This window comes from Leptothrix cholodnii SP-6, assembly GCF_000019785.1.
GTDB lineage: Bacteria > Pseudomonadota > Gammaproteobacteria > Burkholderiales > Burkholderiaceae_C > Sphaerotilus > Sphaerotilus cholodnii.
Genome location: NC_010524.1, coordinates 1 through 56,297 on the forward strand (window position 1 = coordinate 1; position 56,297 = coordinate 56,297).

Below are 56,297 nucleotides of genomic sequence, written 5' to 3' on the forward strand. Positions count from 1 at the left end.
AACCCACCTCTCGCGGACCGGCCTGTGGCTACAATCGCCCCCCTTCGGAAAAGTTATCCACATACAAGAACATGCACACGGATCTGTGGGAGCGAGGCTGCGAGCGTCTGGCCGCCGAGCTGCCCGAGCAGCAATTCAACACCTGGATCAGGCCCCTGCCACCCGCCGACGTCACGCTGGCGGGCGACGGGGTGCTGGTCGGCTTGCGTGTGCCCAATCGTTTCAAGCTCGACTGGATCCGCGCGCAATACGGTTCGCGCATCGAGGCCACGCTCAGCGAACTGGCTGGCAAGCCGGTGCGCCTGGAGCTTTCGCTGCTGCCGCGTGATGCGGTGGCGCGTGCCCAGGGCATGGCGGCGGCGCCTGCGGCTCAGGCCGGGGCCGCCCCCCAGCCGACGCAATCGCCGATGGCCATCGGCGCCGCGCTGCACGCGGCCGCCACGGCGCGGCACGATCCGCAGTCGGTCGTGCCGACACCCGGCGGCAGCGCCAATGGCCGCGCCGCGCCGCGCGTGGGCGAACCCGGCGGCCCGGTCGGCACCAGCACGCTGCCGGTCGCCCCGACCCTGTCGCCGGCGGTCAGTCGCGGTCGACTCAATCCGGCCCTGACCTTCGACACCCTGGTGCCCGGCCGCGCCAACCAGATGGCGCGCACCGCCGCGCTGCACGTGGTCGGCGCCCCCGGCCACATGTACAACCCGCTGTTCATCTACGGCGGCGTCGGCCTGGGCAAGACCCACCTGATCCACGCGGTGGGCAATGCGCTGATCCGCGACAACCCCGACGCCCGCGTGCTCTACCTGCATGCCGAGCAGTTCATCTCCGACGTGGTGCGCAACTACCAGCGCAAGACCTTCGACGAGCTCAAGGCCAAGTACCACTCGCTCGACCTGCTCTTGATCGACGACGTGCAGTTCTTCGCCGGCAAGGACCGCACGCAAGAAGAATTCTTCAACGCCTTCGAGGCCCTGCTGGCCAAGCGCGCGCACATCATCATGACCAGTGACACCTACCCCAAGGGGCTGGTGGACATCGACGAGCGCCTGACCAGCCGCTTCGACGCCGGCCTGACGGTGGCGATCGAGCCGCCCGAACTCGAGATGCGGGTGGCCATCCTGATGAAGAAGTCCGACGCCGAAGGCAGCCGCATGCCCGAGGACGTGGCCTTCTTCGTGGCCAAGAACGTGCGCGCCAACGTGCGCGAGCTCGAAGGCGCGCTGCGCAAGGTGCTGGCCTACAGCCGCTTCAGCCACAAGGAAATCAGCATCAACCTGGCGCGCGAGGCGCTCAAGGACCTGCTGTCGATCCAGAACCGCCAGGTCTCGGTCGAGAACATCCAGAAGACGGTGGCCGACTTCTACAAGATCAAGATCGCCGACATGTACAGCAAGAAGCGCCCGGCCTCGATCGCGCGGCCGCGCCAGATCGCGATGTACCTGGCCAAGGAGATGACGCAGAAGAGCCTGCCCGAGATCGGCGAGCTGTTCGGCGGGCGTGATCACACGACGGTGCTGCACGCGGTGCGCAAGATCGGCGGCGAGCGCCAGAAGAACACCGAACTGAATCAGCAGCTGCACGTGCTCGAGCAGACGCTCAAAGGCTGAAACGCCTTCAATTCAGGCGAAAATAGCGGATTCACGCGCGCGCCCGAGGGGCGCCGTGAGCCGATGCGGCCTCCGGGCCCGCACCCACACAACGACACTGGTGAGACACCGACATGATCGTCCTGAAAGCAGCGCAGGAACAGGTTCTGGGCGCCCTGCAAGCGGTTTCCGGCATCGTCGAGCGACGCCACACCCTTCCGATCCTGGCCAACGTGCTGATCCGCAAGAGCGGCGGCCGCACCGAACTGACGACCAGCGACCTGGAAATCCAGGTCCGCACCGCCGCCGAACTGGGTGGTGACGAAAGCGCCTTCAGCACCACGGTCGGCGCGCGCAAGCTGATCGACATCCTGCGCATGCTGCCGTCCGACCAGATCGTGACGCTGACCGCGGCGCAGAACAAGCTCACGCTGCAAGGCGGCAAGAGCCGTTTCACGCTGCAGACGCTGCCGGCCGACGACTTCCCGCTGGTGCAGGAAGCCGCCGACTTCGGCCCCGCCTTCAGCGTGCCGCAGAAGACGCTCAAGAGCCTGATCGACCAGGTGCACTTCGCGATGGCGGTGCACGACATCCGCTACTACCTCAACGGCATCCTGTTCGTCGCCGAAGGCAAGACGCTGACGCTGGTGGCCACCGACGGCCACCGCCTGGCGCTCGCCCAGGCCACGCTCGAAGCCGAGATCCCGAAGCAGGAGGTGATCCTGCCGCGCAAGACCGTGCTCGAACTGCAGCGCCTCTTGAAGGACGACAAGGCCAGCAAGGAAGCCGCCAAGCAGGAAGGCGCCGAAGAGCCGCGCATCGAGATGCGCTTTGCCGACAACCAGGCCAAGTTCAGCTTCGGCGGCATGGAGTTCGTCACCAAGCTGGTCGAGGGCAAGTTCCCCGACTACAACCGCGTCATCCCGCGCAACCACAAGAACCACGTCACGCTCGGCCGTGCGCCGCTGCTGGCCAGCCTGCAGCGCGCCGCGATCCTGACGAGCGAGAAGTTCAAGGGCGTGCGCGTCAACTTCGAGCCCGGCACCTTGCGCATCGCCTCCAGCAATGCCGAGCAGGAAGAAGCCAAGGAAGAGCTCGAGATCGACTACGGCGGCGACGCCATCGAGATCGGCTTCAACGTCACCTACCTGATGGACGTGCTGGCCAACGTCAACGAGGACATGGTGACGCTGTCGCTGCAGGACGCCAGCAGCTCGGCGCTGATCACCGTGCCCGAGCGCAGCGGCTTCAAGTACGTCGTGATGCCGATGCGGATTTGAGCGCCGCGCCCAGCTTCATCTCACACACAAGCGGGCACGGGCCCGCTTCCGCGTTTTTACAAGGGCCCGCACGCCGTGCCGGCACCGACTGAGCAAGCCCCATGACCGACCCGAAAAGCCTCCCCCAGGAACCCAACGGCAGCGCCGATGCCGACGGCGTGACGCGCCGCGATCTGCCTGACGTCGAAGGCGTGCCGGTCTCGACCGGGGCGGAAGCGTCGGCGGCCTACGGCTCCGACTCGATCCAGATCCTCGAAGGCCTGGAAGCGGTGCGCAAGCGCCCGGGCATGTACATCGGCGACACCAGCGACGGCACCGGCCTGCACCACCTGGTGTTCGAGGTGGTCGACAACTCGATCGACGAGGCCCTGGCCGGCCACTGCGACGACATCATCGTCACCATCCACACCGACAACTCGATTTCCGTCATCGACAACGGTCGCGGCATCCCGACCGGCGTCAAGATGGACGACAAGCACGAGCCCAAGCGCAGTGCCGCCGAGATCGCGCTGACCGAGCTGCACGCGGGTGGCAAGTTCAACCAGAACAGCTACAAGGTCTCGGGCGGCCTGCACGGCGTGGGCGTCTCCTGCGTCAACGGCCTGTCGACCTGGCTGCGCCTGACGGTGCGCCGCGACGGCCGCGCGCATTTCATGGAGTTCCGCCAGGGCATCCCGCAAGACCGGGTGCTGGAACGGCGCGACGGCTTCGAGGTGAGCCCGATGAAGGTCATCGGCGAGACCGACAAGCGCGGCACCGAGGTGCACTTCCTGCCCGACCACACGATCTTCTCGAACATCGACTTCCACTACGAGATCCTCAGCAAGCGGCTGCGCGAACTCTCGTTCCTGAACAACGGCGTCAAGATCCGCCTGGTCGACGAGCGCAACAACAAGGAAGACAACTTCGCCTACGCCGGCGGTGTCAAGGGCTTCGTCGAGTTCGTCAACAAGGGCAAGAAGGTCCTGCACGGCAACATCTTCCACGCCCGCGGCGACAAGATGAGCGACAACCAGACCAACGTCGGCGTCGAAGTGGCGATGCAGTGGAACGAGAGCTACAACGAGAACGTGCTCTGCTTCACCAACAACATCCCGCAGCGTGACGGCGGCACCCACCTGACCGGCCTGCGTGCGGCGATGACGCGTGTCATCAACAAGTACATCGACGACAACGACATCGCCAAGAAGGCCAAGGTCGAGATCACCGGCGACGACATGCGCGAGGGTCTGGCCTGCGTCGTCAGCGTCAAGGTGCCCGAGCCCAAGTTCTCGAGCCAGACCAAGGACAAGCTGGTGTCGAGCGAAGTGCGCGCGCCGGTCGAGGACATCGTCAGCCGCCTGCTGACCGACTGGCTGCTCGAGAACCCGACCGACGCCAAGACCATCTGCAGCAAGATCGTCGACGCCGCGCGCGCCCGCGACGCCGCCCGCAAGGCGCGCGAGATGACGCGCCGCAAGGGCGTGCTCGACGGCATGGGCCTGCCCGGCAAGCTGGCCGACTGCCAGGAGAAGGACCCGTCGCTGTGCGAGATCTACCTGGTGGAGGGCGACTCCGCCGGCGGCTCGGCCAAGCAGGGCCGCGACCGGAAGTTCCAGGCCATCCTGCCGCTGCGCGGCAAGATCCTGAACGTCGAGAAGGCGCGCTACGAGAAGCTGCTGACCAGCAACGAGATCCTGACGCTGATCACCGCGCTGGGCACCGGCATCGGCAAGGGCATGGGCGGGGACGACTTCAACCCCGACAAGCTGCGCTACCACCGCATCATCATCATGACCGACGCCGACGTCGACGGCGCCCACATCCGCACCCTGCTGCTGACCTTCTTCTTCCGCCAGATGCCCGACCTGGTCGAGCGCGGCAACATCTACATCGCCCAGCCGCCGCTCTACAAGGTCAAGCACGGCAAGCACGAGCAGTACCTGAAGGACGGCAGCGAGCTCGACGCCTACCTGCTCAAGGTCGCGATCGACGGCGCCACGGTCGAACCCGGTGCCGGCAAGCCCGCGATCACCGGGGCCGCGCTCGAAGAGCTCGCCCGCCAATACGTGCAGGCCAGCAACGTGATCGCGCGGCTGTCGAACTGGATGGACATCGAAGCGCTGCGTGCCATCAGCGACGGCCTGACGCTCGACCTCGACGACGCACAGAAAGCCGAAGCCAGCGCCGTGGCCCTGGCCGGCGCGCTGCTTGCGGTTGGTAGTTCGGCCGAGGTGGCCGCCGAATACGACGCCCGCACCGACAAGCACCACCTGCGCATCAGCCGCCGCCACCACGGCAACATCAAGAGCAGCGTCATCACGCAGGACTTCGTGCACGGCGCCGACTACGAGGCGCTCAGCCGCGCCGGCATCACCTTCAAGGGCCTGCTGGCCGACGACGCCACCGTCAAGCGCGGCGAGGGTGACAAGCAGAAGACCGCCAAGGCCGGCGACTTCCGCGTCGCGATGGCCTGGCTGATGCAGCAGGCCGAATCGAGCGTCGGCCGCCAGCGCTACAAGGGCCTGGGCGAGATGAATCCCGGCCAGCTCTGGGAAACGACGATGGACCCGACCGTGCGCCGCCTGCTGCGCGTGCAGATCGAAGACGCGATCGAGGCCGACAAGGTGTTCACGATGCTGATGGGCGACGAGGTGGAGCCGCGGCGGGATTTCATCGAGAGCAATGCGTTGAGGGCGGCGAACATCGACGTGTGACCCGTGTGCTGGATCCCCAGCCTGGTGAGCGTCGAGCGGCGTGCAGCATCGATGCGTTTTTCTCGAACTCATGGATCGAAAAGCACGCATTGTCTCGAAGTGTCCGGGGCCCAAGAATAGGGTTTGCGCGCTGCCGGGAAGTCGGCTTCGCCAGCCACGCAGGTGGTGATCCGTTTGATCAACTCAGGAGAATGAATTGGGTCTTTTCGACATGTTCAAGAGCGATTCGGGCGACAAGATGACGCCTCACCTCGCGCTCGCCACCAGCCTGCTGTACATGATGTCCGCCGACGGCGAGATGGATCATGAAGAGATCGGCCACCTGCTGTCCGTCCTGGGCGGGCAGTCCAGTGCCGATGGCACGGTGGGGGTCGGCGCCCAGAACCAGGCCCTTCTGGACAATGCGCTCAAGTACCGCAGGAAGAACCCGGTCGAGTTCTTCCTGAAGGAAGCCACTCCCCTGCTGAGCGACGCGCAGAAGATGTGCATCCTCGTGAACATGATCGACTCGTCGCTCTCGGATGGCCAGCCCGAGCCCGAGGAGCAGGCGGTGTTCGCCAAGTTCATGCAGGCCTTCGGCGTGTCGGAGACCCGCTTCCAGCCCTTCTTCGAGGTGATCGTGCTGAAGAACGACCGTTCCGTCTTCACCAAGCAGGACCACCCGAAGAACAGTTCGGGCTATCAGGTCAAGCTCAGCGTGCCCGCCTGACGCGGGCAGGCCCGCCGTTCACCCGCGCAGCAGCTTGCCGCGCGCGGCGCTGGTGACGGCCACCACGCAGGGATGCGTGATGCGCCGCTCGGCCGAGATGGCGTAGAACTCCTCCACCAGTTCCTCGGTGCGGCCGATGGTGTCGACGCCGTACTGCGCCTGCGTCTCGGCCTCCAGCACGGTGGGCGACATGAACACGCCGCGGCCCTCGCTGCCGAAGGCCTTCATCAGCGCGGCGTCGTCGAACTCGGCGATCGCGCGCGGCCGCAGGTGCTGCTCGGCCAGCCAGGTGTCGAGCCGGCGCCGCATGGCCGAGGCCGGCCCCTGCAGCAGCATCGGCGCACCGTCCAGGCACTGCGGAAACGGGCCCTGGAGCTGGCGCGCCAGTTCCGGCGTGGCGAAGAAGCTCGTCGCCGTGGAGCCGAGCGTGTGGTTGAAGGCCCGGATGCTGAGCTGGCGGCCCATCGGCTCGTCGGCGATCACGAGGTCGAGCCGGTGCACCGCCAGCTGCGCCAGCAGATCCTGGAACTTGCCTTCATGGCAGATCAGCCGCACGTGCGCCGCGGCGTCCAGCGCCGGCTCGATGAGGCGGTAGGCGATCGCCTTGGGCACCGAGTCGGCGATGCCGACCCGAAAGCTCAGCACTTGCTGGCCGCTGCGCGTGCTGCCGATCACCGTCTCCAGTTCGTCGGCGATGGCGAACAGCTGATCGGCGTAACCGAGCGCGACCCGCCCCTCGTCGGTCAGCTCCAGCCCCCGGCCCTGCTTGCGAAAGAGCGCGCAGCCCAGCCGTTCTTCCAGCTGCTTGATCTGCGCCGACAGGGTCTGCGGGGTGATGTGCAGCTGTTCACCGGCGCGCACGATGCCGCCGGCCTTGGCGGCGACCCAGAAGTAGTGCAGGTGCTTGAAATTGAGCATGGCGCGGCAATGCGGCGACGCGGGCGTTTGGCCAGTCGCCCGCTCAGGCCGGCAGCAGCCGCACCGTGTAGGTCGCGGCCTGCGCGATGCAGCCGATCAGCCGGTCGATGTTGGGATGTCTGCCCGGATGCGCGTGCGCGTCTGCGGTGTGCTCGGCGTACAGCTGCAGCCCTTCGACTGCGGCGGCCGGCGTGATGGCACCGTGGCGCTGCGCCAGCGCGGCATAGACCGCCACCGAGCCGGCCTGGCCGGGCCGGTTCTCGAGCGTGGCCACCACCTGGCCCGCGGCATCGAGCAGTTGCAGGCCGGCGAGATGCGCCACCGGGGGCAGCTGTTTCAGGGTGTCGGCGAAGGTCATGGCGCGGCGAGACGGAAGTGACAGGGACCGGCATTGTCGCCAGCGCCGCTCAGGGCTGCGGCGGGCCGGGCGGGTCCAGGAAGGCCAGCGTGTGGCGCGGCGGCTGGCCGGCCTGCTGCAGAAGCCGGTTGATCTCGCGCTTGAGCTCGATCATGTCGATCTCGCGCCCCACCGTCGCCTGGTTGAAGCGCTCGAGTTCGGCATTGCGGCGGGCCAGTTCCTCGGCCTGGTGGCGCAGCGTCTCTTCGGTGTCCTTGATGGCGGTGATGTCCTCGGCGATGCCGCCGATCATGCGCGTGTGGCCCTGTTCGTCGACGATCACGTTCTTGCGGTCGGAGATCCAGCGCACGCTGCCGTCGGGTCGCACGATGCGGTACTCGGCGCTCGATCGGCCTTCGGTCTTCAGCCGCGCGCCCGACGCGGTCGCCAGCGCGCGGTCGTCCGGGTGGACGCACGCGAGCCACAGGCCCGGCCGGCGCAGGAATTCGTCGCTGCTGACGCCGTAGATGCGCTCGATCGCCGGGCTCACGTACAGCACGTTGCCGCCGTCGGCGCTGGCCAGCCACAGCACCTCGCCGAGGCTCTGGTGCAGCTGGCGGAACTGCTGCTCCTGGTTTTCCATCGCCTGCTTGAGCAGCATGTCGCGCGTGATGTCGATGGCCATCGCCATCACGGCGGTGCCGCCGTCGAAGGGCACCGGATGCACGCTGACCTGCGCGTAGATCACCTCGCCCGACTTCTTGCGGTGCCGCACCACGCCGACATCGGGCGAGCCCTGCAGCGACGAGCCGGCCGGCTCGTGCCGGTGCGCGAGGTCCTCGGGCGCGCGGATGTCGGCCAGCGTCATGCGCCCGAACTCGTCGGCGCTGTAGCCGTAGTGCAGGATCGCCGCGTCGTTGACCTTCAGGAACGCCAGGCCGCGCGAGTCGAGCAGCCACATCGGCTGCGGGTGGCGCATGAAGAGGTCCTGCACGCGCAGTTCGCTCGAGCGCGCCTGCCGGTCGGCCCGCATCAGCCGCAGATGACCCGACCGTACCAGCACCGCCAGGCCGACGGCCGTGATCAGCACGTAGAACAGGCCCTTGTAGCGCTGCGCCACCTCGAGCCAGCCGGGCTCGGTCGACACCGCCGACACGGCCGCGTCCGACAACAGGATCCAGGCGATCCCGAACGCCGCATAGGCCGCGCCGATGCCCAAGGCGAGGCGCAACGCACCGCGTCTCTCGGGCGACTCCGAACCTTCGTGCAACATGAACTCCTCGAGCGCCGGTGACGACCGGAGCGGTCTGGCGATTTTCGATGATCGCCCCGGATCCGACCTTGCCACGAATCCGCGCGCTGCCACACTGCCGACGCATGAACATCCTGCCCACCGGTCGCCGCCTGGTCTTCGTGCTGTGCATCGCCGTGGCCGGGCTCGGCGGCGCCGGCACGGCCGATGCGGTGATGGCGTCGGCGTGGTTCGACGGCGGACGCCCGGGCGCACAGGCGCAGCAGGCGGTGGCCCTGCTGGCCGATGCCGCCTCCGACGGCCTGGAGCCGCAGGACTACGACGCCGCGGCCCTGCAGCGCGCGGTCGCGCTGGCGGCGCAGGGCCCGGGGCTCGATGCGGCGGCGCAGTCGGGCCTGGGCGATGCCCTGAGTGCGGCGATGCAGCGCTTCCTGGCCGATCTGCACGACGGGCGCATCGCCCCGCGGCAGGTCCACGCCCGCTTCGACGTGCCGCGTGGCGCGGCCTTCGATCCGGCCGCCGTGCTGGGCGCCGCGCTGGCCGGACAACGCCTGCCGCAGGCGGTGCGCGAGGCGGCGCCGCGCCTGCCGCTGTACGAGCAGCTGCGCCAGGCGCTGGCGCAGTACCGCGCGCTCGGCGAGCACCCCGCCTGGGCGCAGAAGCTGCCGCCGCTGCGCGGGCGCAAGCTCGAGCCGCTGCAGGCCTGGGACGGCCTGCCGCTGCTGGCCGGGCGGCTGCAGGTGCTGGGTGACCTTCCGGCCGATGTGCCGGTGCCGGTGCGTCACGAAGGCGCGCTGGTCGCGGCGGTGCAGGCCTTCCAGCGCCGCCACGGCCTGGGCGACGACGGCGTCGTCGGCCGCGCCACGCTGGCCGCGCTGGCCGTCACCCCGGCGCAGCGCGCCCGCCAGATCGCGCTGACGCTCGAGCGCCTGCGCTGGACGCCGCTGCAGCTGGGCCCGCGCATGATCGTCGTCAACGTGCCCGAGTTCGTGCTGCGCGCCTACGAGACCCGCGACGACCGCATCGACGTCCGGCTCGAGATGAAGGTGATCGTCGGCAAGGCACTCGACACCCCGACGCCGCTGTTCACCGAGGAGATGCGCTTCATCGAGTTCAGCCCCTACTGGAACGTGCCGCGCTCGATCGCCGGTGCCGAGCTGGTGCCGCGGCTGCAGAGCGAGCCGGCCTACTTCACGCGCCAGGGTTTCGAGTTCGTCGGCCGCGACGGCCGGGTCTCGGCCGGCTTCGGCGACGAACAGCTCGACGCGGTGCTGCGCGGCGAGCTGCGCATCCGCCAGCGGCCCGGGCCGAACAACGCGCTGGGCGACATCAAGTTCGTGTTTCCGAACAACGACGCGATCTACCTGCACCACACGCCGTCGCCCGGCCTGTTCGAGCGCGACCGGCGCGATTTCAGCCACGGCTGCATCCGCGTCCAGGAGCCGGTGGCGCTGGCGAAGTTCGTGCTGCAGGATCAGCCCGGATGGGACGAGGCCCGCATCGTCGAGGCGATGGCGCGCGGCCAATCGCGCACCCTGCGGCTGGACCGGCCGGTGCCGGTGCTGATCGCCTACGGCACGGTGCTGGTCAGGCAGGGGCGGCCGCATTTCCTGGCCGACGTCTACGGCAACGACCAGCTGCTCGACGAGGCCCTGCGCAAGCGTCGCCGGCGCTAACCCGAGCGTGGCGGGCGGGTACTGGCCGGGTGACAGAATCCGCGGCACCATGCAGTACCACCGCCCCCATCCCCCCGTTCACGCCCACGCGCACGCCCACGCCCGCCCCGCCACACGTCGCCGGTTCCTGCGCCATGCGGGTGCGCTGGCGCTGGCTGGTGCCGTGCCGGTCGCGCTGGCGGCACCGGCCCGCACGAGCGCCGCGACCGGCCTGGGTGGCGCGCGCGAGCTGGCCCTGCACCACACCCACACCGGCGAGCGCATTGCGCTGGCCTATGCGGTCGACGACCGCTACGTGCCCGAGGCGCTGGGGGCGCTGAACCACTTCCTGCGTGACCACTACAGCGGCCAGGTCGGCACGATCGCGCCGCCGCTGTTCGACCAGCTGCACCGCCTGCACCAGGTGCTCGGCGCGGCGCAGCCGTTCCAGGTGATCTCGGGCTACCGCTGCCCCGAGACCAACAACACGCTGCGCCTGACCCGCGGCGGCGGCGGCGTCGCCAAGCGCAGCCTGCACATGGACGGCCGCGCGATCGACGTGCGCCTGCCCGGCGTGCCACTGGCCGATCTGCGCGACGCGGCGCTGTCGCTGGGCGCGGGCGGCGTCGGCTATTACCCGGGCCAGCAGTTCGTGCACCTCGACAACGGCCCGGTGCGCCGCTGGTGATGTGGCGCGGGTGACGCGACCCGGGTGATGCGACCCGGGTGATGCGACGCCGACGGCCCCGTCAGCGGTCGTTCCGGACCAGCTCGATGCGCCGCCGCAGGCGCTGTGCCTCGGCGCTGTCGCCGGCGTTTTCGGCCCGCTGCGCCTGCACGTTCAGCCAGGCCAGCAAGGGCCGCCGCCAGCCTTGTGCCGACGCGGTATCGGCCGCCACCGCGATCACCGCCGGGCTCGCCTGGCCGGCCTGGAACAGCACCGCCACCGCGATCAGCCGCGCCAGCGGATCGTCGATCTTCTGCAGGCTGGCGGCGGACGGGCCGGGTGCGCTGCGCCCACCACGCCGCGCCGACGCCACCGCCGCGGCGGCATCGCGCTGGGCCGACGGCAGGTGCGCGATGTCGTCGGCCGACAGCGGCATCGCGGCCAGGTGGTCGGCGTAGGCGCGCCCGGCCGGGTCGGCATCGGCACGCAGGCGCTCGAAGCCCTCGCAGGGCCCGAACATCAGCCCGGCGACCTGGGCGGCGCAGCGGATCAGCTCGGCGCGAGCCATCAGCGCCGGGTTGCCGGTGCGGGCGATCTCGCTGCGCGCCCGCGCGAAGTCCTGCGCCTCGGCCCGGCTGTCGCCCGACAGGTGGGCCTCGACCGCGCGGTCGAGCGCCTGGCGGGCGTTGCCCTGCCAGGCCGGCGGCGGCGGCCCGCCGGCGCAGGCGGCCAGCAGCAGCACGGCCGATGACAGCGCCGCCCGCGCCATGCCGCGGTGGCGCCGGTGCGATTGAGAGGCCGGTTGCGGTCGAGGACGGGATCGCGGGGTGTCGGTCATCGCAGCTTCAGCTCCGTGTCGCGCGCGAACGGCCATTTGCGGTTCAGCTCGTCGACCAGTTGTTCGACCTTGCGCAGCGTGGCGTCGACCTCGCTGCGCAGCGCGCCGAGGTCGGTGGTGGCCTCGCGCGCGTTGCCGGCGATGGCCTGGGCCTCGACCAGCAGGGCGTCGACCTTCTGCAGCGTCGCCCGCGTGTCGCCGAGCAGGGCATTCAACTGGCCGATGGCGGCGCGGCTTTCGTGCACCACGCCGTCGGGGCCGAGCACCTGCGCGTCGGCCTTGACGGCGATGCCGTCGAGCCGCGCCAGCAGCGTGTTGACACGCCCCAGCGCGGCGCTGACCTGGCGCGCGTCGGCCTCGTTGCCGAGCAGCGCGCCGACCGCACCGCGCGGGCCGGCGAGGCGCTCGGCGAAGGTCTGCACCTGCGTCAGGCTGCCGGCCAGCGCACCGTCGGCGGCGGTCAGCTGGGTGAGGTTCTGGATCAGCGCACGGGCGTCGGACACCAGCCGCGGCAGCTCGGCGGTGGCGTCGCCCACCAGCACCCGGCGCTCGGCGCCGTCGGCCAGCGGCGGGTCGGTCAGCACGCCGCTGTAGGCCTTCAGGCTGGCGCCGCCGACGAGGCTGCGCACGAGGGTGAACACGCTGGTCTCGCGCAGCCAGTGGGCGTCCTTGCGCGGCACGTCGATCACGACCCGGGCGCTGCCGTCGGCGGCCAGCTCGATGCGGCGCACCCGGCCGATCGGAAAGCCCGAGAACGTCAGGTCCATGCCGACCCGCACGCCTTCGGAGTCGTCGGCCACCAGCACCACGCGCTGGGTCGGCTCGAAGGTGCCGCGCGCGTACATCAGGTAGAGCGCGGTGCCCGCCACCAGCGCGACGAACAGCGCCAGCAGCAGCGTCGCCTTGAACGCGAGCGCGGGCTCGGGGGCCGGCGGCGGTGCGGGCAGGTCGGGTGATCGGTCGTCCGGCATGGCGTTCAGTAGTAGTTGCCGACCAGCGAGGCCGCTTCGATCAGCAGGATGACCAGGAACATGCGCACCAGGCCCTGCAGCTCGGCGCTGGCGCGGCCCAGCCGGCGCGGTGCGGCGTCGAGCGCCGAGGCGATCGGCATCAGCGCCACGGTCAGGCCGAAGAACACGATCTTGAGCCCGAAGATCAGCGCCACCGCCGGGCTGAAGACGCGCCCCACCGTGTGGGTGTAGGCGCCGAAGCCGGCGCTGGTGAAACCGTACACCAGCAGGTAGGCCACCACCAGCGTGACGACGCAGCTGACGGCCGCCATCAGCAGCGCGCAGAACACGCTGGCGGCCATGCGCGGCAGCACCTCGCTGCGCAGGCGCTGCAGGCCTTGCGGGCTCCAGGCGTCCCAGCCGTCGCGTGCGCGCAAGGCGGCGATCTCGGCGGCGTTGGGGATCGTGCAGCGCAGCGCGGCGAACAGCGCCGCGGCCAGCGGGATCAGCTCGAGCACCAGCACCCGCACCACCATCTCGAGCGCGTACTGGCTCAGGCCGTAGCTGAGCGCGGTCACCAGCACGATGCGGATCACGACCAGGCTGATCAGCGTGGTCAGCACCGTGAACCCGAGCAGCGCCGGCCCGGTGCCGAGCGCGATGTGGCGCGCCATCTCGCGGCGGTTGTGCGCGCCGTAGCTCGACGGCGTGAGCGCCAGCACCACCAGCAGCGCGCCCAGGTGCACGGTGCGCCACCAGCCGATCAGCCACTGCATGTCAGCACCACCGGCAGCGAACGACGTGGGCGCGGGGGCTGTTTCATCCTAGCGGCCCGCCGCGGCGGGCTCGATCACCGCGGCCCACTCGCGCCACAGCGCCAGCAGCACGGCCAGCACCACCGGGCCGACGAACAGCCCGATCAGGCCGAACGCCGCCAGCCCGCCCATCACGCCGAACAGCACCAGCAGGAAGGGGATGTCGGCGACGCCGCTGATGACCATCGGCCGCACCAGGTTGTCGATCCAGCTCACCGCCAGCCCGCCCCACAGCAGCAGGCCGATGCCCGCGCCGAGCTGGCCCTGCAGCAGCAGCCACAGCCCGATCGAGCCCCACACCAGCGGCGCGCCGAACGGGATCAGCGCGATCACCGCGGTGGCCGCGCCCCAGAACACCGGCGCCTTCACGCCCGCCACCCAATAGCCCAGCCCGGCCATCAGGCCTTGCGCCGTGGCCGCCAGCAGCAGGCCGTAGACGACCGCGCGGGTGGTGTCGCCGACGGCATTGAAATAGCCGTCGACCCGCTCGCCGAGCAGGCCCTGCAGGATGCGGCGCAGCTGCTCGAGCAGGCGGTCGCCATCGCGGAACAGGAAGAACGACGTCACCAGCGCGACGCCGAACAGCAGCGCGTTGACGCCGACGTCGCCGAGGATGCGCAGCGTGCGGCCGGCCCACTGTTCGGCCAGCTCGGTCAGCTGCAGCTTGAGCGCGGCACGGTCGCCGCCGAACTCGGCCAGGCGCTCCTGCAGCCACGGGCCGAGCAGCGGGATGCGGGCGATCGGCTCGGGCAGGTGCGGGCCGGTCTGCAGCAGGGCGGTGACCTCGCGGAAGGCCAGGATCAGCTCGCCGCGCAGCAGCAGGCCCAGCCACAGCAGCGTCACGCCCAGCGTCAGCGTCAGCACGCCGCTCATCGCCAGCGCAGCCCAGGCGCGGTGGCCACGCAGCAGCGCCAGCGTGCGCACATGCAGCGGCCACGAGACGTAGACCAGGATCGCCGCCCAGGCGATCGAGACCAGGAACGGCCGCATCACCACGAAGCCGACCAGCAGCAACGCCCCGAGCAGGCCGGCCACCACGGTGCGGTGCAGCCAGCGCGGCGTGGTTCTTTCGGGCATCGAGGATCTTTCGGAGGGTTTCATGACGGCTCATCGGTGCCGAGCTGGCGCGCCGCGGCCAGCGAGGCGCTGGCCTGGCCGACCGGGTACTTGGCGGCGTTGAGCCGCAGCTTGCGCTCGACCGCCTGCGCCACGTCGACGCCGCAGCGGTCGGCGATCTGCAGCAGGTAGACCAGCACGTCGGCGATTTCCTCGCTCAGGTGCTGCTGCACGGCGGGCTGCCCGGCCACGCGGGTCGAGGCCTCGGGGCTCATCCACTGGAAGATCTCGACCAGCTCGCCGGCCTCGACCACCATCGCCATCGCCAGGTTCTTGGGCGTCTGGTAGGGCTCCCAGCCGCGCTCGTCGGAGAACACCCGCAGGCGCGCCTGCAGGCCGGCCACGTCGAGCGGGGCGCTCATGCCTTGAGCCCCAGTTCGCGCAGCCGCTCGAGCAGGTAGCTGCCGGCGGTGTGGCGCGCCGACAGCCGCACCTGCGGGCGCGGATGCAGGAACAGCGGCAGCGAGATGCGCGACACCCGCGCGCCTTCGCCCTGCGGGTTGACCACGCGGTGGGTGGTCGACGGGTAGTGGCCGCCGGAGGCCTCCTGCAGCATGTCGCCGATGTTGATGACCAGCAGGTTCTGCGTGCTGTCGCGCGCGCAGGGCACGTCGAGCCAGCGGCCGTCGCGGCCGCGCACCTGCAGGCCGGGCTCGCTGGCTGCGGGCAGCAGGGTCAGCAGGTTGATGTCTTCATGTGGCGCCGAGCGCAGCGCGCCGGCCGGCTCGTCGCCACGCAGCGGCGGGTAGCGCAGGATGCGCAGCAGCGTCTGCTCGCTGCCCGCGATCATCTGCGGCAGCGGCTCGCTGTAGCGCGCGCGCACCTCGGGCGGGCTGTGCGCCTCGACCCAGCCGAGCAGCTGCGCCGCCAGCGCCTCGGCCTGCACCGCGTAACGGCGCGCCGCGTCGCTGACCTCGCGCGGGTAGCGGCCCCACGGGTAGTGGTGGAAGAACTCCTTCAGGTCCTTGTGCGTGTGGCCCTTGGCGGTCTCGGACACCTGCGCCGAGACGTAGCCGTCCTGGCGTTGCGGGTCGAGCGCGTAGGCGTGTTTGGCCTCGCTGTCGAAGAACGCCAGCCACTCGGCGTAGATCCCCTGAATCAGCGCCGCCTCGATCGGGGGGTTGACCAGGACCGCGAAGCCGGTGTCGCGTAGGCTGGCACAGAACCGCTGCGGCGCATCGGCGGCGGCAGGGTCGATGAGCGGGAAGACGCTGAGAGTCATGCGGTGGATAGCTCCGGCGCAGGTTGGTACGGGTCGGCCGCATTCACGCGGCAGCGCGAACTGATCTTCTGTGCCGCCTTGACGGTTTCGAATCGCAACTTGTTACGACGAGCCGATACACCTCGCCTCCCGATTGCATCATCCGGCGCCACGGTCAGACCGGTCATGCGCAGGCATCGGCGGTCGACACATTCTGCAATATCAACCCACCAACCCCCGGAGCATCGGCGACGACTGGCATGAGCGCACACGTCTGCATCGAACGACAACCCTGCATCGACCGGCCGGCTGCCCCCGCGGCACGGCGCCGCGGTTGCGTGCGCGCGACAGTGGGCCGGATCCTGGCTGTGGCGTGGGGGGTGTGCATGCTGTGGCTGCCGATGCTCGGTGGCGCGCACGCAGCCAGCCGCCTACCTGCTAGTACCGCGCTGTATTACGGCGCCGAGCCGCCGTTCGACGAGCTGGCCGCGTTCGACTGGGTGGTGCTCGAACCCGGCCACGGCCACGACCTGGCGCAGGCGGGCGCGCGCATGCCGCGCACGCAGCTGCTGGCCTACCTGTCGGTCGGCGAGGTGCTGCCGCAGGCGCCGCACTACGCCGCCCTGCCGCCGGCCTGGCGGATCGGCCACAACGCCTCCTGGCGCAGCGAGGTGCTCGACCAGCGCCCGGCCGACTGGCCGGCCTGGTTCGTCGAGCAGGTGGCGCGGCCGCAGTGGCAGCGCGGCTACCGCGGCTTCTTCCTGGACACGCTCGACTCGTATCAGCTGGTCGCGGCCACCGCCGAGGAACGCGCGCTGCAGCAGGCCGGCCTGGTGCGCGTGATCCGGGCGCTGCGGGCGGCCTTCCCGTCGGCCCGGCTGATCGTCAACCGCGGCTTCGAGCTGCTGCCGCAGGTGGCCACCCAGGTCGACATGGTGGCGGCCGAGTCGCTCTACCGGCGCTGGAACCCGGTCGATGCGCGCTACGAGGACGTGAGCGCCGACGACCGCGCCTGGCTGCTCGCGCAGTTCGAGCAGGTGCGCGAGCAGCACGGCCTGCCGCTGCTGGCGATCGACTATGTGGCACCCGGCGACCGCGCACGGGCGCGCGAACTGGCTGCTCGCATCGCCGCGCACGGCCTCCAGCCCTTTGTCGTCAACGGGGCGCTCGACCAGCTCGGGCTCGGTGCCATCGAGGTGCTGCCGCGCCGGGTGCTGATGCTGCACGACGCGCCGATGCAGCGCGCCTCCGACATCACCTACTCGGTGATCCACCAGTACGTCGACATGCCGGTGTTCCACCTCGGCCTGATCCCGCAGCACCTGCAGGTCGACCGCGATGCGCTGCCCGACTACCCGCTGGCCGGGCGCATCGCCGGCATCGTCACGCATTTCGACAGCGATCGCGCCCGCCCGGCGCTGGCGGCGTTCCTGAAGCGCGCGATCGCCGAGGGCATCAAGGTCGTCAGCCTGGGCCAGCCCGGCGTGGGCAGCGGCCCGGCACTGGCCGAGACCTTCGGCCTGCAGACCCGCCCGGGTGCGCCGCTGCCGCTGGCGCCGGTGCGCGTGAGCCAGCAGGGCCGCGAGATCGGCTTCGAGCTGGCGCCGCTGCCGACCGTGGCGGGCTTCCGCCCGCTCGCCGCCCCCCCGGGCGCGCAGCCGCTGCTGACGCTGCGCGACGCCCGCGGCGCCACGATGGACGCCATCGCCTTCACGCCCTGGGGCGGCTATGCGCTGTGGGGCCAGGCCCTGGCGCGCCTGCCGAGCCGGCCCGACGAGGTGCGCTGGGTGGTCGATCCGATCGCCTTCCTGCGCCAGGCGCTGGCCCTGCCGCCGATGCCGGTGCCCGATCTCGCCACCGAGACCGGCCGCCGCCTGCTGCTGGCCCATGTCGACGGCGACGGCTTCGCCAACTTCAGCGACCAGCCGGGCTCGCCGATGGCCAGCGCGGTGCTGCTGCGCGAGGTCTTCGAGCGCTACCGGGTGCCGACCACGATGTCGGTGATCGAGGGCGAGACCGCGCCGCACGGCCTGTACCCGCAGCACGCGGCCGAGCTCGAGGCGATCGCGCGGCGCATCTTCGCGCTGCCGCACGTCGAGATCGGCAGCCACAGCTACTCGCACCCCTTCAACTGGGAACGGGCCGCCGCCGCCCGGGACGACGGCCGCTACCGGCTGCAGCTGCCCGACTACGTGTTCGACACCGAGCGCGAGGTGGCGGGCTCGATCCGCTACATCGAGGAGCGCCTCGCGCCGGCCGGCAAGAAGGTGCGCCTGTACCAGTGGAGCGGCAACACCAACCCGGGCGAGGCCGCGCTGGCGGCGGTCGAGCGCGCCGGCATCGGCTCGATCAACGGCGGCGAGACGCTGATCACGCGGGCCCAGCCCTCGCTGACCAAGGTGGCACCGCCGGGGGTGCGCAAGGGCGCGCATTTCCAGGTCTATGCGCCCAACCAGAACGAGAACGTCTACACCAACCACTACACCGCGCCGCTGTACGGCTACGAGCGCGTGATCGAGACCTTCGAGCTGACCGGGCAGCCCTACCGACTCAAGCCGATCAACCTGTATTTCCACACCTACGCGGCGTCGCGGCAGGCCTCGCTCGAAGCGCTGCACAAGGCCTGGCGCTGGGCGCTGGCGCAGCCGGTGCACCCGGTCTTCACCTCGGCCTACGTGGCGCGGGTGCGCAACTTCGAGCAGGTCGTGATCGCCCGCGGCGCCGACGGTTTCCTGGTGCGCGGCGCGCAGGCGCTGCGGCAGCTGCGCGCACCGGCCTCGCTGGGCGTGCCGCAGATCGCCGGCAGCCGGGCGCTGGCCGGCTACACCGAGCCCGACGCCGTCGAGGGCACCGACGGCCTGGCCGGCGCGGGCGAGCGCTACCTGCACCTGGCCGCCGACGAGGCCTGGCTGCGGTTCGACCGCCAGGGCGACGGCGCGCCGCGGCTGGTCGACGCCAACGGTCGCGTCGAGGCCCACGAACACGCCGGCGGCCGCACCCGCCTGCGCCTGGCGGCCCAGGTGCCGCTGCAGTTTTCCCTTCGGCACGGACCGCGTTGCACGGTCGCCGCCGACCCGCAGCCCGTGACGGTCTCCGCCGACCCGTCCGGCCTGTCCCGTTACGCAATGGACCCCCATGGATCAGCGACGATCACGATTGCGTGCCCCTGACGCGAGCCTGCGCGAACGCATCATCTCCACCGGCGGCCTGTTCTCGGTGGCGGCGATGGTGGCGCTGGTGCTGGTGCTGCTGTTCCCGCGCGACACGCTGATCGCGCGGCTGCACACCGAGGCCCGCAACGACCCGCTCAGCGCCCACTACCTGACCATCCTGCTGCGCAGCGAGTCCGACAACGCCGACCTGCGCCTGCTGCTGGCCGAGCGCCATCACGCGCTCGGCCAGCTCGAGCGCGCCGACGCGGTGCTCACCCCGCTGCTGGCCGAGCTGCCCGATCCGGCCCGGCAGCGCCGCGCCCGGCAGCTCCATCTCGAGGTGCGCCAGCGCCAGCTGGCGGCGCTGGCGCCGGCCAGCGCGCCGGCCCGGCATCTGCGCGACGAGCTCCTGCACGAGCTGAAGACCTTGCCGCAGGCCGACTGGACACCCGAGCAGCTGCTCGATTTCGCCCGCCTCGCCAGCGAGCTCGGCGAGGCCGAACTGGCGCGCCAGTTCCACGCCCGCGGCGGGCCGGCGCTGGCGGTCGGCGCCGACAGCTTCGAGGACGCCGTGCGCAAGGCCCTCGGTGCCGGCGACTACCTCGGCGCGGCAGGCCTGCACCGCGAGGCGATGCAGGTCGCGGCCTCGCCCGACGAACGGCGCCAGCACCTGATGGCGGCGCTGCGCATCCTGCAGTCGGGCAACCGGCTCGAAGACGCGCTGCAGCTGGCGCGCGAGCACGACGGCGTGGTCGGCAGCGACGACCGGCTGCTGCGCTACCTGATCGAGCTGTCGCTGGCGGCCAACCGGCCGGCCGTCGGCGGCCCCTACGCGCGGCGCCTGATGCGCATGAGCCGGCACGAGGTGCGCGAGCCGGGCTGGGCCGAGCGCCTGGCCGGCGCGCTGCTGCCGAGCGCCCACGCCGCCGAGCCGGCCGCGGCCGCCGATCCCGCCGCCGGCGACCCGCAGCGGCCGTTCGACGAGGCCACCTACCTGCTCGCCTACCAGACCTTCCTGGCCACCGGCAACCAGGCCGACGCCTTTCGGGTGGCGCGCGCTGCGGTGCGCAGGGCGCCCGAACTGCGGGCCTGGCGCGAACGGCTGGCGCAGGTCGCCGAGTGGCACGGCCGCCCGGCCGACGCCCTGGTGCAGTGGCGCTGGCTGGCCGCGCAATCGCCCGAGCCGGCGCAGGCCGCGCACGCGATGGCCCAGGTGCTGCGCCTGGCGCCGGCGCTCAACGACCACGCCACGCTGCTCGACGCCTGGCAGCAGATCGCCCGCCAGCGCCCGCTCAGCCAGGCCGAGACGCTCGCGCTGGCCGCGCTGCACGAGCAGCTCGGCCAGCCGCAGGACGCGCTGGCGCTGCTGCGCGAACGCGATGCCGCCGATCCGCAGACGGTCTGGCTCGAGGCCCGCGTGGCCCTGCTCGAACGCCTGGGCGACGTGCCCGCCACCCTCGACGCGCTGGCGCAGCTGGTGGCCCGCGACGGCGTCACCCGCGAGCGTGCGCTGCGCCTGGCCACCCTGCACGCCGATCGCGGCGACGTGCGCCAGGCCTACGAGGCGATCGCGCCGCTGGCCGATCGGGTGCCCGAGGACGACGACGAGGTCTGGCGGCAGCTGGCCGAGCTGAGCTGGGCGCTGCAGCTCGAGCCCGAGGCGCTGCGGGCGCTGCAGGTGCGGGCCCGGCGCGACGACTTCAGCGCCGACGAGGCCGATCACCTGATCGCGCTGCTGCGCGAGCGCCGGCCCGACGAAGCGGCGCAGCTGGCCGAGGCGACCTGGCGGCGCCGGCAGAGCCCCGACCACCTGATGCTTGCGATCGAGCTGTGGTGGGCGCAGCGCGACCTGGTCCAGCTGCAACGGCTGTTCGCCTCGGTGACGCCCGACGAGCAGGCCCGGGTCGGCCGCGAAAGCGCCTTCCTGTACCTGCGTTCGCTGTGGCAGTCGGCCCGTGGTGAACACGCCGCCGCACGCCTGGACATGCGGCGCGCGCTGGTCGCCGAGCCGCAGGACGTCGCGCTGCGCAGCACGCTGATCTTCATGCTGATCGAGGCCGGCGAGCGCGACGAGCTGGCCCGGCTGGTCGACGAGACGGTGTCCGTCGGCGCCGCCGATGCGCGCCTGGATGCGGCCCTGGCGGCCGCCTGGGGCGCGCTCGGCCAGCCGCGCCGCGCCCTGCCGTTCTGGCGCCGCCAGGCCGCCGAGCGGCGTGGCGATGCGCTGTGGATGTTCGGTTACGCCGACGCCCTGCTGGCCGCCGACTGGCCGCAGGTGACCGAGGCGGTGCAGCGCCAGGCGCTCGACGCGATCCGCCGACGGCCGGCTGCGCGCAGTGCCGACGCCGCGCCGGCCGATGCCGAGTCGCGCGCCGTGATGCTGCAGGTGGCACGGCTGACGCTGGCGCGCGCGCCCGGTGATCCGAGCCTGGCGGTGCTGCGCCGGCTGCTGCAGCAGCAAGGCGGGCCCGCCGCCGACCCGGCCTTCGACGCCGCTGCCGACGAGCTGGCGCTGAGCTGGCTGCTGTCGGGCGAACAGTTCGAGCCGGCGCGGGTCTGGCTGTGGCAACGCTACGCGCGTCTGCTCTCGGCGCCGCCGTGGGCCGCGCTGATGCTGGCGCTGCACGAGCGCGATCTCGATGCGGTGCAGCGCCTGTACACCCGGCACCTGGCCACGCTGCCGGCGTCGACCCGCATCGAGGCCCTGAGCGCGCTCGGCCGCCGTGCCGAGGCCCACGACCTGCGCGTGGCCGAACTGGGTCGCCGCGACGACGATGCCCTGCACGAGGCGCTGGTCAACGAGGCCTGGGCCCGTCCGCGCGCGCTCGAATGGGGCTGGACCCGGCACCGCAGCGGCGTGCAGACCGACGTCGCCGCGCTGCTGCTGCGCGCACCGGTCGATGCTGCCACCCAGGCCGAGCTGCAGTTCGAGCGCATCGGCCTGCGCAGCACCGACGCGCGCGCGCTGACCGGCGTGCCCGCACAGGCCGAGGCGCTGCTGCTGACCCTGCGCCACGCCATCGACCCGGCCAGCGAGGCCACGCTGACCCTGGGCCGCCACGGTGCCTGGGCCGACACCCCCCGCCTGGCCCTGGCCGCGCGCACCCGCCTCGATGGCGGCGTGCAGCTGCAGGCCGCGATCGACTGGAACCAGCCGACCGAAGAAAGCAGCGCGCTCGCGGTGGCCGGCGTGCGCCACCGCCTGCTGCTGGCGGTCGACCTGCCGATCGCGCCGACCACGCAGGCGCACGTCGAGCTGCAGGCGCTGGCCTTCGGCCTGCAGGACGGCCCGCGGCTGGGCGGCGGCGTCGGCCTCGAATGGACGCTCACCCAGTGGCTGCGTCTGGCGCAGCCCGATCTGGCCGTGCGGGTGTTCGGCAGCCACCGCCGCCACCACGCTGCCGACACCGTGCTGCCCGCCGCCACCGCCCGGCTCGACCCGTCGGGCAGCGTGCCCGGGGCCGGTTTCTTCATGCCCGCCGGTTACGCGCTGTACGGCGTCGGCCTGAGCTCGGGGGTGGCGCTGCGCGAGGCCGCCAGCCGCGCCTGGCGGCCGTTTGCCGACCTGCGCCTGACCCGCCACGACCAGCTCGGCGTCGGCCACGGCGCCAGCCTCGGGCTGGCCGGCAGCCTGCTCGGCGGCGACCAGCTGGCACTGTCGGTCAGCCTGCTGCGCGACGGCGCCGGCGGCAGCGGCCGCGAGGCCGGCCTGCGTTACGCGCTGCGGTTCTGATCGTCCGATGTTTCTGCTTCCACCCCGATTCGTCCCTCGCTCCGGAGTACCCATGTTCAAGTCGCTGATCCTTTGCCTCCTCACGCTGGTGCTGACCGGCTGCGCCGTGGTCTCGAAGGGGCCGCCCGGCGTGCCGTTCGAGAAGGGTGCCCGCTGGGCCCTGCTGCCGCTGGCCAATCACACCGAGACGCCGCAGGCCGGCCTGCGCGCCGAGGCCATCCTCGAGCCGCTGCTGCGCCGCCACGGCGTGACGCAGCTGATCCATGCGCCGCGCGCCGAAGGCGATGCGCTGTTCGAGGCCGGCGACCGCAAGAGCCTGGCCGACGCCCGGCGCTGGGCCGGCGAACAGGGCGCGCGCTACGCCATCACCGGCGCGGTCGACGAGTGGCGCTACAAGGTCGGCGTCGACGGCGAGCCGGCCGTCGGCCTGGCGCTGCAGGTGATCGACCTGCGCTCGGGCGCGGTGGTCTGGTCGGCCGTCGGCGGCCGCTCGGGCTGGAGCCGCGAGGCGCTGTCGGCGGTGGCGCAGAAGCTGCTCGGCGAACTGCTCGACGGCCTGGTGGTGCCGTGACCGTGGCCTCGCTGCGCACGCTGTGGCAGCGTGCCGTCCCGGTGATGCGCGAGGCCCTGCTGGCGCGCAACGCCGAGGGCGAGCGGCCGTTCTGGATGCTCGGCGAAGTGCCGGTGCTGACGCTGGTCGTGCTCGTCGGTGGCCTGCTCGTCAGCCCGCAGGATCCGCTGTTCACCCACGCCAGCGTGCCGTGGAGCTGGGTCGCGCCGGTGCTGCTGGCGCTGCGTTACGGCGTGCTCAGCGGCCTGGCGTCGATGGCGCTGCTGCTGGCGGCGTGGGCGCTGCTGATGCCCGCGGCCGAGCCGCTGCCGGCGCAGGTCTTCATCGGCGGGCTGCTGCTGACGATGGTCTGCGGCGAGTTCAGCGGCAGCTGGCGCGGCCGGGTCGACCGGCTGGCCGAGGCCAACAGCTACCTCGAGGACCGCATCGAGCGCGTCACCGGCCGGCTGTTCACGGTGCAGCGATCGCACGACCTGCTGCAGCAGGAGCTGCTGCAGCGCCCGACCACCTTGCGCCACTCGCTCGACGGCCTGGAGCGGCGCGCGCTGGTGGCCGAGCAGTCGGTGGCGACGGCAGCGCAGGCCTTTCTCGACCACCTGGCGGCGAGCTGCCAGCTCGAGGATGCGCAGGTCATCGCCTACGACGAGCAGGCCGGCCGCCCCGGCGCCGTGCTGGCGCAGCTGGGCGAGGCCACCGCGGTCGAGTTCGACGACCCGCTGGTGCAGTACGCGCTCAGCCGCGAGGGGCTCGCGCACGTGCAGGTCGGCCTGCCCGACGGGCCGCTGTCGACCCGCTACCTGGTGGTCGCGCCGCTGCGCATCGGCCGCCAGCAGCTGCCGGCGCTGCTGGTGGTGGCGCGCATGCCCTTCCTGGCGCTGCACGACGAGACGCTGCAGATGATCGCGGTGCTGTGCTCGGCGTTCTCGTCGGCGGCGCAGGTCAGCGAGGCGGTGGCGGCGGTGCTGGCGCAGGTCGGCCACTGCCCGCTGCGGCTGGCCGAGGAGCTCGGCCGGCTCGACCGCATCGCCCGCGAGCATGCGATCGTCAGCCAGCTGGTGCTGCTGCGCTTCGACGACCCGGCACGCAGCGAGGAGCAGGTCAACATGGCGCAGCGCCGCGCCCGCGCGCCCGACGTCAACTGGGCCTTTGCCGACGAGGCCGGCCGCCACCGGCTGCTGACGCTGATGCCGCTGGCGAGCGCGGCGGCGGTCGAGGGCTACCTGGCCCGCTTCACCGAGATGGTGGTCGGGCGCTACCGCGCCGAGGTCGCCGCGCCCAGCCTGGCCGGCCTGAACATCGGCGTGCGGGTGCTCACGCTCGGCGGCGAGCGCCCGCTCGGCGAGGCGCTGCGGCTGCTGATCGCCGACGAGGAGACGACGTGACGATCGCCCAGTTCGGCTCGGCGCTGTTCCTGGAGTCCGGCGCGGCGGTGCTGGCGCTGCGCCAGGACCAGAGCCTGTCGGCCTACTACGCCGGCCTGGGCGTGCACGCCGTCGTCAGCACGCTGTTCATGCTGCTGCTCTACCTGCTGCTGCCGACGCGGCTGCGCCACCCGCGCGCCACCGTGCTGCTGCTGTGTTTTGCGCTGACCTTCTTCATCCCGTTCTTCGGCCTGCTGGCGCTGTGGATCGCGGTGCTGGTGACGCGCTGGCTGCCGCAGCGCATCGTGCGCCTGCCGTTCCGGCTGGCCGACGCGCCCGACCTGCCGCAGTCGGCGCGCGCCGAAGGGCGGCGCTTCCGCGAGCTCAGCGTGCGGCCGGTGCTGGCCGACGCGCGGCTGGCGCCGGCGCTGCGCACGCCGGCGCTCAACGTGCTGTCGACCATGCCGCTGCGGGTGGTCGGCGACCTGCTGCACCAGCTGCTGGCCGACCCGGTCGAGGAGATGCGGCTGGTCGCCTACGGCCTGCTCGACAACCGCGAGAAGGAACTGCGCCACCGCATCACCGAGCAGACCGCCGCGCTGCAGCGCATCGATGCCCACATCCAGGCGCTGGCCGAGGCGACACCGAAGGCGCGCGCGCGCATCAAGAGCGACGCGCACACCTCGCCTGCGCTGCACGCGCTGCACCTGCGCGCGATGGTCGAGCTCAACTTCGAGCTGGTCTACCAGCGTCTGGTGCAGGGCGATCTGCGCGACTTCGCGCTGCAGCAGGCGCTGATCTACGCCGACAAGGCGATCGCGCTGGCCGGCCCCGAGGCCGGGCTGCTGCAGCTGCGGGCGCGGGTCTACATCGAGGCCGACTACCTGGCGCGCGCCCGGGTCGACCTGGAGCAGGCGCAGGCCCACGGCGCGCCGCCGGTGCGGGTGCTGCCCTACCTGGCCGAGATCGCCTACCGCAAGGGCGACTGGGCGGCCGTGCGCGAGCTGCTCGAACCCCTGCAATGCCTGCCGGTGTCGCCGCGCCTGGCCGCGCTGCGGCGCTACTGGTGCGGCCCCGGAGAAACGACATGAAGCCACCCGTCACCCGGACCGCGACCGAGGTCGACATCGCCTTCCTGCTCGAAGGCACCTTCCCGTACGTGTCGGGCGGCGTGTCGAGCTGGATCAACACGCTGCTCAAGGGCTTTCCGGACCTGCGCTTCGCGATCTACTTCCTCGGCTCGCGGGCGGTCGACTACGGCGAGATGCGCTACGAGCTGCCTGCCAACGTGGTGCATTTCGAGACCCACTACCTGTTCGACGGCGAGGACGCGCCGCCGCTGCGGCCGGTGCGCACCGACCCCGCCGCGTTCGAGAAGGTGCGCTGCCTGCACCAGCACTGGCGCGCGCCGCGCACCGCCGACGAAGGTGCCGATCCGCACGGCCTGTTCGGCGAGGTGGTCGACCACCTCGGCGACGCGCTCGGCGAGGCCCATTTCCTGCGCGGCGACCAGTCGTGGGACTACATCCGCGAGCAGTACGGCGCGCACTGCAGCGACCCCTCGTTCGTCGACTACTTCTGGACCGTTCGCATGATGCACGCGCCGATGTGGAAGCTGCACCGCATCGCCGCGTCGATGCCGCGGGTGCGCGCCTTCCACAGCGTGTCGACCGGCTACGCCGGCCTGCTGGGGGCGATGTGCAAGCGCCGCTGGGGCCGCCCGCTGATCCTGTCGGAGCACGGCATCTACACCAAGGAACGCAAGATCGACCTGCTGGCGGCGGGCTGGATCGCCGACAACCGCTCGGTGCTGCAGCGCGACCCGACCCAGCTGAGCTACTTCCGCGACATGTGGATCCGCTTCTTCGAGGGCATCGGGCGGGCCTGCTACGACGCCAGCGACCAGATCATCGCGCTCTACGAAACCAACCGGCTGCGCCAGGTGCTCGACGGCGCGCGGCCCGAGCGCACCCGCTGCATCGCCAACGGCATCTCGATCCCGACCTTCGGCCCGCTGCGCGCCGAACGCCCGGCCACGCCGCCGCCGGTGCTGTGCCTGATCGGCCGGGTGGTGCCGATCAAGGACATCAAGACCTTCATCCGCGCCATGCGCACGGTCGTCAACCGCCTGCCCGAGGCGCAGGGCTGGATCGCCGGGCCGACCGACGAGGACCCCGACTACGCCGAGGAATGCCGCCTGCTGGTCAACAGCCTGGGGCTCGAGAAGCAGGTGCTGTTCCTCGGTTTCCAGCGCCTGACCAAGCTGCTGCCGCAGGTCGGCCTGGTGGTGCTGTCGTCGGTCAGCGAGGCGCTGCCGCTGGTGCTGCTCGAAGGCTTCGCCGCCGGCGTGCCGGCGGTCAGCACCGACGTCGGCTCGTGCCGCCAGCTGATCGACGGCCTGCCGGGCGAGGACGCCTCGTTCGGCCGCGCCGGGCGCATCGTCGGCATCGCCGACCCGCGCGCGCTGGCCGATGCGGCGGTCGAGCTGCTGGCGGACCCGGCGATGTGGCAGTCCGCCGCCGATGCCGGCGTGGCGCGTGTCAACCGCTACTACGCGCTCGACACCATGCTCGACCACTACGACGACGTCTACAAGAAAGCCCTCGAATGAACCGACCCCCACGCTCACTGCACTCGCTGCCCCCCGAGGGGCCGCTCGGCCCCTCCGGAACGGCCGGGCGGACCTGAGATGGCAGGCATCGGTTTCGAGCTGCGCCGCCTGCTCAAGCGCGACAGCTACGCCGGTCTGTTCCAGGCCTACACCTACGCGGGCATCATCAGCTCGGGGCCGTGGGTGCTGTCGATCATGGCGATCCTGTTCATCGGCGTGCTGTCGGGGCTGGTGGTGTCGCCGGCCGGGCAGATCAGCGAGTTCCAGGTGGCCGTGACCTGGCTGGTGATGCTGTCGCTGATCCTCACCGGGCCGATCCAGCTGTCGTTCACCCGCTGGATCGCCGACCGCCTGTTCGAGCACAAGGACGCCCTGATCGCGCCCAACTTCGTCGGCGTGCTGCTGGTCGTGGTGCTGGCGTCGGGCGTGCTCGGCCAGGCGCTGGTGCCACCGCTGTTCCCGGACCAGTCCAACCTGTTCCGCGCCACCTTCAGCTGCGCGCTGGTGGTGCTCAGCTGCATCTGGGTGGCGACGATCTTCCTGTCGGGCCTCAAGCAGTACAAGACCATCGTCGCGATGTTCGCGCTCGGCTACGGGCTGACGGTGGTGGCGGCGCTGGCGTTGCGCCACTACGGCCTCGAGGGTCTGCTGATGGGCTTCCTGATCGGCCAGTGCGTGCTGCTGGGCGGCATGCTGGTGCTGATCCTGCGCACGCTGCCGTCGCTGCGGCTGATCGCCTTCGACTTCCTGCGCCCGGGTGCGATGTACGTCGAGCTGGTCTGGGTCGGGCTGTTCTTCAACCTCGGCGTCTGGGCCGACAAGCTGGTGTTCTGGTTTTCGCCCGAGGTCAGCGAAAGCATCATCGGCCCGCTGCGCGCCTCGGTGATCTACGACCTGCCGAGCTTCCTCGCCTACCTGTCGATCATCCCGGGCATGGCGGTGTTCCTGGTGCGCATCGAGACCGATTTCGTCGAGTACTACGACCGCTTCTACAACGCGGTGCGCGAGGGCGGCTCGCTCGATCACATCCAGCACATGCGCAACCAGATGGTGTTCACGATCCGCCAGGGGCTCTACGAGATCCTGAAGATCCAGGGCATCACCGTGCTGCTGGTGATCGTGGCCGGGCCGGCGCTGCTGCGGCTGATCGGCATCTCGCCGCTGTATCTGCCGCTGCTCTACCTCCACGTCGTCGCCGCCGGCCTGCAGGTGGTGCTGCTGGGCGTGCTCAACGTGTTCTTCTACCTCGACCAGCGCCGCGTCGTGCTCGGCCTGACCGCCATGCTGGTGGTGCTCAACGTCGGCCTCACGGCGCTGTCGGTGCAGCTGGGCGTGCTGTACTTCGGCTACGGCGTCGCGCTGGCCATGATGTTCACGGTGCTGGCGGCGATGCTGGTGCTCGAGACCAAGCTGCGCACGCTGGAGTTCGAGACCTTCATGATGCAATAGCGCCACCATGGCGCACCCGCTCACGACCCCTTTCAGCCGCGCTGCGCCGCCCTGGCCGCGCACCGCCTTCATCGGCATCGGTCGCGTCGCGGTGGTGCTGGCCCCGGCGCTCAAGCGGCTCGGCGTGCCGATCGTCGCGCTCGCCAGCCGGCAGGCCACCGCGGCGCAGCACCTGGCCGGGCAGTTGCACGACGCCGCGGTGCTGAGTGCGCAAGAGGCGGTCGACCGCGCCGAGCTGGTCTGGCTGACGGTGCCCGACGATGCCATCGCGCCCACCACCGCCGCGCTGCGCTGGCGACCTGGTCAGACCGTGGTGCATTGCAGCGGCGCCACCGAGCTGACGGCCTTGCAGGCCGCGGCCGACGCCGGCGCGGTGGTGGCCGGTTTCCATCCGCTGCAGATCTTTTCCGACCCTGAACTGGCGGCGCAGCGGCTGGCCGGCAGCAGCGTGGCGATCGAGGCCGGCGGGCCGGCCGAGGCGCTGCTGCAGCGCATCGCCGCCGGCCTGGGCCTGGCGGTGCTGCGCCTGCCGCCGGGCAGCCGCGCGCTCTATCACGCCGGGGCGGCCTATGCCGCGAGCTACCTGCTGGCACTGCTCGACGAAGCCGCGGCGGTCTGGCGCACGCTGGGCATCGACGAGGCCGCCGCGTTGCGTGCGCTGCTGCCGCTGGCGCACCTGACGCTCGACGCCGCCGGCCAGCGCGGCCTGGCGCAGGCCCAGGCCGGCCCGATCGCACGTGGCGACGCCGGCGTGGTGCGGCGCCAGATCGACGCGCTCGCCGGCATCGGCGCACCGCACGCCGCGCTCTACCGCGAGATGGGCCGCCGCCAGCTCGAACTGGCGCGCCGTGCCGGCCGGCTCGACGCCGCCGCGCTGGCCCGGCTGGCCGCCGCGCTCGGGGTTCAGGACGAGGCCTGAGCCCGCGCCACGCAGCGATCGAGCTGCGTCTTGGGTGCGCGCTGCAGCGCCGCGAGCAGCTCGTGCCGCACCGGCCGGCCCTGCAACTGATCGGCATAACGCTGCGCCACCAGATCCTGCAGGCGCACCAGCAGATGCGCGGTGGTCAATGCATCGGCCAGCGCGCGGTGGGCGCGGCCGTTGTTCGGCAGGCCGAACCAGCTCGCCAGCGTGCCGAGCTTGTGGTTGGGCGCCTCGGTGTTGAGGCGGCGTGACAGCAGCACGGTGCAGGCGAATTCCTGCGCCAGGTCGGGCTCGCAGCCGGCGCGCTCGCGCTCGGCCAGCCAGAAGCCACGGTCGAAGGCGGCGTTGTGCGCCACCATCGGGCAGCCGCGCGTGAAGGCCGCCACCTCGCGCATCACCTGCTCGGCCGGCGGCGCGTCGCGCAACATCGCGTTGCTGATGCCGGTGAGCTGCTCGATGAACGGCGGGATGTGGACGCCGCTGTACATCAGGCTCTGGTACTGCCCGACGATCTCGCCACCGCGCACCAGCACCGCGCCGATCTCGGTGGCGCGCGCGCCCTGTGACGGCGTCATGCCGGTGGTTTCGAAGTCGATGACGGCGATGGTTTCCATGGCGGCGAGTATCGCGTCGGCCGAGCTCAGCGACGCGGCATCAGCAGCGCACCGACGATGGCTGCCGCGGTCTGCAGGGCGTCGGTGTCGTAGGCGGCGTAGCCGAACAGCCAGCCGCGCCGCGGTGACTCGACGGTGTAGCGCGACAGCGGCGCCAGGTAGACCCCGGCTGCGCCGGCGCGGGCGGCCAGCGGCGCATCGGCCTGACCGGGTGGCAGCTCGTGCAGCAGGTGCATGCCCTGTTCGCTGGGCCTGAGCTGCAGCGCGCCGCCGCTGGCCTGGGCCAGCGCCTCGATCAGCACGCGCTGGCGTTGCGGGTAGAGCGCACGCATGCGCTGCAGGTGGCGCAGCAGATGGCCTTCGAGGATGAAACGCGCCAGCACGTCCTGCGCGTCGCCCGGGGCGTGGCGGTCGGTCAGCGCCCGCGCGCTGGCAAAGGTGGGGGCCAGCGCATGCGGCAGCACGATGAAACCCAGCCGCAGCCCCGGGTGCAGCGTCTTCGAGAAGGTGCCGACGTAGAGCACCCGCCCGGCCTGCGGCAGGCTGCACAGCGCCGGGATGCGGTGGGCGCCGTACTGGAACTCGCCGTCGTAGTCGTCCTCGACGATCCAGGCGTCGTGTGCGCGGGCCCAGTCGAGCAGCAGCAGCCGGCGCTTCAGGCTCATGCGCACGCCGGTCGGGAACTGGTGCGTGGGGGTCACCACCGCCAACCGAGCCGCCGGCCAGCGGGCCGCGGCGTGGGCGATGTCGATGCCCTCGCCGTCCAGCGGCACCGGCCGCACGGTGGCGCCGTGGCCGAGCAGGCTGGCGCGGATGCCGGGGTAGCCGGGGTCTTCGACCAGCACCTCGTCGGCGGGGTCGAGCAGCAGCCGGCCGATCAGGTCGAGCGCCTGCTGCGAACCCGCGCACACCAGCACCTGGGCGGCCTCGCAGCGGATGCCACGCGACACCCACAGCCACTGCGCGATCGCCTCGCGCAGCGCCGGCAGGCCGGCCGGATCGAGGTATTGCGCCTGGGCCAGGCGCTGCCGCGGGCTGGCTTGGCGCGCCAGCCGATCCCACAGCGCGAAGGGAAAGGTGGCGATCTCGGGTGCGCCGATGCGAAAGGCCTGCGCCGGCTGCAGCGGCGGCTGCCAGCGCAAGGCGGTGTCGGCGATCAGCTGGCCGCGGCGCGACAAGGCCGGCGCCATGGCCGAACCCTGTGACCCCCGCGACACCGGCCGACCCAGCGCGGCGAGATCGCCCGCCACATAACTGCCGTCGCCGACGCGGGTGATCACGTAACCCTCGGCGCGCAGCCGCTCCATCGCCCACAGCACGGTGTTGCGCGCCACGCCCAGGGCCAGCGCGTGTTCGCGGGTAGGTGGCAGGCGCGCGCCCGCTGCAAAGCTGCCCTGCTCGATGGCCGCACGCAACTGCCGGTAGATCTGCAGGCGCAGCGGCGTCTTCGGGGCAGTGGTTCCGTGCGGCATCGGATATTGGCTCTCTGGTATCAAGGATAAGTGGTTAATCTGAAGAACCACTCAAGGCCCGCCGACCATGCCCGAATTCACCGCCTCCGTGCAATGGCAACGCCATGCCCAGACCTTCACCGACAACCGCTACAGCCGTCGCCATGAATGGCATTTCGACGGCGGCGCGGTGGTGGCGGGCTCGTCGTCACCCCATTCGGTGCCGCTGCCGTATTCCGACCCGGGCGCGGTCGATCCCGAAGAGGCGCTGGTCGCCGCGGTGTCGAGCTGCCACATGCTGTGGTTCCTGAGCCTGGCCGCCAAGGCCGGCTGGCTGGTCGACGACTACCGCGACGACGCCGTCGCCGTGATGGCGCGCAACGCCGCCGGCCGCAGCGCGATCACGCTCATCACGCTGAGGCCGGCGGTGCGCTTCGGTGGCGAACGCCAGCCCGATGCCGACACGCAACGGCGCCTGCATCACGCCGCCCACGACGAGTGCACGCTGGCGCATTCGGTGACCGCCGAGGTGCGCTGCGAGCCGCTGTTCTGACCCCTTCCTCACGAGACTCCGACGCATGTACCTGCCCGCCCAGTTCGAAGAACGCCGCCCCGAAGTGCTGCACGCGCTGCTGCGCGCCCACCCGCTGGCCACCTGGGTCAGCCAGCGTGACGGCGAGCTGGTGGTCGAACACGTGCCGTTCCTGCTCGACCCGGCACGCGGTGAACACGGCACGCTGATCGGCCACGTGGCGCGCGCCAATCCGGTCTGGCGCCAGCTCGCGGCCAGCGTGCTGGTGTTCCAGGGGCCGCAGGCTTACGTGTCGCCGGCCTGGTACCCGAGCAAGCAGGTGCACGGCAAGGTGGTGCCGACCTGGAACTACGCGGTGGTGCATGCACACGGCCAGCCGCGTGCGATCGAGGATCCGGCCGCGCTGCGGCAGATCGTCAGCCGCCTGACCGACACGCACGAAGCCGGCCGCGCGCAGCCCTGGCAGGTGGCCGATGCGCCGGCCGACTACATCGACCAGATGCTGGCCGCGATCGTCGGCATCGAGATGCCGATCGAGCGGCTGGTCGGCAAGTGGAAGGTCAGCCAGAACCGTTCGGCTGCCGACCGCGCCGGGGTGGCGGCCGGGCTGCTGGCCGATGCGGCACCGCAGGCCGCGGCGATGGCCGCACTTGTTCAACCTTCAACCGATGCCTGAGTGCAAACAATCCATGATCACGATCGACTCGTTCACCGACGCGGACCAGCCGGCCTGGCAGGAACTGGCGCGGGCCTACAAGGCGTTCTATCTCACCGGGCAGACCGACTCGGAGTACCAGGCCACCTGGCAGCGCCTGCGTGCGGGCGAGCAGGTGCACGGCTGGGCGGCACGGCTCGACGGCCGGCTGGTGGGCATCGTGCACTGCCTGTTCCACGCCAGTGCCTGGACCGACGACGTCTGCTACCTGCAGGATCTGTTCGTGGCCGAGGCGGCTCGTGGTCAGGGCGTCGCCGCCGCCTTGATCGAACGGGTGGCGCAGGCGGCCCGCGAGCGGGGGGCGCCGCGGCTGTACTGGCTCACGCAGGACCACAATGCCCGTGCGAGGGCCTTGTACGACCGCGTCGCGCAGAACCGCGGTTTCATCCGCTACGACTACGTTCTGGGCCCGACCTGAGCCGGGTGTGCCGGCTGCAGCCGCAGGTCAGTCGACCACCCGCACACCCTTCCAGAACGCCACCCGCCCGGCGATCTGCGCGGCGGCTTCCTTGGGCTCGGGGTAATACCAGACCGCATCGGGGTTGGCGTCGCCGTTGACGAACAGCGTGTAGTAGCTGGCCTGGCCTTTCCACGAACAGGTGGTGCGCAGGTTGCTCGCCAGCAGGTACTCGCGCTTGAGCGAGTCGGCGGGGAAGTAGTGGTTGCCTTCGACCAGCACGGTGTCGTCGCTCTCGGCGACGACGACGTCTTTCCAGATGGCTTTCATGTTGTCGGTTCCTGGGTCAAAGGAGGCGAGTGTCGGGCCTGTCAGAGGTCGCGCGCCAGGCGCAGGCCGCTGAACTGCCAGCGTGCGGTGGGCGGGAAGAAGTTGCGGTAGCTCGGCCGCGCATGGCCGCGCGGCGTGGCGCAGCTGCTGCCACGCAGCACCAGCTGGCCGACCATGAACTTGCCGTTGTATTCGCCCACCGCGCCGGCCATCGGCCGAAAGCGCGGGTAGGGGTCGTACGACGAACGCGTCCATTGCCAGACGGCGCCGAAGAACTGGGGGTCACGCCGGCCGGCGGCGTCGAGCGACGCGGCGCGTGGCTGCGGATCTATCGGGCCATCGCCCGGTTCGGCGCCTGCGTGTGCGCCGCCGGCGAGGCGGGCCGCGGCCTCCCACTCGAACTCGGTGGGCAGCCGCGCACCGGCCCATTCGGCGTAGGCCGCGGCCTCGTAGAAGCTCAGGTGGCAGACCGGCTCGTCGGCGCGCCACGGCCGCTCGCCGTAGAGCGTGAACTGGTGGCTGGGGGCGCCGCGCTCGTCGAGCGCCCAATAGAGCGGGGCCTGCCAGCCCAGCGATTGCACCGCCGCCCAGCCGTCGCTGAGCCAGAGCTCGGGCCGGCGGTAGCCGCCGTCGGCGATGAAGGCGGCGTAGTCGCGGTTGCTGACCAGCGCACGCGCCACCGCACAGGCCTGCAGCTGCACGCGGTGCGCGGGGGTTTCGTTGTCGAAGCTGAAACCGGTGCCGGCGTGGCCGATGCCGATCTCGCCGTGGGGCAACTCGATCCACTCGGCACCGCCACCGCCGTGCAGGCCGGCACCTGCCGCCGGTTCGTCCGCCAGGCAGGCGGGCCGCAGCGGGTTGAGCGACAGGGCGTGGGCGATGTCGGTCAGCAGCAGCTCCTGGTGCTGCTGCTCGTGGTGCAGACCGAGCAGCAGCAAGGGCGCGGCAGCGGCCCAGCTGTCGTCGTCGGCCTGTTCGATGAAGCGGGCCAGCGCCTGGTCGACTGCATTGCGGTAGGCCCGCACCTCGTCGAGCGAGGGCCGACTCAGCAGGCCGCGCTGCGGCCGCGGGTGGCGCGGGCCGAGGCTCTCGTAATACGAGTTGAAGAGCTTGAAGTAGCGCGCGTCGACCGGCTGGTAGCCGGGCTGGTGCGGGCACAGCACCAGCGCCTCGAAGAACCAGGTGGTGTGCGCCAGATGCCATTTGGTCGGGCTGGCGTCGGCCATGGACTGCAGGGCCATGTCTTCGGCCGACAGCGTGGCCACCCGCTGCAGCGTGTGGGCGCGCACCGCCCGGATCTGCCGCAGCAGGGCCTGGCGTGCGGCCGGCGACTCGGACGCTGGCGCCGGGGTCGGCGCCAGCGGGTCGGGAGGGATCTGCGGTGTCATCCTCGGCAAGCCCCGGTTCTGAAGACAGGGCGCTTACCTTACACCGGCCGTCTATTTGGCGCTGTTGATGTAGGCCGACAGGTTCAGCAGATCCTGCGCCAGCAGGCTGCTGGCAAAGCCGCCGTGGGCGCCCTTGTTCATGGCGCTCTGGATGCCCGACAGCGTGGCCGCCTTGGTCACGTTCATCGCGTTGTTCGACACGGTGGCGGTGTGGCAACCCGCGCAGGTGACGCTGTACTTGAGCTGGCCGGCGGCGATGTCGCCGGTGGCCGGTGCGGGAGCCGGAGCGGGTGCAGGTGCAGGTGCAGGTGCCGGTGCGGGAGCGGGAGCGGGAGCGGGAGCCGGGGCAGGGGCAGGGGCAGGGGCAGGGGCAGGCGTCGGAGCCGGAGCGGGCGCAGGAGTCGGTGCCGGGGCAGGTGCAGGTGCAGGCGCAGGGCTCGGCGCCGGTTCCGGCGCGGGGGGGATGGGCGCCGGAGCCGGGCTCGGCGTCGCGCCGTTTTCGAGTGCGGCATTCCAGGTGCCGGCGTCGCCGGTGGCGCTGTCGGTGAAGTTGCCCGACAGGCTGCCGTCGGCGGCCTGGGTGCCTTGCAGCGTGACGGCGTGGCCGCGCCAGGTCAGGGTCAGCGTGACGCTGCCGTCTGCGGCCAGGGTGCCGCGCACGCGCACGGCGCCGCCACGGTGTTCGCGGGCTTCGCGGCCGCCGTGCTGGCTGGCGATCAGCAGGTCGTCGGTGGCGGACTGGAGCTGCTCGGTGGCCTCGTCGTGGCCGCTGCGGAAGGCGCTCAAGGCCTGTTGGCCACCGGGCGTGGCCAAGCCGCCGGCATCGTGGCCGATCTGGCTGCGCAGCTCGGCCACCAGGGCCTCGATGCGGCTGCGGTATTGCTGCCGCAGCGCCTGCAGCGCGCTGCTGTTGCGCAGCGTGGTCACGATCGGTGCGACGCCGCTGTCGCTGGCGGTCGGCACGAACCGGCCCTTGAGGCGGGTCGTGCCGTCGCTCTTGAGCTCGCCCTTGAGCAGCAGTGCACCGCCGAGCGCCTGGCCGGCGTGCGGCCCGCTCGTGACGCTGGCGTCGAGGGCGTATTGGGTGGCGGTCCACTTCCGCTCGGTGGCCGCGTCGTCGTTGTCGTCGTCGTCCTGCTCGGCATCGTCCTTCGTGTCGTCGGACGATGATTTCGACGGCGCGCGGGCCGGCGCGGCACTGGCGGTGCCGCTGCCGGCCGCGCTGTCGCCGTCGGTCCGGGTGTGCAGGGTCACGCTCATGCCCTGGCTGGTGTCGGTCACGGCCAGCGCGCTGCTGGTGGCGCCGTCGGTGGTGTCGTCACCGCCGCCGCAGGCACTCAGCAGCGCCACGGCCAGCGCGATGGCGGCCAAGCCGGTGCCGAGCCGGCGGCCCGCGGCCGGGCGGGTGCCGCCGCGGGCGTTGAAGGAGGAGGGGTTGGACGACGGGATCGAGGGTGTCGGGCAGCTGCGCATGGAAGGCTCCTGTGTGTGCGCCGGAGCGCACTTGCACCGGCTTGGGGCGCACCTTAAACAGCCAGGACCACCGTGCGCATCGTTTGGGTCCGTGCATTACCTCGGTAACGTCCACGGCCCTGCGGTTAGCAACCGGTCACCAGATGGCGAGATTTGTCGCCGTGTCTGAAGCGGTCATCAGGTTTGCCAGCTTCGGCGCCGGAAGGCCCCCTCGATGGGCAGAAATCCCGCTGGCACTCGCCGCTAAACTCGGTCAACTTCATCTTCGAGCGCCCCATGGCTGTTGTGACCCGCAAAAGCACGCCTTCGAGTCTCGAACTCAAGAGCGCGGTCTTGACGCTGACCGCGCTGGTCATCAAGAGCGCCGACCTGAGCGAACTGGCGCGCGAGCTCGAAGCCCAGGCCAAGGAGATGCCCGGGCTGTTCGACCATGACCCGGTGGTGATCGATCTTGGTGCAGTGCGCGACGCCTCGATCGAGCTCGACGTGGTGGCGCTGATCGCCCTGTTGCGTCGCCACAGCCTGCTGCCGCTGGCGGTGCGCGGCGGCAGCACCCGGCAGATGGCCGCCGCGCGCGAGGCCGGGCTGGCCGAGGCGCCCGACGAGACGCACGCCGCGCCTCAGCGCCCGACGGCCGCCCTGCCGGCGCAGTCGCCGTCCGATGGCGAAGACGTCGACCTCGACGACGAACTGCGACGCGCCCGCCAGCTGTTCGCCACCCAGCCGCCACCGGGCGGCACGCTGGTGATCGACCGGCCGCTGCGCTCGGGCCAGCAGGTCTACGCGCGCGGCAGCGATCTGGTGGTGCTGGCGATGGTCAGCCACGGCGCCGAGGTGATCGCCGACGGCAGCATCCACGTCTATGCGCCGCTGCGCGGGCGGGCCGTGGCCGGTGCCAAGGGCCAGGCGGACGCCCGCATCTACAGCACCTGCATGGAAGCCCAGCTCATTTCCATCGCCGGAACCTACCGCACCACCGAAGTGCCGCTGCCCGCCAACGTGCTGGGCAAGCCGGCGCAGGTGCGGCTGGAAGGCGACCGGCTGGTGGTCGAGCCGATCAAGCCCTGACCCTGCCGAACCTGATCCGTCCCCAATCCGTACCCGAAAGGACTCCCACTGATGGCCAGAATCATCGTCGTCACCTCCGGCAAGGGAGGCGTGGGCAAAACCACCACCAGCGCGAGTTTCTCGACCGGTCTCGCGCTGGCCGGCCACAAGACCGCCGTGATCGACTTCGACGTCGGTCTGCGCAACCTCGACCTCATCATGGGCTGCGAGCGACGGGTCGTTTACGACCTGATCAACGTGATCCACCGCGAGGCCAACCTCAACCAGGCACTGATCAAGGACAAGCAGTGCGAGAACCTGTGCGTGCTGGCCGCCTCGCAGACGCGTGACAAGGAGGCGCTGACGCAGGACGGCGTCGAGCGCGTGTTCAACGAACTGATCGAGATGGGCTTCGAGTACATCGTCTGCGACTCGCCGGCCGGCATCGAGACCGGCGCGATGATGGCGATGCACTACGCCGACGAAGCGCTGGTGGTGACCAACCCCGAGGTCTCGTCGGTGCGCGACTCCGACCGCATCCTCGGCATGCTGGCCTCCAAGACCCAGCGTGCCATCGACGGCAAGGAGCCCGTCAAGGAGCACCTGCTGATCACGCGCTACAACCCGAGCCGGGTGCAGGGCGGGCAGATGCTGTCGATCGAGGACATCCAGGACATCCTGCGCATCCCGCTGATCGGCGTGATCCCCGAATCCGAAGCCGTGCTCGATGCCTCCAACCAGGGCCTGCCGGCGATCCACCTCAAGGGCAGCGACGTGTCCGAGGCCTACAAGGACGTGGTGGCGCGGTTCCTGGGCAAGGACGACCTGCCCATGCGCTTCACCGAGGCCGTCAAGCCGGGGTTCTTCAAACGCGTGTTCGGCGGGAGATGAGGTGATGAGCTTGCTGTCGTTTCTCATCGGAGAGAAAAAAAGCACCGCCAGCGTGGCCAAGGAGCGCCTGCAGATCATCCTGGCGCACGAGCGCTCGGGCCGCAATGCCAGCCGCCCCGACTACCTGCCCGCGCTGCAGCGCGAACTGCTGGCGGTGATCTCGAAGTACGTGTCGATCGAACCCGGCGACATCAAGGTGCACCTGGAGCGCCAGGACAACCTCGAGGTGCTGGAGGTCAAGATCGAGCTGCCCGACGTGCAGCGCTGAGTCCGATCGGTCAAAAAGAGCGGGCTTGGGCGCGCTCGATCAGGGATCGGCAGGGGGTGTCGTCGGTCAAGCTGGCGGCTTGTTGCGCTCAAGTCGGCCGGCCACCGGCCGACAACGCGGGATGCACCGGCAGACCGCGTCGGGCGACCGAGAAAAAAGGACACACCGTGATGATCGATTTCCCTCTGGTTCTGCTGTCGTGCCTGTTCATGGCGCTGCTGACGGCCGCGTTCGGCAGCCTGTTCCCGGCCGCCCACCGGCCGTGGTGGCACCCGCTGCGCCGCGCCGAACCGGCCACCCGCGCCAGCGCGGTGGCGACCGAGATCGATCCGCACCTGGCCGAAACCCAGCCGGTCACGCTGCCGCTGCAAGTGGTCGAGAGCGTCGACCGGCGCGGCCAGCCCCTGCCGTTCGTCGGCAAGGATCGGCGCAAGGCGGCACGTGCCGCCGCCCGCCACGAGCACCGCCGGCACGGCAACGGCCGCTGAATCACGGCGTCTCGACACCTGCGCGCCGCTCGCCGGCCTGCGCGTCGGCTCGATACCGCGCGGGCGATGTGGCCTTCTTCGCAGACCGCGACGAACAGGCGCAAGGTGACGGGATCGATCGGGCGTTGCATGGCGGGGCTTCGGGATGACCCTGGGTCGTTCCGGTGCGGAACGGATCGGCTTCCAAAGTAGCATCTTCGGGGCCTTTCGGAACCCCTGGAGTCCGGCCCCATGCACACACAACCTGCTCCCCCTGCCGACGCCGTGATCGTGCGCGAAGTCGGCCTGCGCGACGGCCTGCAGAGCATCCACCGCACGCTCGCCACCGACCACAAGCTCGACTGGCTGCGCGCAGCCCATGCCGCCGGCCTGCGCGAGATCGAGGTCGGCTCCTTCGTGCCGGCCAAGCTGCTGCCGCAACTGGCCGACACCGCCGAGCTGGTGGCGGTGGCGCGCACGCTGCCCGGGCTCGTCACCTCGGTGCTGGTGCCCAACCTGAAGGGCGCGCAGGCCGCGCTCGACAGCGGCGCCGACCTGATGCTGCTGCCGCTGTCGGCCAGCCACGCGCACAGCCTGGCCAACCTGCGCAAGACACCCGACGACGCGGTGGCCGAGGTCGGCCGCATCCGCGCCTTGCGCGATGCCAGCGGCTCGCGCTGCCTGATCGAGGTCGGCATGAGCACGGCCTTCGGCTGCACCATCCAGGGCCGGGTCGACGAGGCCGAGGTGCTGCGCCTGCTGCAGGCCGCGCTTGATGCCGGCGCCGACCGCGTCGGCCTGGCCGACACCGTGGGTTACGCCGATCCGCAGCAGGTGGCGCGGCTGTTCGAGAAGAGTTTTGCCGTGGCCGGCGATCGGCTCGCCTGCGGTCACTTCCACGACACCCGCGGCCTCGGCATGGCCAACGTCTACGCCGCCTGGCTGGCCGGCGTGCGCCGCTTCGACGCCTGCCTGGGCGGCATCGGCGGCTGCCCGCACGCGCCCGGCGCCAGCGGCAACGTGGCGACCGAGGATCTCGCCTACCTGTTCGCCAGCATGGGCGCGCCGACCGGGCTCGACTTCGACGCACTGATCGCCCTGCGTGCGCGGCTGGCCCAATGGCTGGCCGGCGAAACCCTGCACGGCTCGCTGTGGCGTGCCGGCCTGCCCAAAACGATGTTGAGTGCCTGACCCATGAACACACCTTCTGCTGAATCCGTGATGCCCACCGCCACCTCCGCACCCCAGCCCCTGGCCGGTCTCCGCGTCGTCGAGTTCACCCACATGGTGATGGGCCCGACCTGCGGCATGGTGCTGGCCGACATGGGCGCCGAGGTCATCAAGATCGAGCCGATCGACGGCGACCGCACGCGCCGCCTGCTCGGCGCCGGCTCGGGTTTCTTCCCGATGTTCAACCGCAACAAGCTGAGCATCGCGATCGACCTGCACCACGCCGACGGCGCCGAGGTGGCACGCCGCCTGGCCGCCAGCGCCGACGTGGTGGCCGAGAACTTCAAGCCCGGCACGATGGTCAAGTACGGCCTCGACTACGCCAGCCTCGCCGCCGTCAATCCGCGCCTGATCTACGCCAGCCACAAGGGTTTCTTGCCCGGCCCGTACGACCACCGCACCGCGCTCGACGAGGTGGTGCAGATGATGGGCGGCCTCGCGTACATGACCGGCCGGCCGGGCGATCCGCTGCGTGCGGGCACCAGCGTCAACGACATCATGGGCGGCCTGTTCGGCGCCATCGGCGTGCTGGGCGCGCTGATCCAGCGTGGCATCAGCGGGCGCGGCATGGAGGTGCAGTCGGCGCTCTACGAGAACAACGTCTTCCTGATGGGCCAGCACATGCTGCAGTTCGCCATGACCGGCAAACCCGCCGCGCCGATGCCGGCGCGCGAGAGCCCGTGGGCGATCTACGACGTCTTCACCGTCAAGGACGGCGAGCAGATCTTCCTGGCCGCGGTGAGCGACGCGCAGTGGTTCACCTTCTGCGATGCGCTCGGTTTTGCCGACCTCAAGGCCGACCCGGCGCTGGCCACCAACAACCAGCGCGTGCGCGAGCGCCCCCGCCTGCTGCCGGCCCTGCGCGAGCGCCTGGCGCTGCGCAGCGCCGCCGAGCTGTCCGACACGATGGAAGCCGCTGGCCTGCCGTTCGCGCCGATCCGCAAACCCGAAGACCTGCTCGACGACCCGCACCTGCTCGCCACCGGCGGCCTGGCCGACATCACGCTGCCCGACGGTGCCAAGGCCGGCCAGAGCGTCAAGACCACGCTGTTCCCGATCACGATGGACGGTGCGCGGCTGGGTGTGCGCCTGCAGCCGCCCAGGCTCGGCGAGCACACCCGCGGCCTGCTCGAAAGCATCGGCTACGACCCGGCCCAGATCGACACCTTGCAGGCGAACGCGGTGGTGGTCTGAGTGCCTGCGCGTCGAGGCAGGATCACCCTTGCGATGACAACAAAACCGGCCACCCGAACCCCGGCCACAGCCCACCCGGAGACAAGACCATGAAGAACATCCAGACCCGCCGCCAGACCCTGCGCCAGCTCGGTGCCCTGACCCTGGCCGGCGCCGCCGGCAGCGCCTGGGCGCAGGCCGCAGGCGACAAGACCGTGCGCATCGTGCTGCCCAACGCCGTCTCGTCGGGCGTCGACACCATCACCCGCACGGCGCAGAACGCGCTGTCCAAGGCGCTTGGCCACCCGGTGGTGGTCGAGAACCAGCCCGGCGCGGGCGGCGTGCTGGGCGTGCAGACGGTGGTGCGCGCCGCGCCCGACGGCCTCACGCTCGGCGTGGTGTCGAACAACGTGGTGATCTTCCCGAGCGTGCTCAAGTCGCTGCCCTTCGACCTGCACACCGACGTCACGCCGATCGCGATCTGCGGCTACACGCCGGTGGTGCTGGTCGTGAACCCGAAGGTGCCGGCCACCAACGCGAAGGAGTTCACCGCCTTCCTCAAGAGCAAGAACGGCGAGGCCAATTTCGCCTCGGGTGGCAACGGCACCATCCTGCACCTGGCGGCCGAGATGTTCCTCGACGAAGCCGGCGTCAAGGCCCGCCACATCCCCTACAAGGGCGTCGGCCCGATGCTGACCGACCTGATCGGCGGCCAGGTCGAGTTCGCCACCGCCGCGTTGCCCAGCGTGCAGCAGCACCTCAAGAGCGGCGCGCTGCGTGCCATCGGCATCGCCACCTCGCAGCGCGTGCCCGCCGCGCCCGACCTGCCGACCTTCGTCGAGCAGGGCCTGCCCGGCTACGTGGTCGAGGCCTGGTTCGGTGTGATCGGCCCCAAGGGACTGCCGGCGGCGGACGTCAAGCGCATCAACGCCGCGGTGGTCACGGCCTTTGCCGATCCGGGCGTGATGGAGGCGATGGCCAAGCAGGGCAACGTCATCAACGTCAGCACGCCCGAGCGCGCGCAAACGTTCTTCAAGGACGAGATGCTGAAGTACGCCAAGCTGGTCAAGAAGGCCGGCATCGAGGCCCAGTGAGCCGAGCGTGAGCGATGCCGCGCAGGTGCGGCGCCAGCTCGCGGGCGAGGCGCTGTCGCTCGCCGACATCGCCGCGCTGCGCGACGACGTCTCGACCGACGAGATCATCCCGCTGCCGGCGATGGTGCATTTCGACGCCACGCTGGGCCGTTACCCGCTCACCGGATACACGGCGGGCGGCGAGCGGCCGATCGGCGTCGACGCGATCCGCCGCGCCGGCATCGAGGTCATCGTGGCCGGCGCCCGCTATGGCAAGGGCAGCTCGCGCGAACACGCCGTGGTGGCCGAACGTTCGGCCGGCGTGCGGCTGGTGATCGCCTGCATCCGGCGCGGCGAGGCGATCTCGCTCGACGAGCTGCTGGCCGGCCGCGATCGTGCGTGCCGGCGGCCTGCTCGATCACGGCGCGGCGCACCTGACTGGCGCCCGCCCGGTCGTTGCGGCTGAAGACGGCCGGCCGCGCACGCTGTTCGAGAAGATCGTCGAGCGCCACCGCCTCGCGCTGGCCGATGGCGAAACCTCGCGCGCACCGCGAATTCGCCGCCCGCCACGGCCTGAAGGACCACGGTTATCTGCAGGCGCTGGAGGCGAGGGACGCCGGCAACACCGGGTCACAAGGCCGCGCCGGGCCGCCCCAAGCGGCCTTGACCCCCTCGGGGGGCGGGCTCGGCTTGTCGAGCCCTGGGGGCTCCGAAGGCATCTCGCATGCGATGGTGGCCGAGCTGTATGCGCTGCCCGGCCAGCTGCTGGTGGGCACCGATTCGCACACGCCGCACAGCGGCGCACTCGGCTGTGTGGCCTACGGCGGCAGCTGCACCGCCGGCAAACGGGAGGACTTCGACCACTATCACGCCGTGCTCGCCTGGGCCGCACAACGCGGCCTGCGCGTGGCGCCCGGCGTGCAGCTCTACCTGCAGTTCGGCACCGCCGCCGTGCGCGACTACTGCACCGAGCGCGGCTACCTGGCGGCCTTCGAGGCGGTCGGCGCCGAGCTGCTGCAGCCCGCCTGCGGCGCCTGCGCCAACTGCGGGCCGGGCTCGTCGACGCAATCCGATCAGGTCACGGTGAGTGCGATCAACCGCAACTTCCCGGGCCGCTCCGGGCCGGGACAGGTCTGGCTGGCGAGTCCGCCGACCGTGGCCGCGAGCGCGATCGCGGGGCGGCTGTGTTCGTTCGAGGCGTTGCAGGCGTCGGTGTGAGCGCCGGGTTCGCCCAGGACGCTGTGGCCTCCTCAGCCGACGGCCGTGTTTTCCACCAGCAATGCGATCCCCTGGCCCCCGCCGATGCACGCGCTGGCCACGCCCCAGCGTGCCCCGATGGCCTGCAGCTGGCGGGCCACGGTGATCGTCAGTCGCACGCCGGTGGCCGCCAGCGGGTGGCCCAGCGCGATGGCGCCGCCGTGCACGTTGAGCCTGTCCTCGGCCAGACCGAGTTCGCGGGCCACGGCCAGGGTCTGCGCGCCCTGGGCCTCGTTGACCTCGAAGCGGGCGATGTCATCGAGCGTCAAGCCCGCGCCGTCAAGCAGGCGGCGGATGGCCGGTGCGGGGCCGATGCCCATGATCTCCGGTGGCACGCCCACCACCGCGGTGGCGGCGATGCGTGCGAGCGGGGCGCGGCCCGTGCGGGCCTGCCAGTCGCGCACCACCACGCCGCTGGCGACCAGCGCGGCGGCGGCGGCGTCGGTCAGGGCCGAGCAGTTGCCGGCGGTCTGCACGCCATCCTTGAACACCGGGCGCAGCAAAGCCAGCACATCGGCCGGCGTGGGGCGCGGGTGGGTGTCGCGGTCGGCGCGCTTGTTCTTGCCCGACAGGCGCAGCGCGCGCGGCTGGTAGCCGGGCAGCTCGAACACGCTGCTTTCGACCGGCGCGATCTCGCCATCGAACCAGCCGGCCTCCTGTGCCGCGACGGCGCGCGCGAAGGAACGTGCGGCAAACGCATCGACCTCGGCGCGGGTGATGCCGTACTTCTGCGCCAGGTTCTCGGCGGTCTGGATCATCGAGACCGCCGCGACCGGGTCGGTGAGCGACTCCCAGAGGTAGTCCTTCAGCGCCGGCGTCTGGCCGAGCTTGAAGCCGCCGCGGTGGTCGAACATCGCGATCGGGTGGCGCGTCATCGATTCGGTGCCCACCACCAGCGCCAGGCTGGCGATGCCGGCGTCGATCTGCTCGCCGGCCTGGCGGAAGAGCTCGAAGCCGGTGCCGCAGATGCGCTGCGCCATCAGCGCCGGCACCTCCACCGGCACGCCGGCGTACAGACCGATGTGGCGCGGCAGGTAGAACTGGTCGAAGCCGCCCGGCGCCATGTTGCCGCCCAGCACCGAGTCGATGGCGGTGGCGTCGACGCCGCTGCGCTCGATCACCGCACGTGCAGCATGGATGCCCAGGTCGATGGGGTTGGCATCGGCAAAGGCCCCCAGGTGGTCGACCTGCGGCGTGCGCAGGCCGTCGATCAGGTGGACGTCGTCGAAGGCCTGATACAGGCCCGGCTGCTTGGGATGGCTCATGCGGTGCTCCGTGGGTAGCGACAGGGGGTGGGGCCGATCACGCCGGCGCCAGGAACCGGAGGCTGTCGAACATCGGTGGCCGCACCTTCCCTCGCGAGGGGACTGACCGGATTCTGTGGCCATGTGCACTATCATGCATCATGGTTAGTACTGATCCGAAAGTAACTGGCATCGAAATGCATCTGCCAGTTGCCCATCTGCACCGTGAAGTCGAATCGGTCGGCGACTCTTTTGCTTGCGAAACGCAAGTAATTTGCCTCGCTCACCGGTTCTCGGATCCCGCTGTACCCGTGACGGGGCTCGCCTTTCAGCGGTTCAGCACCTTCGCCACCGGATTGGGCCGCAGCCGGTACGCATCCGGCATGCCCGAGCCCAGCAGCGGCCGCAGGTAGAGCCTGAACGCATCCGTCACGTCGGTGCCGTTGGGCGCGATGAACTCGTCTTCCATCGTGCGCGTCTTGCCGGCCACCGCCGACAGCGGCAGCAGCTCGTAGTCGGCGGCGTAGTAGCCGGCGCGCTTGATCGCCACCGAGCCGTCGCTGCCGCCCCACATCGCGAACTGCACCGCCTTCTCGCCGACCTCGCGGGCCTCGCGCTGGTCGACGTCGGACACACAGCCGATGAACGAGCGCTGCAGGTAGCCGAAGGTGTCGCCGCGCACGCGCTTGATGCCCAGGCGCTGCTTGATCTCCTCGCACAGCAGGTCGGCCAGCGCGCCGGTGCCCGAGAGCTGCACGTTGCCGTGGGCGTCGTGCTCCAGCTCCTTGGCCAGCGTGCTGATGATGGGCGTGCCGGCGGCGTCGTGGATGCCTTCGCTGACCGCGATCACGCAGCGGCCGAAGCGCTCGTAGGTGGCCTTGACGTCGGCCAGGAACTTCTCGACCTCGAACACCCGCTCGGGCACGTAGATCAGGTGCGGGCCGTCGTCGGCGAACTTCTTGCCCAGCGCCGACGCAGCGGTCAGGAAGCCCGCATGCCGGCCCATCACCACGCCGACGTAGACGCCCGGCAGCGCCGCGTTGTCGAGGTTGGCGCCGGCAAAAGCCTGGGCGACGAAACGCGCCGCGCTCGGGAAACCGGGCGTGTGGTCATTGCCGACCAGGTCGTTGTCGATCGTCTTGGGGATGTGGATGCAGCGCAGCGCGTAATTGGCCGCTTGGGCCTGCTCGCTGACGATGCGCACGGTGTCCGACGAGTCGTTGCCGCCGATGTAATAGAACTGCCCGATCTCGTGCGCCTGCAGCACCTTGAAGATCTCCTGGCAGTATTTGATGTCGGGCTTGTCGCGCGTCGAGCCGAGCGCCGAGGCGGGCGTGGCAGCCACCATCTCGAGGTTGTGGCTGGTCTCCTGTGTCAGGTCGACCAGGTCTTCGTTGACGATGCCGCGCACGCCGTGGCGGGCGCCGTAGACCAGCTCGACGCCGCGGTGGCGGCGCGCTTCGAGCACCACGCCGGCGAGCGACTGGTTGATCACGGCGGTCGGGCCGCCGCCTTGGGCGACCAGGATCTTGCGGGGGTTCATGGTGTGGTGTCTCCTCGGAGGGTTCGTGGGCGCGTGGCGTGGCCGGCCGCAGCGGTCGTGTCGGAAAGCACGACGGGCAGGGATCGTACACGCGGCGCAGGGCCTGAGCGGCAGGCCCTTGGCGCCACCCGCAGGGGTGTCAGTCGAGCGGCTGACTCTGTGGCGTGGGCTTGAAATCGGCGCGGGCATAGCCCCGCTCGACCGCGCGCTGCAGCGCCGCGTCCAGATCGGCCGGCGCCATCTGCGGCGTGCGCGACAGCACCCAGCCGAAGCGCCGTTTCGGCTCGCCCACCAGCACCCAGCGGTAGTCGGGGTCGAGCGCCAGCACCCAGTAGTTGCCGTAGAACGGCCGGAAGAAGCTCACCCGCAGCTTGGCGTTGCCGCTGTCGGCCACCACCTTGGCGATGCCGGTCGCGCGGGTGACGCTGCCGTCGGCCTGGCGACAGCGGTTGATGACCTCGATGTCATCGCCGATCGCGCGGTAATGCGCCTTCGTGTCGGCCACGCACATCGCCTGAAAGCGGTTCGGCAGCGCGCTGATCTCGTACCAGCCGCCGGCGTAGCGGGCGAGGTCGACGGTGGCGACGGTCGGAAGTGGCGCCGTCGGCGTGGTGCTGCAGCCGGCGAGCACCGCCAGGGCGGTCAGAGCGGACAGCGCGCAGAGGGTGAGACGGTGGTGTCGAGGCATGGGCCCAGTATGGTGGATCGGCGCGGTATCGCCGCGCGCCACGAGAAGTGCCCCCGGGGCGGTAGGCGATGGCTACACTTTCTTGGCGGCCGCAACGACGCGCTGGCAGGCGGGATCACACGAACGGGGAGGCGGCATGTCCCATCGCTACACCACCGGCGAATTCGAGGTCCGGCCCGACGAACGCCGCGTGCTCCTGCGCGGCGAGCCGGTTCCGCTGGGCGCCCGGGCCTTCGACGTGCTGATGTGCCTGATCGCGCAGCGCGAGCGTGTCGTCACCAAGAACGAGCTGCTCGAACAGGTCTGGCCCGGCATGGTGGTGGAGGAGAACAACCTCACCGTGCACGTCTCGGCGCTGCGCAAGGTGTTCGGCGCGCAGGCGGTGGCGACGATCCCCGGCCGCGGTTATCGCTTCGTGATGGCGCTCGACGAAACGACCGGCGCGCCGGCCGTTGCACCGGTGCCCGCACCCGCGCCCGCATCCGTCGTGGGGGCCGATGGCCCGACCGGGCTGACACTGCCCGACCGTCCCTCGATCGCCGTGCTGCCGCTCGACAACCTGAGCGGCGACGCACAGCAGGATCTGCTGATCGAGGGCCTCAGCGAGGACGTCATCACCGAGCTGTCGCGTTTTCGCTCGCTGTTCGTGATCGCGCGCAACAGCAGCTTCAGCTTTCGCGGCCTGGCCCACGGCGAGCGCGACGTGCGCGCCATCGCCCGCGAGTTGGGCGTGCGTTACGTGCTCGAAGGCAGCTTGCGCCGCGCCGGTGATCGGGTGCGCGTGGCGGTGCAACTGGTCGATGCGGTGAGTGCCACCCAGCTCTGGGCCGAGAAGTACGACCGCGCGGTCGATGATCTGTTCGCGCTGCAGGAGGAGCTCACCCGCGCCATCGTCGGCGCGATCGCGCCGCAGATCGAAGCCGGCGAGTTCCAGAAGATCCGCAGTGCGCGCGGGCGCGATCTCAACGCTTACACGCTCGCCATGCGCGCCCGCGACACCGCGCGCCGCGCCGACCGCGAGGGCGACGCCACCACGCGCGACGAGGCGCTGCGGCTGGCGCACGAAGCGGTGGAGATCGACCCCGGCTGCGGCGTTGCGCTGGCCACCATTGCCTTCGTCCAGTGGCAGCAGATCTGGGCCGGCAGCGCCGCCTCGCCCGTCGATGCGGCCGTGGCCGGCCTGGCCGCAGCGCGCCGGGCGATCGCGCTCGACGGCTCGGATCACCACGCCCATCTGTGGAAAGCGATGCTGCAGCTGTTCACGCACCAGCACGCCGCCGGCCTGGCCGACCTGCAGCGTGCTCACGAACTCAACCCCAACGACGCGTTGACGCTGAGCCTGCTCGGCCAGTACCTGGCTGCCGAGGCGGACAGCGCGGCCGACGCGGCAACCGGCGTGCGCCATGTGCTCGACGCCCTGCGCCTGAGCCCGCGCGATCCGCTGCGCTGGTCGTTCCTGAACTCGCTCGCGTGGGCCTCGTTTGCCGCGTTCGACCATGCCGGCGCGGTCGACGCCGCCAGCCGCGCCCTCGGGGAGGCGCCGCAGTTCCCGCCAGCGCGGCTGTGCCGGGTGATCGGCCAGGTCGGCCTGGGTGCGATCGACGCGGCGCGGGCCGATTTCGAGACCTTGCGTGCGCTGGCGCCGCAGATGGTCGCCACCCGGCTGGCCGGCGACTGGTCCTACGCCAACCCGGCGCTGGTGCAGCGCGCCACCGCCTTCCTGCGGGTGGCGGCAGGCCTCGACGAGCCGGGCCGGCTCGACACCTGACCCGGGTGTTCATCGGTGCGATTCAGAACCTTTCAGAACGCTTGCGTGCGGCGACCGTGACCTGAACCGGCCCTCGACGGACAGTGCAGCCATCGACACCCCGTCGCTGACCCCCGAAAGGACCGCTGCCATGACCACCGCACCATCCCTTGCCGCCGCCCTCGCGATCGCCGCCGCTGGCATCTTCCCGGCCCAGGCCGCACCGGCCGACGAGCAGTTGCAGGACGTGCTGCAGCAGTACCGCAGCGCCGAAACCCGCGGCCAGTGGGTCAACGCCCTGATGCCCGAAGCGACCGGGCTGGCCAGCGCCGCAACCAGCGGCGACCAGCACCTGGACCGGATCGTCGCCACCTACACCCGCGAGCAGCTCGACCGCGGCGGCTGGGCCAACGCCTGGGTGCGCGAGGACCACTACGCCGCCGGCGAGCCGCTGCTGGCGGTGCGCGTCGGTGAAGGCGTCACCACGCGCGTGGCCTCGGCGCCGTTGCCGGTGCAGCAGTTCGCGCTCGGGCTGCGCCGCTGAATCAGGCCGGCTGCCAGCCCACCACCCGTGACGCCACCACCGGCCGCGCGAAGCCCTTCAGCACGACTTCGCCGGCCGCCTCGACGACGAAACCTGCGCCCAGCGCGGCGATCACCCGCGGCTCGGCCAGGATGTCGCCGCCGCGGGCCTCGGTGCACAGGCGCGCCGCCAGGTTGGTGACCTTGCCGATCGCGCCGTAGTCGATCCGGCCGTCGAAGCCGATGCCGCCGATGGTGGCGTAGCCCATCGCCACGCCGATGCCCAGCTGCAGCGCATGGCCGCGGCGCTGCCAGCCGGCGGCCAGCGCCGCCATCGCCGCCTGCATCTGCAGCGCCATGCGCAGCGCGTGGTCGGCGGCATCGGGCAGCGGCTGCGGGTCGTTGAAGAACACCATGATGCCGTCGCCGGTGAAGCGCTCGAGCGTGCCCTCGTGCGCCAGGATCAGCGCGCCCATCGCGGCGTGGTACTCGCGCAGCACCGCCATCACCTCCTCCGGGTCGGCGGTTTCGGTGAAGGCGGTGAAACCGCGCAGATCGAGAAACACCACCACGATCTCGCGCCGGTGGCTCTTGAGCGGATCGTCGGCGCCGCCGCGCAGGATGGCCTCGGCCAGCGCCGGCGAGAAGAATCGCTTGAGCTGCGACAGCCGCTCGACCTGGGCCACGCCGTCGGCCACCCGCCGTTCGAGCGTATGGTTCCAGTCGGCCAGCTCGGCGCGCTGGCGCTGCACCTGGTCATGCAGCAACTTGATGCGCAGCAGCGAGCGCACCCGCGCCATCAGCTCGGGCCGGTTGATCGGCTTGCTGATGAAGTCGTCGGCGCCAGCCTCCAGCCCCTTGACCCGTTCGGCGGTCGGGTCGAGCGCGGTCACCAGCACGATCGGCAGCAGCGCGTGGTCGGGCTCGGCGCGCAGCCGGCGGCAGACGTCGTAGCCGCTCAGGCCCGGCATCATGACGTCGAGCAGCACCAGGTCGGGTGCGTCGGTGGCGATGCGTTCGAGCGCCTGCTCGCCCGACATCGCCGTGCTGACCCGCCAGCCCTGGAACACCAGCAGGTCGGCGAGCAGGCGCACGTTCTGCTCGACGTCGTCGACCACCAGGATGTGCGCCGGGTCGTGCGCCGGGTTTGGGGCGTCGGCCGGCGTGTTCACGCGGGCCGCCCGCGCTGCAGGAACGAGTCGACCATCGCCACGAAGGGCCTGAGCGACAGCGGCTTGGTGACGTAGGCGTCGAAACCCGAGGCGACGATCTTCTGCTGCTCGTCGGGCATCACCGAGGCCGACACCGCCAGCACCGGCACCGCCGCCAGCGCCGGGTCGGCGCGGATGCGGGCCAGCGCGGTGATGCCGTCGATGTCGGGCAACTGGATGTCCATCAGGATCAGGTCGGGACGCTGCGCCAGCGCCAGCTGCACGCCCTCGGCGCCGGTGGCGGCTTCGAGCGTGCTGTGGCCGTGGTGCTGCAGGATGTCGCGCACCAGCTTCATGTTGCGCGCGTTGTCCTCGACGATCAGGATCGTGCTCATGTCGGCTCCAGGGTGCGATCGGGCAGGGTGAAGGCAAAGGTCGAGCCGCGGCCGGGCGCGCTGTCGACGCGCAGCGTGCCGCCGTGCAGTTCGACGAAGCGGCGCGCCAGCGCCAGGCCCAGGCCGGTGCCCTCGGACTTGCGCAAGGGGTCGGTGCCGGCCTGGCGGAACTCCTCGAACACCTGTGCCTGCTCCTCGGGCGCGATGCCCACGCCGGTGTCGATCACGGCGATCTCGGCCGTGCCGGCATCGATGCGCCTTGCACGCAGCGTGACGTGGCCGCCGGCCGGCGTGAACTTCACGGCATTCGACAGCAGATTGACCACCACCTGCTTGATCTTGCGCGGGTCGGCGACCCAGTCGCCCAGGCCGTCCTGCACATCGAGCGTGAGCCGCAGGCCGTGGTTGGCGGCGCGCTCGCGCACCAGCGTCAGCGAGTTGTCCAGCAGCTCGGGCAGGTGGAAGCGGCTCGGCTGCAGCTCCATGCGGCCGGCCTCGATCTTCGACAGGTCGAGCACGTCGTTGATCAGCGTGAGCAGGTGGTGGCCCGAGGCATGGATGTCGCGCAGGTATTCGAGCTGCTTGGCGTTGACCTCGCCGAACATCTGCTCGATCAGCACCTCGGAGAAACCGATGATCGCGTTCAGCGGCGTGCGCAGCTCGTGGCTCATGTTGGCGAGGAAGGCCGACTTGTTGCGGTTGGCCGCCTCGACCTCGCGCACCAGCCGGCCTAGTTCGGCGCTCATGCGATTCAGGTCGGCTGCGAGCGCGCCGAGTTCGTCGCGGTTGGGGATGTCGATGCGCCGCTCGAACTGGCCGGCGGCGATCTCGGCGAGTCGGGCATCCATCTCCCGCACCGGCTCGACCAGCGACCACGACAGCGCATAGCCGAGCAGCAACGCCAGCACCACGCTCCCCGCAGCGATCGACAGCACCAGCGCGCGCGAGCGGGCGTAACCGGCGGCGCCCGCATCCACCTGCGCCAGCATGTCGGCCTCGGCGCGGTTCACCAGCTCGTTGGTCATGCGCTCAAGCCGCTCGGCCAGCGGCACGGCCCGGCGGGCCTGGGCCTCGCGGGCCTCGGCCAGCCGGCCGCTCCGCACCAGGGCGATGACAGCGCCGACCTCGCCGATGAAGGCGTCGTAGTCGTGCCGCACCCGGGCGTACAGCTCGGCTTCGTCGGTGGAGACGAACTGCAGCCGGTCGAGGTCGTAGCCGAACTGGCTGAGCTGGCGCAGCGTGGTCTCCAGCGTGCGCTCGTCGGGCGCCAGCATCACGTTGGCGACGTTGTGCAACTGGCCCATCGTGTCCTGCTGGATCTGCCGGAATGCCGCCACCTTGCGCTGCAGCCGCACCAGATCCTCGGTGCGCGCATTGACCTCGCCGAGCTCGTAGAGGCCGACGCTGCCGATCGCGATCAGCAGCCCGACGATCGCCAGCAGCACGCCCGACAGCTTGCTGCGGATCGACAGCGGCAGCCGCGCGACCGCACGCGGCAGGCCCGGCAGCAGCGGCGATGTCATTCGGCCAGCAGCGCGTGCAGGTCGCGCAGCATCTCGTCGTCGCGAAACCGTGTGCCCAGGTACTGCACCCGCAGGCGGCCCCGGCGGTCGATCAGCGAGGTCAGCGTCAGGTGGTCGATCTCGCCGGTGCCGCGCCGTCGTGCGTAGCTGCCGTAGCCGCGCACGGCGGCCTGCACCGCGCCGGCCCGGCCGGTGAGAAAACTCCAGCCGCGCAGATCGGCGCCATGCGTGCGGGCGTAGGCGTGCAGCACCTCGGGGGTATCGACCTCGGGTTCGACGCTGATCGAGACGAAGCGCAGCCGTGGCCCGAAGGCGGCGCCCAGCGGCGCCTGCAGCGCGGCCAGCCGGGCGGTCAGGATCGGACAGGTGTCGGTGCAGGTGGTGAAGATGAAGGTCAGCACCACCACCTTGCCGCGCAGCTCGGCCAGGGCGAGGCGCTGGCCGGACTGGTCGATCAGCGAGAACGGTGTCGCCGGACCGAGCTGCGGCAGGCGTTCATCGGCATCGTCGTGCGCCGGCGCACCGGTGCTGCCATGCGCCAGGGTGCGCAGCGGCCCGAACAGGCCACACGCGGCCAGCCACGCGCCGAGCGCGAGGGGCCGATACAAGGCGCGCCGCCGCATTGCCGCCCCTAGGCTTTCAGCTCGCGCTTGAGCTCGTTGAGAAAGCGCCAGTCGGTGCCGCGTTCGATCAGCCGCTGTGGCGTCGATCTGATGACGCCGATGTCGCGCAGCCGCAGCGCATGAAAGCGCAGCGTGTCGGCCGGGTCGGCGGCGCGGTAGTCGTAGTTGATGCGCTGCAGCGCCGCCAGGCCGATGTCGTAACGCGGCTCGTAGCCGTGGTCGCGCATGTAGCCGGCCACCTGCACCGGCTGCGCGGTGCACAGCTCGGTGGCCTTCAGGATGGCGCGCAGCACGCGCTTGGTGGCGATCGGGTGGCGCGCCACGAAATCGCGATTGGCGCCGATCATGCAGCAGTAGTACTGCGACCAGGGCTTGTCGACGTTGGTGTCGAGCAGCACGTGGCCGATCTGGCGTTGTTTCAACTCCTGCGGCTCGGGCGGGAAGGCCAGGAAGGCATCGGCCATGCCGGCGATGAAGGCGCTCATCGCGCTGCCCGGCGGGCGGGCCAGCCAGTTCACCTCGGCCGGCTTGATGCCCACGTAGGCCAGCATGCTCGACAGCAGGATCTGGTCGCCGCCCTGCATCTTCTCGCACACCACGGTCTTGCCGCGCAGGTCGCGCAGGCTCTGCACCTTGTGATTGCCGAACAGCTCCCAGCATCCCAGGTGCAGCCCGGCCAGCAGCACCACCGGCCGGTCGGCATCGAGCACCGGCAGGTAGCCGGTCGTGTACCACATGCCGACATCGAGCCGGCCATCGGCCAGCGCGTCGGGTGCGGCGCGCGTGCCGACCGGCAGGTAGCGCACGTCGTCGAAACCCTCGTTGCGCAGCAGCTCGCCGGCCAGGTACTGCGGCGCCAGGCAGATCGACGGCGAGTGGTTGAAACGCACCGTGCCGGTCTCGGGCCGCTCCTGCGCGGCCGCCGGGTTGCAGGCACCGGCCAGGCTGCCGAACGCCGCCAGCGCGGCGGCCCCTTGCAGCAGCTCGCGGCGGCTCGCAGAGTGGCGGATCGCATCGTTCATGGCGGCCTCCCGGTCATCGTTGTGGGGGTTGGGAATTGGGTGATTCGGCGCTGGCGCGCGACCCGGCCAGTTCGGCGAGGAACGCCCGGATCGCGTTGGACATCACCACGGTCGCCTGGGGGTCGGCGTTGTACCAGACCGTGTGGCCGGCGATCGAGTCGAGCTTCAGCGCGCGTGCGCCGGGGATGAGGGCCACTTCGGCGGCGATCTTCTCGGGCGGAAAGATCTCGTCCTGCTGCACGTGGATGTACAGCGCGCGGGCCCGGATCGAGGCCAGCGCCGCCCGCACGTCGCCGCCGAAGCCCGGGGTGTCATGGATCCAGCCGTTGCCGTACGACTGGTTCAGGTACCAGAGGTCGCGGGTGTCCTGCACGTCGATGTAGAAGGCGCCGAAGCCGACGCGCCAGCGCTCGAACGCTTCGGGCGTGTCGAGATTGCGCTCCCACCAGTCGCGGCTGTAGAAGTACGGGATCTGCACCATCAGCGCGTTGGTGGCGCAGACCTGCGGATTCTTCTCGTAGTTGCCGCCCTCCCAGCCGGCACACGACTCGATCACCGACAGGCTCCAGGGCCGACGCAGCCGGCTGTTCACGCCGGCGAACGCGCCACCGACGATGGGCACGATGCCGGTCATGGCCTGCGGGTGCCTGACCGCGTACTGCACGGCAAAGCTGCCGCCCGACGAGGCGCCGGCCACGGCCAGCAGACGCGTGACGCCGAAGACCTGCGTCACCAGCCGATGCTGCGCCTCCACCAGGTCGCGGATGTTGTACTTCGGAAAGGCCATCCTGAGCCCGCTGCTGGTGGCGCTGCTCGAGTGCTCGGGGCCGGTCTGCGTGGCGCCCAGCGCGTCCGGGCAGATGAAGAAATACCTGTCGGTGTCGAAGGCGCGGCCCGGGCCGATCAGCAGGTCGTACACGTGGTGGTTGCCACCGTAGCCATGCATCAGCAGCACCGCGTTGTCGCGGGCCTCGTTGAGCTTGCCGTGCGTGACGTAGCTGATGCGCAGGTCGGGGATCGAGCCCCCACGCTCGAACTTGAACTCGCCCAGGCGCGCCATCTGATGCGGCGGCTGGTCGGGCCAGTGCGCGGTGCTGCAGGTGGCAAACAGGATCGGCAGCACTGCCGCGAAGAATCGTGCGAGCCCGGTGGACATGGTGTCGGCCTCCTTCGTGATCTCGACATTTGCGCACTCAACGCTCGGCCGCAACCCGCGATCCCGGCGCGTGCAATTCGGCCAGGAATGCCCTGATCGCCGTCGTCATCGCCGCGGTCGCCTGGGGGTCGGCGTTGTACCAGATGGTGTGACCGGCCAGCGAGTCGATCGACGCAGCGCGGGCGCCGGCAATCGCGGCCACCTCGTTGGCGATGTTCGGCTGCGGGAAGAAGGCGTCCTGCACAGGATGTACGAAAAGGGCCCGAGCCTTGATCGAGGCCTGGGCTGCCGCGACGTCGCCGTTGAAGCCAGGCGTGTCGCCCAACCAGCCGCGGTCGAAGGAATCGTTGAGGTAGTACAGGTCGCGAGCATCCTGCACGTCGAGGTAGTAGGCGCCAAAGGCAACACGCCAGCGCTGATAGGCCTCAGGCGTATCGACGTACTTGTCCCACCATTCAGGGGTGTAGAAGCGCGGGATCAGCACCGACAGGGCATTGGTCGCGCAGGCGGCCGGATTGCGCCGGTAGTTGCCGTGCTGCCAGCCGGCACAGGTATCCAGGA

The 56,297-nt window shown here is 71.0% G+C and carries 51 protein-coding genes and 1 pseudogene (1 of these 52 running past the window's edge); 28 read left to right on the top strand and 24 right to left on the bottom strand.

Features of this window, described 5'->3' with window-relative positions:
• Nucleotides 1-71: 71 nt before the first annotated feature.
• The 4 genes from dnaA (at nt 72) to LCHO_RS00020 (ending at nt 6,268) form a co-directional block, all read left to right on the top strand.
• Nucleotides 72-1,604 (top strand): chromosomal replication initiator protein DnaA, encoded by a 1,533-nt coding sequence (gene dnaA, locus LCHO_RS00005; protein ID WP_012345039.1) that lies wholly within the window; start codon nt 72-74, stop codon nt 1,602-1,604.
• Between the two features lie 113 nt (nt 1,605-1,717).
• Nucleotides 1,718-2,863, top strand: coding sequence for a DNA polymerase III subunit beta (gene dnaN, locus LCHO_RS00010; RefSeq protein ID WP_012345040.1), 1,146 nt, complete (start codon nt 1,718-1,720; stop codon nt 2,861-2,863).
• A 101-nt stretch (nt 2,864-2,964) separates the two neighbouring features.
• The gene (gyrB, locus tag LCHO_RS00015; protein ID WP_012345041.1) at nt 2,965-5,559 is read left to right on the top strand and encodes a DNA topoisomerase (ATP-hydrolyzing) subunit B; all 2,595 of its coding nucleotides are present in this window, start codon (nt 2,965-2,967) and stop codon (nt 5,557-5,559) included.
• A 196-nt stretch (nt 5,560-5,755) separates the two neighbouring features.
• Nucleotides 5,756-6,268: a TerB family tellurite resistance protein gene (locus LCHO_RS00020; RefSeq protein ID WP_012345042.1), complete on the top strand. Its 513-nt coding sequence runs from the start codon at nt 5,756-5,758 to the stop codon at nt 6,266-6,268.
• Nucleotides 6,269-6,286: 18 nt separating this feature from the next.
• Here LCHO_RS00020 and nhaR read toward each other — a convergent pair whose 3' ends face one another.
• Genes nhaR through LCHO_RS00035 form a run of 3 tightly spaced genes read right to left on the bottom strand, consistent with a single transcriptional unit; the run spans nt 6,287 to nt 8,796 of the window.
• Nucleotides 6,287-7,186: a transcriptional activator NhaR gene (gene nhaR / locus LCHO_RS00025; protein ID WP_012345043.1), complete on the bottom strand. Its 900-nt coding sequence runs from the start codon at nt 7,184-7,186 to the stop codon at nt 6,287-6,289.
• Between the two features lie 43 nt (nt 7,187-7,229).
• Nucleotides 7,230-7,544, bottom strand: coding sequence for a DUF2322 family protein (locus LCHO_RS00030; protein ID WP_012345044.1), 315 nt, complete (start codon nt 7,542-7,544; stop codon nt 7,230-7,232).
• A gap of 49 nt (nt 7,545-7,593) precedes the next feature.
• Nucleotides 7,594-8,796 carry a PAS domain-containing protein gene (locus LCHO_RS00035; protein WP_012345045.1) on the bottom strand — a complete coding sequence of 401 codons (1,203 nt, stop codon included), beginning with the start codon at nt 8,794-8,796 and terminating at the stop codon, nt 7,594-7,596.
• 104 nt (nt 8,797-8,900) lie between these two features.
• Here LCHO_RS00035 and LCHO_RS00040 point away from each other — a divergent pair, with 104 nt between their 5' ends.
• Together LCHO_RS00040 and mepK are read left to right on the top strand one after the other, a co-directional pair.
• A complete protein-coding gene (locus LCHO_RS00040) occupies nt 8,901-10,451 on the top strand; it encodes a L,D-transpeptidase family protein (protein ID WP_012345046.1) in 1,551 nt (516 codons plus the stop codon).
• Between the two features lie 49 nt (nt 10,452-10,500).
• Complete coding sequence (gene mepK / locus LCHO_RS00045) at nt 10,501-11,118, top strand: peptidoglycan L,D-endopeptidase MepK (protein ID WP_012345047.1); 618 nt, start codon at nt 10,501-10,503, stop codon at nt 11,116-11,118.
• Between the two features lie 61 nt (nt 11,119-11,179).
• Here mepK and LCHO_RS00050 read toward each other — a convergent pair whose 3' ends face one another.
• From LCHO_RS00050 to LCHO_RS00075, 6 genes are read right to left on the bottom strand one after another with little or no spacing between them, the layout of a single operon-like run.
• The gene (locus tag LCHO_RS00050; protein WP_223210482.1) at nt 11,180-11,935 is read right to left on the bottom strand and encodes a hypothetical protein; all 756 of its coding nucleotides are present in this window, start codon (nt 11,933-11,935) and stop codon (nt 11,180-11,182) included.
• On the bottom strand, nt 11,932-12,906 hold the full coding sequence (locus tag LCHO_RS00055) for an MlaD family protein (protein ID WP_012345049.1): 975 nt from the start codon (nt 12,904-12,906) through the stop codon (nt 11,932-11,934). The genes LCHO_RS00050 and LCHO_RS00055 overlap by 4 nt, the downstream gene beginning before the upstream one ends.
• A gap of 5 nt (nt 12,907-12,911) precedes the next feature.
• Nucleotides 12,912-13,661: an MlaE family ABC transporter permease gene (locus tag LCHO_RS00060; protein ID WP_012345050.1), complete on the bottom strand. Its 750-nt coding sequence runs from the start codon at nt 13,659-13,661 to the stop codon at nt 12,912-12,914.
• A 48-nt stretch (nt 13,662-13,709) separates the two neighbouring features.
• On the bottom strand, nt 13,710-14,777 hold the full coding sequence (locus tag LCHO_RS00065; protein ID WP_043703636.1) for an AI-2E family transporter: 1,068 nt from the start codon (nt 14,775-14,777) through the stop codon (nt 13,710-13,712).
• 20 nt (nt 14,778-14,797) lie between these two features.
• Entirely contained in the window at nt 14,798-15,178 is a 381-nt protein-coding gene (locus tag LCHO_RS00070; RefSeq protein ID WP_012345052.1) for a nucleotide pyrophosphohydrolase, read from the bottom strand.
• A complete protein-coding gene (locus LCHO_RS00075) occupies nt 15,175-16,038 on the bottom strand; it encodes a 2OG-Fe(II) oxygenase family protein (RefSeq protein WP_012345053.1) in 864 nt (287 codons plus the stop codon). The genes LCHO_RS00070 and LCHO_RS00075 overlap by 4 nt, the downstream gene beginning before the upstream one ends.
• A 365-nt stretch (nt 16,039-16,403) precedes the next feature.
• Here LCHO_RS00075 and LCHO_RS00080 point away from each other — a divergent pair, with 365 nt between their 5' ends.
• The 8 genes from LCHO_RS00080 to LCHO_RS00115 all read left to right on the top strand — a co-directional run bounded on the left by LCHO_RS00080 (nt 16,404) and on the right by LCHO_RS00115 (nt 29,813).
• Nucleotides 16,404-19,187, top strand: coding sequence for an endo alpha-1,4 polygalactosaminidase (locus tag LCHO_RS00080; RefSeq protein ID WP_190274827.1), 2,784 nt, complete (start codon nt 16,404-16,406; stop codon nt 19,185-19,187).
• Nucleotides 19,174-22,902 (top strand): tetratricopeptide repeat protein, encoded by a 3,729-nt coding sequence (locus LCHO_RS00085; protein ID WP_043703639.1) that lies wholly within the window; start codon nt 19,174-19,176, stop codon nt 22,900-22,902. The genes LCHO_RS00080 and LCHO_RS00085 overlap by 14 nt, the downstream gene beginning before the upstream one ends.
• A gap of 52 nt (nt 22,903-22,954) precedes the next feature.
• Nucleotides 22,955-23,473 (top strand): hypothetical protein, encoded by a 519-nt coding sequence (locus LCHO_RS00090; protein WP_012345056.1) that lies wholly within the window; start codon nt 22,955-22,957, stop codon nt 23,471-23,473.
• Nucleotides 23,470-24,855 carry a PelD GGDEF domain-containing protein gene (locus LCHO_RS00095; RefSeq protein WP_012345057.1) on the top strand — a complete coding sequence of 462 codons (1,386 nt, stop codon included), beginning with the start codon at nt 23,470-23,472 and terminating at the stop codon, nt 24,853-24,855. Before LCHO_RS00090 ends, LCHO_RS00095 begins: the two co-directional genes overlap by 4 nt.
• A complete protein-coding gene (locus LCHO_RS00100; RefSeq protein ID WP_012345058.1) occupies nt 24,852-25,925 on the top strand; it encodes a tetratricopeptide repeat protein in 1,074 nt (357 codons plus the stop codon). Before LCHO_RS00095 ends, LCHO_RS00100 begins: the two co-directional genes overlap by 4 nt.
• A complete protein-coding gene (pelF, locus tag LCHO_RS00105; protein ID WP_012345059.1) occupies nt 25,922-27,445 on the top strand; it encodes a GT4 family glycosyltransferase PelF in 1,524 nt (507 codons plus the stop codon). Before LCHO_RS00100 ends, pelF begins: the two co-directional genes overlap by 4 nt.
• A gap of 78 nt (nt 27,446-27,523) precedes the next feature.
• A complete protein-coding gene (gene pelG / locus LCHO_RS00110; RefSeq protein WP_012345060.1) occupies nt 27,524-28,894 on the top strand; it encodes an exopolysaccharide Pel transporter PelG in 1,371 nt (456 codons plus the stop codon).
• Nucleotides 28,895-28,901: 7 nt separating this feature from the next.
• Complete coding sequence (locus LCHO_RS00115; RefSeq protein WP_012345061.1) at nt 28,902-29,813, top strand: Rossmann-like and DUF2520 domain-containing protein; 912 nt, start codon at nt 28,902-28,904, stop codon at nt 29,811-29,813.
• Here the strand turns inward: LCHO_RS00115 and LCHO_RS00120 are convergent.
• Together LCHO_RS00120 and pdxR are read right to left on the bottom strand one after the other, a co-directional pair.
• Nucleotides 29,798-30,430: a 3'-5' exonuclease gene (locus LCHO_RS00120; protein WP_012345062.1), complete on the bottom strand. Its 633-nt coding sequence runs from the start codon at nt 30,428-30,430 to the stop codon at nt 29,798-29,800. The two genes, LCHO_RS00115 and LCHO_RS00120, sit on opposite strands and share 16 nt — an antisense overlap.
• 26 nt (nt 30,431-30,456) lie before the next feature.
• Entirely contained in the window at nt 30,457-31,902 is a 1,446-nt protein-coding gene (pdxR, locus tag LCHO_RS00125; RefSeq protein ID WP_012345063.1) for a MocR-like pyridoxine biosynthesis transcription factor PdxR, read from the bottom strand.
• Between the two features lie 67 nt (nt 31,903-31,969).
• Here pdxR and LCHO_RS00130 point away from each other — a divergent pair, with 67 nt between their 5' ends.
• From LCHO_RS00130 to LCHO_RS00140, 3 genes are read left to right on the top strand one after another with little or no spacing between them, the layout of a single operon-like run.
• Nucleotides 31,970-32,434: an OsmC family protein gene (locus LCHO_RS00130; RefSeq protein ID WP_012345064.1), complete on the top strand. Its 465-nt coding sequence runs from the start codon at nt 31,970-31,972 to the stop codon at nt 32,432-32,434.
• Between the two features lie 25 nt (nt 32,435-32,459).
• Entirely contained in the window at nt 32,460-33,089 is a 630-nt protein-coding gene (locus tag LCHO_RS00135) for an FMN-binding negative transcriptional regulator (RefSeq protein ID WP_012345065.1), read from the top strand.
• A 13-nt stretch (nt 33,090-33,102) separates the two neighbouring features.
• Entirely contained in the window at nt 33,103-33,546 is a 444-nt protein-coding gene (locus tag LCHO_RS00140) for a GNAT family N-acetyltransferase (RefSeq protein ID WP_012345066.1), read from the top strand.
• 27 nt (nt 33,547-33,573) lie between these two features.
• Here the strand turns inward: LCHO_RS00140 and LCHO_RS00145 are convergent, their stop codons facing one another.
• Genes LCHO_RS00145 through LCHO_RS23795 form a run of 3 tightly spaced genes read right to left on the bottom strand, consistent with a single transcriptional unit; the run spans nt 33,574 to nt 36,716 of the window.
• The gene (locus LCHO_RS00145; protein ID WP_012345067.1) at nt 33,574-33,855 is read right to left on the bottom strand and encodes a DUF427 domain-containing protein; all 282 of its coding nucleotides are present in this window, start codon (nt 33,853-33,855) and stop codon (nt 33,574-33,576) included.
• Nucleotides 33,856-33,896: 41 nt separating this feature from the next.
• Nucleotides 33,897-35,243 (bottom strand): ergothioneine biosynthesis protein EgtB, encoded by a 1,347-nt coding sequence (gene egtB / locus LCHO_RS00150; protein ID WP_012345068.1) that lies wholly within the window; start codon nt 35,241-35,243, stop codon nt 33,897-33,899.
• 51 nt (nt 35,244-35,294) lie between these two features.
• The gene (locus LCHO_RS23795) at nt 35,295-36,716 is read right to left on the bottom strand and encodes a hypothetical protein (protein ID WP_012345069.1); all 1,422 of its coding nucleotides are present in this window, start codon (nt 36,714-36,716) and stop codon (nt 35,295-35,297) included.
• Between the two features lie 276 nt (nt 36,717-36,992).
• On the opposite strand from LCHO_RS23795, the gene minC reads away from it, so the two are divergent.
• The 9 genes and pseudogenes from minC to LCHO_RS23805 form a co-directional block, all read left to right on the top strand.
• A complete protein-coding gene (gene minC / locus LCHO_RS00160; RefSeq protein WP_012345070.1) occupies nt 36,993-37,784 on the top strand; it encodes a septum site-determining protein MinC in 792 nt (263 codons plus the stop codon).
• Nucleotides 37,785-37,835: 51 nt separating this feature from the next.
• Entirely contained in the window at nt 37,836-38,654 is an 819-nt protein-coding gene (gene minD, locus LCHO_RS00165; RefSeq protein ID WP_012345071.1) for a septum site-determining protein MinD, read from the top strand.
• A gap of 4 nt (nt 38,655-38,658) precedes the next feature.
• Nucleotides 38,659-38,922 carry a cell division topological specificity factor MinE gene (minE, locus tag LCHO_RS00170; protein WP_012345072.1) on the top strand — a complete coding sequence of 88 codons (264 nt, stop codon included), beginning with the start codon at nt 38,659-38,661 and terminating at the stop codon, nt 38,920-38,922.
• A gap of 170 nt (nt 38,923-39,092) precedes the next feature.
• The gene (locus tag LCHO_RS23560; protein ID WP_012345073.1) at nt 39,093-39,410 is read left to right on the top strand and encodes a hypothetical protein; all 318 of its coding nucleotides are present in this window, start codon (nt 39,093-39,095) and stop codon (nt 39,408-39,410) included.
• 231 nt (nt 39,411-39,641) lie between these two features.
• Nucleotides 39,642-40,580, top strand: a complete 939-nt coding sequence (locus LCHO_RS00180; RefSeq protein WP_012345074.1) for a hydroxymethylglutaryl-CoA lyase — start codon at nt 39,642-39,644, stop codon at nt 40,578-40,580.
• Nucleotides 40,581-40,583: 3 nt separating this feature from the next.
• Nucleotides 40,584-41,813 carry a CaiB/BaiF CoA transferase family protein gene (locus LCHO_RS00185; protein WP_012345075.1) on the top strand — a complete coding sequence of 410 codons (1,230 nt, stop codon included), beginning with the start codon at nt 40,584-40,586 and terminating at the stop codon, nt 41,811-41,813.
• Between the two features lie 89 nt (nt 41,814-41,902).
• Complete coding sequence (locus LCHO_RS00190) at nt 41,903-42,886, top strand: Bug family tripartite tricarboxylate transporter substrate binding protein (RefSeq protein ID WP_012345076.1); 984 nt, start codon at nt 41,903-41,905, stop codon at nt 42,884-42,886.
• A 7-nt stretch (nt 42,887-42,893) separates the two neighbouring features.
• The gene (locus tag LCHO_RS23800) at nt 42,894-43,331 is read left to right on the top strand and encodes a hypothetical protein (protein WP_043703650.1); all 438 of its coding nucleotides are present in this window, start codon (nt 42,894-42,896) and stop codon (nt 43,329-43,331) included.
• Between the two features lie 251 nt (nt 43,332-43,582).
• A pseudogene (locus tag LCHO_RS23805) lies at nt 43,583-44,083 on the top strand (aconitase family protein); the annotation flags it as partial.
• 32 nt (nt 44,084-44,115) lie between these two features.
• Here the strand turns inward: LCHO_RS23805 and LCHO_RS00205 are convergent.
• From LCHO_RS00205 to LCHO_RS00215, 3 genes are all read right to left on the bottom strand, one after another.
• Entirely contained in the window at nt 44,116-45,387 is a 1,272-nt protein-coding gene (locus tag LCHO_RS00205) for a thiolase family protein (protein WP_012345077.1), read from the bottom strand.
• A 307-nt stretch (nt 45,388-45,694) separates the two neighbouring features.
• A complete protein-coding gene (locus LCHO_RS00210; RefSeq protein WP_012345078.1) occupies nt 45,695-46,909 on the bottom strand; it encodes a 6-phosphofructokinase in 1,215 nt (404 codons plus the stop codon).
• Nucleotides 46,910-47,048: 139 nt separating this feature from the next.
• A complete protein-coding gene (locus LCHO_RS00215) occupies nt 47,049-47,597 on the bottom strand; it encodes a lipocalin family protein (protein WP_012345079.1) in 549 nt (182 codons plus the stop codon).
• Between the two features lie 136 nt (nt 47,598-47,733).
• On the opposite strand from LCHO_RS00215, the gene LCHO_RS21850 reads away from it, so the two are divergent.
• Nucleotides 47,734-49,365, top strand: a complete 1,632-nt coding sequence (locus tag LCHO_RS21850) for a winged helix-turn-helix domain-containing protein (RefSeq protein ID WP_012345080.1) — start codon at nt 47,734-47,736, stop codon at nt 49,363-49,365.
• Nucleotides 49,366-49,495: 130 nt separating this feature from the next.
• Nucleotides 49,496-49,888 (top strand): hypothetical protein, encoded by a 393-nt coding sequence (locus LCHO_RS00225; protein ID WP_012345081.1) that lies wholly within the window; start codon nt 49,496-49,498, stop codon nt 49,886-49,888.
• Nucleotide 49,889: 1 nt separating this feature from the next.
• On the opposite strand, the gene LCHO_RS00230 is transcribed toward LCHO_RS00225, so the two are convergent.
• The 7 genes in view from LCHO_RS00230 to LCHO_RS00260 are tightly spaced (at most 37 nt apart) and all read right to left on the bottom strand, a layout consistent with a single transcriptional unit that may run on beyond the window.
• A complete protein-coding gene (locus LCHO_RS00230; RefSeq protein ID WP_012345082.1) occupies nt 49,890-51,038 on the bottom strand; it encodes an adenylate/guanylate cyclase domain-containing response regulator in 1,149 nt (382 codons plus the stop codon).
• Nucleotides 51,035-51,412 carry a response regulator gene (locus LCHO_RS00235; protein WP_012345083.1) on the bottom strand — a complete coding sequence of 126 codons (378 nt, stop codon included), beginning with the start codon at nt 51,410-51,412 and terminating at the stop codon, nt 51,035-51,037. Before LCHO_RS00235 ends, LCHO_RS00230 begins: the two co-directional genes overlap by 4 nt.
• Nucleotides 51,409-52,935: a sensor histidine kinase gene (locus LCHO_RS21855; protein ID WP_012345084.1), complete on the bottom strand. Its 1,527-nt coding sequence runs from the start codon at nt 52,933-52,935 to the stop codon at nt 51,409-51,411. The genes LCHO_RS00235 and LCHO_RS21855 overlap by 4 nt, the downstream gene beginning before the upstream one ends.
• Entirely contained in the window at nt 52,932-53,543 is a 612-nt protein-coding gene (locus tag LCHO_RS00245; RefSeq protein WP_190274828.1) for an SCO family protein, read from the bottom strand. Before LCHO_RS00245 ends, LCHO_RS21855 begins: the two co-directional genes overlap by 4 nt.
• 23 nt (nt 53,544-53,566) lie before the next feature.
• Nucleotides 53,567-54,580, bottom strand: coding sequence for an ABC transporter substrate-binding protein (locus LCHO_RS00250; protein ID WP_012345086.1), 1,014 nt, complete (start codon nt 54,578-54,580; stop codon nt 53,567-53,569).
• A gap of 13 nt (nt 54,581-54,593) precedes the next feature.
• Nucleotides 54,594-55,736, bottom strand: coding sequence for an alpha/beta fold hydrolase (locus LCHO_RS00255; RefSeq protein WP_012345087.1), 1,143 nt, complete (start codon nt 55,734-55,736; stop codon nt 54,594-54,596).
• Between the two features lie 37 nt (nt 55,737-55,773).
• A protein-coding gene (locus LCHO_RS00260; RefSeq protein WP_150105391.1) for an alpha/beta fold hydrolase crosses the window boundary here: on the bottom strand, nt 55,774-56,297 show its 3' portion. 622 nt of this gene lie beyond the right edge of the window; 524 of the gene's 1,146 nt are visible here — the last part of the coding sequence; the start codon falls outside the window, past its right edge; its stop codon occupies nt 55,774-55,776.

Bases quoted from the DNA above. Each gene is read 5' to 3' on its own strand.
- LCHO_RS23795 (WP_012345069.1), bottom strand. From the start codon at position 36,716: ATGCGCAGCTGCCCGACACCCTCGATCCCGTCGTCCAACCCCTCCTCC.
- LCHO_RS00250 (WP_012345086.1), bottom strand. From the start codon at position 54,580: ATGAACGATGCGATCCGCCACTCTGCGAGCCGCCGCGAGCTGCTGCAA.
- LCHO_RS21855 (WP_012345084.1), bottom strand. From the start codon at position 52,935: ATGACATCGCCGCTGCTGCCGGGCCTGCCGCGTGCGGTCGCGCGGCTG.
- LCHO_RS00115 (WP_012345061.1), top strand. From the start codon at position 28,902: ATGGCGCACCCGCTCACGACCCCTTTCAGCCGCGCTGCGCCGCCCTGG.
- LCHO_RS00255 (WP_012345087.1), bottom strand. From the start codon at position 55,736: ATGTCCACCGGGCTCGCACGATTCTTCGCGGCAGTGCTGCCGATCCTG.
- LCHO_RS00185 (WP_012345075.1), top strand. From the start codon at position 40,584: ATGAACACACCTTCTGCTGAATCCGTGATGCCCACCGCCACCTCCGCA.
- LCHO_RS00130 (WP_012345064.1), top strand. From the start codon at position 31,970: ATGCCCGAATTCACCGCCTCCGTGCAATGGCAACGCCATGCCCAGACC.
- pelG (WP_012345060.1), top strand. From the start codon at position 27,524: ATGGCAGGCATCGGTTTCGAGCTGCGCCGCCTGCTCAAGCGCGACAGC.
- minE (WP_012345072.1), top strand. From the start codon at position 38,659: ATGAGCTTGCTGTCGTTTCTCATCGGAGAGAAAAAAAGCACCGCCAGC.
- minC (WP_012345070.1), top strand. From the start codon at position 36,993: ATGGCTGTTGTGACCCGCAAAAGCACGCCTTCGAGTCTCGAACTCAAG.
- LCHO_RS00065 (WP_043703636.1), bottom strand. From the start codon at position 14,777: ATGCCCGAAAGAACCACGCCGCGCTGGCTGCACCGCACCGTGGTGGCC.
- LCHO_RS00135 (WP_012345065.1), top strand. From the start codon at position 32,460: ATGTACCTGCCCGCCCAGTTCGAAGAACGCCGCCCCGAAGTGCTGCAC.
- minD (WP_012345071.1), top strand. From the start codon at position 37,836: ATGGCCAGAATCATCGTCGTCACCTCCGGCAAGGGAGGCGTGGGCAAA.
- LCHO_RS00090 (WP_012345056.1), top strand. From the start codon at position 22,955: ATGTTCAAGTCGCTGATCCTTTGCCTCCTCACGCTGGTGCTGACCGGC.
- LCHO_RS00075 (WP_012345053.1), bottom strand. From the start codon at position 16,038: ATGACTCTCAGCGTCTTCCCGCTCATCGACCCTGCCGCCGCCGATGCG.
- LCHO_RS00080 (WP_190274827.1), top strand. From the start codon at position 16,404: ATGCTGTGGCTGCCGATGCTCGGTGGCGCGCACGCAGCCAGCCGCCTA.
- LCHO_RS00070 (WP_012345052.1), bottom strand. From the start codon at position 15,178: ATGAGCGCCCCGCTCGACGTGGCCGGCCTGCAGGCGCGCCTGCGGGTG.
- LCHO_RS00055 (WP_012345049.1), bottom strand. From the start codon at position 12,906: ATGCCGGACGACCGATCACCCGACCTGCCCGCACCGCCGCCGGCCCCC.
- LCHO_RS00190 (WP_012345076.1), top strand. From the start codon at position 41,903: ATGAAGAACATCCAGACCCGCCGCCAGACCCTGCGCCAGCTCGGTGCC.
- LCHO_RS23560 (WP_012345073.1), top strand. From the start codon at position 39,093: ATGATCGATTTCCCTCTGGTTCTGCTGTCGTGCCTGTTCATGGCGCTG.
- LCHO_RS21850 (WP_012345080.1), top strand. From the start codon at position 47,734: ATGTCCCATCGCTACACCACCGGCGAATTCGAGGTCCGGCCCGACGAA.
- LCHO_RS00140 (WP_012345066.1), top strand. From the start codon at position 33,103: ATGATCACGATCGACTCGTTCACCGACGCGGACCAGCCGGCCTGGCAG.
- LCHO_RS00040 (WP_012345046.1), top strand. From the start codon at position 8,901: ATGAACATCCTGCCCACCGGTCGCCGCCTGGTCTTCGTGCTGTGCATC.
- pdxR (WP_012345063.1), bottom strand. From the start codon at position 31,902: ATGCCGCACGGAACCACTGCCCCGAAGACGCCGCTGCGCCTGCAGATC.
- LCHO_RS00180 (WP_012345074.1), top strand. From the start codon at position 39,642: ATGCACACACAACCTGCTCCCCCTGCCGACGCCGTGATCGTGCGCGAA.
- LCHO_RS00145 (WP_012345067.1), bottom strand. From the start codon at position 33,855: ATGAAAGCCATCTGGAAAGACGTCGTCGTCGCCGAGAGCGACGACACC.
- LCHO_RS00120 (WP_012345062.1), bottom strand. From the start codon at position 30,430: ATGGAAACCATCGCCGTCATCGACTTCGAAACCACCGGCATGACGCCG.
- LCHO_RS00235 (WP_012345083.1), bottom strand. From the start codon at position 51,412: ATGAGCACGATCCTGATCGTCGAGGACAACGCGCGCAACATGAAGCTG.
- gyrB (WP_012345041.1), top strand. From the start codon at position 2,965: ATGACCGACCCGAAAAGCCTCCCCCAGGAACCCAACGGCAGCGCCGAT.
- nhaR (WP_012345043.1), bottom strand. From the start codon at position 7,186: ATGCTCAATTTCAAGCACCTGCACTACTTCTGGGTCGCCGCCAAGGCC.
- dnaN (WP_012345040.1), top strand. From the start codon at position 1,718: ATGATCGTCCTGAAAGCAGCGCAGGAACAGGTTCTGGGCGCCCTGCAA.
- egtB (WP_012345068.1), bottom strand. From the start codon at position 35,243: ATGACACCGCAGATCCCTCCCGACCCGCTGGCGCCGACCCCGGCGCCA.
- LCHO_RS00215 (WP_012345079.1), bottom strand. From the start codon at position 47,597: ATGCCTCGACACCACCGTCTCACCCTCTGCGCGCTGTCCGCTCTGACC.
- LCHO_RS00225 (WP_012345081.1), top strand. From the start codon at position 49,496: ATGACCACCGCACCATCCCTTGCCGCCGCCCTCGCGATCGCCGCCGCT.
- LCHO_RS00050 (WP_223210482.1), bottom strand. From the start codon at position 11,935: ATGACCGACACCCCGCGATCCCGTCCTCGACCGCAACCGGCCTCTCAA.
- LCHO_RS00060 (WP_012345050.1), bottom strand. From the start codon at position 13,661: ATGCAGTGGCTGATCGGCTGGTGGCGCACCGTGCACCTGGGCGCGCTG.
- dnaA (WP_012345039.1), top strand. From the start codon at position 72: ATGCACACGGATCTGTGGGAGCGAGGCTGCGAGCGTCTGGCCGCCGAG.
- LCHO_RS00210 (WP_012345078.1), bottom strand. From the start codon at position 46,909: ATGAACCCCCGCAAGATCCTGGTCGCCCAAGGCGGCGGCCCGACCGCC.
- LCHO_RS00030 (WP_012345044.1), bottom strand. From the start codon at position 7,544: ATGACCTTCGCCGACACCCTGAAACAGCTGCCCCCGGTGGCGCATCTC.
- LCHO_RS00205 (WP_012345077.1), bottom strand. From the start codon at position 45,387: ATGAGCCATCCCAAGCAGCCGGGCCTGTATCAGGCCTTCGACGACGTC.
- LCHO_RS00035 (WP_012345045.1), bottom strand. From the start codon at position 8,796: ATGTTGCACGAAGGTTCGGAGTCGCCCGAGAGACGCGGTGCGTTGCGC.
- mepK (WP_012345047.1), top strand. From the start codon at position 10,501: ATGCAGTACCACCGCCCCCATCCCCCCGTTCACGCCCACGCGCACGCC.
- pelF (WP_012345059.1), top strand. From the start codon at position 25,922: ATGAAGCCACCCGTCACCCGGACCGCGACCGAGGTCGACATCGCCTTC.